A 57,671-nucleotide genomic window follows, 5' to 3' on the forward strand; every position below is an offset into this window, starting at 1 on the left:
TTTTACAATCCCTATTAGACCAATGATAAACATCAAAATAGCCACAATGTAGTATTTTTCCAACATCATTGCTCATCCTTTTTTATATTTTTTTGAGTAAGCACTATGGCACAAATTAAAGCTATTAAAAGTAAAATTGCCATAAATTCAAAAGCAAGCATATATTTTGTAAATAAAGCAAAACCTATTTGTTGGGTAGAATCAAGACCATAAACCTCATTAGTTTCATTTAAACCAAATTCATATCCCATAATAATACTAACTAACAAAACGGCACTAAAAATCACAGCAAAAATGAAGATTCTTTTACCTTTTAAACTTTCTTTTACTTTTATAGAGGCATCAAAAAACATCATAGCAAAACTATAAAGACCTAAAATAGCCCCACTATAAACGATAATTTGAATTGCTCCAATAAATTCAGCATTAAGTAAAAAATAAAATCCGCTTAAAAAAACCATAGCCGCAGCCAAAGAGCTAATAGCATAAAGCACGCTTGTACTTAAAACGCTAATTAAAAAAAATCCCAACACCAAAACACTTAATAAACAAAAAACTATATTTTCAAACATTTTCTTCCTTTAGAGTATCTTGCTGTCTTTGTAAATCTATCTCGTAATAATTTGGAGTTTTCTTCACCAAAGTATCAGCATCTTTTCTAAGGCTACCACTTCCCTCAAAAATAACTTGATTTTTTAACTCATCAATAGGGGTTAAAAAGTCTTGCTTTTGGCCAAAATAAGATCTTTGTTCTGCCGCGTTTTCATACTCTTTACCATGCACAATGGCAAGTTCAGGACAAACATCGGCACAAAATCCACAATAAATACATCGCCCTAAATTGATACTATAATTTTCAACCTTTTTACGCCCATCTTCGCTTAAGCTTGTTTCCATTCTAATACAATTACTAATACAAATTTTTTCACACAAACCACAACCAATGCAACATTCATTTTCACTTTCAATAAAACGCATTAGGCGATGTACTGCACGGTAGCGATTATCTAATGAAACCTTTTCTAGCGGATATTTAATCGTTGCACTATTATTTTTTTTAAACATTTCTCTTAATACTACAAACAAACCTACAAAAAGTTCTGTATTTAAAGAACGCTTGATTACTTGTATAAATTTTTCATAAGTATTTTGAGGATTTTTACGCTCAAAATCTACTTTAAAATAACCTTTTTTCATTGTTTTTTCCTATATTACAAGCACTAAAGCACTAATTAATAAATTTAAAACCGCTAAAGGTATTAAAATCAAATAACACATTCTCATTACTTGATCAGGACGCAGTTGTGGAAAAGCACCTCTAGCCCAAAAATACCAAAAGAATACAAAAGAAACTTTCAAAAGCATCATAATAGCCCCTGGTATAATCCAAAAATCATTAAATCCACCCAAAAATAAAAGCGATATCATAATCGCTCCAGTGATCATAGCTGTGTATTCGCCGATAAAAAACATACCCCATCTAAGCCCACTATATTCAGTACCATAACCTGAAACAAGTTCAGTTTCGTTTTCACTTAAACAAAGCGGGGTTCTGTTAGTTTCTATAAAAATAGCTATTACAAATAAAATAAAAGCTAAAGGTTGTTTAAAAATAAGCCAAGAAAGTATACCATCGCTTTGATAATTATTAATATCTACCAAAGATAAAGAACCAACAAGCATTACAACACATACCAAAGAAAGTCCCGCAACACTCTCATAGGAGATGATAGAAACAAGTCCTCTTGCACCACCTAGCAATGACCATTTATTATTACTAGCCAAACCACCTAAAAAAATTGCATAAAAACTAACTCCACCCATACCTATTACAAAAAGTAAGGCCACATTAATATCAGCGATAATAGGGCGAATCACTCTACCAAATAAAGTAAATTCAGGAAAAATAGGTATAGCTGCAATTGCTACAAAAGCACAAATTGCCGCGATTAATGGAGCAATTAGAAATACCACTTTTTGAGCATAAGTTGGCACTATATCTTCTTTAGTAAAAAGCTTAATCATATCAGCAACCACTTGAAGCAAGCCAAAAGGACCTACCATATCAGGCCCCAAACGACGATGAAATAAAGCTAAAGCCTTTCTTTCAAGATAAGTTGCTAAACCTGCTAAAGTAGCAAAAATAGCTATAACAAGCACACATTTAATAATCGTTTCTATAATAAAAAAAGTAATATCACTCATTTTTAGCTCCTGCTTTTTCAAGCCAAACTTTTGCATATCGAGTATTATTAAATAAAGATTTATAATCAATCTTACTATCATAATCCCCCAAATATGCACCATTTTCTAAAGATTCATCACATTTTACACTTATAGCAATTTGAGTTATTTCATTTTTTAAAATAACACTATCATCTTGATTTAAGTCAAATTTTTGCATTATATCAACTGATAAAAATAAAGCTCCAATCTCATTAAAAGATCTATTACTAAGCTTTGAAAATTGATGAATGCTATTTGCATGATATAGAGTTAAATTTCCTTCATTTTGCACTTTGACTTCTTGATCACTTAATGTTTTTTCAAACTCAAAATGAGAAAAATCAAGCTCATAACCTCTATGATTTACCCCACCATTATCATAATGATTTTCTAACTCATCAAAATCAATTGTTCTAAAACCTTTATTTTGTGGTAAAAATTTAGTATAGTTGATCGTAAATTCTTCATTAAAACCCAAGGCATTTGCTAAATCATTTAAAAAATAACCTTTAAAATCTAAAGCAGCATTTGTAGGAACTAATCTTTTATCATAATTTACAAAGCTACCTTCTTGTTGATTTAAACTAGAACTTGCAAGATCATAGTGCTCATCATAAGAAAAGCTAAAATCACCTTTTTCATTGTAACCTAGTGTTTTTCCCACTTGAAAATCTTGACTTAAATCACAAATTAAACTTACGCCTAAGGTATTCGTACAAGTTGGATTTAAAAAAACTTTAAATTCGGTATATTTTTGCACCAAAGCACAAAGTTTTGCTAACTTAGCACTTTGCTCATCATAGTAAAAATCACTTCCTATAATAAGTGTAAATTTTTGCTTTTTAGCTAATAAAGTTTCTAAAATATCCTCATTTATACCAAGATTTTTCGCATAATTTGATCTTTGCACTTCTATACTTTTTTTAATTTTTTTAGGCACAAGTTTTTTAATTTCTTCTATAATAGTTTCGTCATTTTCATTTCGTTTTTCTATCTTTTCAATAACTTCTTCATTGATAGTTTCTTCGATTTCTCTAGTGCCTTGGTAATACGCATTTTCTAATGTATTTTTTAAATCTTGTGGAAGCTCTTTAGCAAATTTTTGCAAGATAAATAATAAAATATTTTCATTATCTTTAATACCATGATTAATCTGCAAGAAATTTTTAGAATATTTATCCACACCTTTATCTTTTATAGGGTGAAAATAAAGCCCTGCACCTTTATTCATCACTAAAGCATTATTAACTTTATATCCTAGTGTTGGTGCATCATAGCGTAAAAACGAACCTGCGATGATTAAAAAATCACTTTGGGTAATATCATCTGTATTTGCATTATACATTGCATTTGCATTTTGATAAAAACAAGCTAGGAAATCTTGGAATTTTTTAGCTTCATAGTTTATAAGATTAAGATTAAATTTTTTACTTAAATTTTGCAAAATTAAAGCTTCTTCATTAGTAATAAAACTACTAAATAAAATATTTTTTATTTCGTTATTTTTTATCATATTTACTAGTTTTTCAAAGGCTTTTTCATCTTTACCTTGAACTTCATTTTGGGTGTTAAAACCATATCTTGCAGCTTTATTTAGCGTAGTAAAAGTAAAGTCATTACTTACTCTATAAATTTTTTCTTTTTGATTATTAATACTAGTTTGTTTAATATCATAATACATCAACTCACAATCACTTGAATGTGGATTACTAGCTGGAATTTTCTTTAGCTCCCAAGCATTAGATGTGTATTGAAAAGCTGAACCCACCAAAGCTCCCGTTGGGCATACACTTGTACATTCTCCACAAAAAGAACAATCAAGCGTGTCGCCACCACTTGGCGCAATCAAACTCTTTTGAAATTTAGTCCAAATCGCTAGTGCGTCTTTACTCATACTCTCTTTAAAGCTTGCATCGGGTACATCTGCTCCTCTTGGAGTAGTTTTTAAAGCACTTTCTCCTATTTTATCTTTACAAACTGTGATACATCTTTCACACACTATACATAAAGCCGGATCATAATTAATTTCGCCCCATTTTTTATGCTCTTTATGAGTATCTTTAATCCAGTAATTTTGCACTTTTACTCTTGCTTTATGTGTAAAGTTTTGAAGCTCACATTCGCCAGATTTATCACAAACTCCACATTGTAAAGGATGGTTAATGCAATATGCTTGCATGATAGCATTACGCTCATCCCATAAATTTGGCAAATCACTTTCTACCACCATGCCTTCTTTTACTTTAGTATTACAAGAATAAACTTTTTTACCATCAGCTTCCACCATACACATACGACATGCAAGCGTTGGAGAACAACCATTTAAATAACAAATTGCAGGAATGAAAATATCATTTTTTCTTGCGACATTTAAGATATACTCACCCTCATTTGCCTCACATTCTATGCCATTAATGATAATTTTCATTTTATAACCTTAACTTGAGCTTTTGAAAAGGCAAAATCAGTGCCTTCATAATCAAACAAAGCCACCGTTCCTTTTAGTTCATGATCAATTTTTATCATAGTTGTAAATTCTTGATTATTTATTTTTAAAGTGATTTTATCCCCTTCTTTAACCTTAGCAATCAAAGCAAAAGATGAAGAACAATGCAAATTTTTATCCCCTAAAGGTGCTTGCATGATGATAGTTCCATCAAAATTATCAAGCTCTAAAAGCTCACCAAAAGAATTTTGTATTTGTAAATTTTCTTCATTTTCATTAGAACAAATCAGCAAAAGATCAAATTTATGGCAAAGCCTTTCTAAAAAATACTTAATATTTTCAAAATCTTTATGTTGGTATAAATTTTCATCAAAAATAATACATTTTGCTTCTTTTAAAAACTCCAAAATCTCTAAAGCTTCTTCTTCTCCAAAGCAAGATTCAGCGCTTAAATAACCCTCATCAAGCTCATTAAATTCACTCTCTAAACTCATCTTACAAAGCAAAGCAAGCACAAAAGATACACTTGCAATCTCACATTTATAAAAGCTTGCTTTTAAATTTTTATCTTCTAAACAAGAAATATTATAATTTTTACTTTTATTAAGCTTAGCACAAAGTGAAAGATTTTTTAAAGAAAGCAAATCCACAAAACACAAAGCATTTAAACCTTCTTGATATTTTGCTAATTTCATTGTCCTACCTTTTTAAAAACTATGGTCCAATCTACTTGATTAAATTTTAAAGAATTTAAAAGTTCACAATTTTGCTCTTTTATGAAAGCAAAACTTTTTTCTACATTAGAAAAATCTCCTATTTCAAACAAAACCACTAAAACTTCATCCATATAGGCATTTTGAATGATTTGCTCTAAGTCTTTAAATAAATCTTTACTTTTTCTTAAATCCACACGTCTCATCGGTCTATCTCACCTAAAACTATATTAATACTTCCTAAAATCGCCACCGCATCGGCTAAATATGACCCAACAAGCATTTCTTCTAAAAACGCACAATGAAAAAAACTTGGGGTTCTAGCTCTTAACCTATATGGTCTACCACTACCATCTGAATGAATGAAAAATCCAAGTTCGCCTTTCGGGCTTTCAGTTGGCACATACACCTCTCCTTTTGGTGGTTTTAAGCCTTGAGTTACCAAGACAAAATGTTGCATAAGCGAATAATTCTGTGTCATGATTTGTTCTTTTGAAGCACTTACATACTCAGGGTGATTGCATAAAATCTCAGGCGGGGTATCTTGATAAAGCTTAGTACATTGAACTAAAATTTTCAAACTTTCTCTAAATTCTTGCATATAAACTTTATATCTTGCATAAGAATCACCCATTTTAGCTACAGGCACTCCAAAATCTACCTCATCATAAAGCAAATACGGCTCTTCTTTTCTAATATCATAAGCAATACCACTTCCTCTTAGCATAACCCCGCTACAACCCCAACTTAGTGCCTGTTCTTTGCTTACAACTCCTACATTTTCAGTTCTTGCACGCCAAATTCTATTATCATCAAGCAAGGCTTCATAATCTTTTATGTCATTTGGAAATTTATTACAAAATGCTAAAAGTTCATCTAAAAAGCCTTCAGGCAAATCAAGCATCACCCCACCTATTCTCATAGATGAATGTGTTAATCTTGCCCCACAATATTTTTCTATTAGATCAAGTACATACTCACGCTCTCTAAAGCAATATAAAAATACCGTCATCGCACCAATATCAAGCGCATGTGTAGCAAGCCATAATAAATGCGAAGCGATGCGGTTTAATTCAAGCAAAATCATCCTTATCACACTTGCTCTGCGTGGAATTTCTAAACCGCAAAGTTTTTCCACAGCAGTTACATAGGCATAGTTATTTGCACTAGCTGCGATATAATCCATTCTATCAGTAGTTGGAATAAACTCTTGATAGATCATATTTTCAGCCATTTTTTCCATACCACGATGCATATAGCCTATACAAGGAGTAGCTTTAGTGATTTCTTCTCCATCAAGCTCTAAAATAAGGCGTAAATTTCCGTGAGCACTTGGATGTTGGGGGCCTAGATTTACTATCATAGTACCATCTTCACGCTCAAAGCTTATGTTTTCATAATAAGGTTTTAATTTAGTAGAAATTTGCATTTTATCTTCTCTTGTCTAAAATTTTTACTTGCGTTCTTTTAACTTTTTTTACAAAAGGCACACCACTTTCTTCTTGATATTCTTGCAAGTACTTATTCTCTCTTGGAGCTTCGCCCTTACCAACCTCATGATAAATTCTACTAAAGTTTAGTGTATCTTTTTCATCCACAAAACCTGGATCTCTATTTTCTTCACCTACTACTTCGCGGTATTCTTTACCAAAAATTTTATCTATCTCATACCATTTGGCAAATTCATCACCGTGCAAAGGATAGCTTTTTAAAAAAGGATGTCCATACCAATCATCAGGCATTAAAAGTCTTTTTAAATTTGGATGATTGATGATAAAAATTCCAAACATATCATATATTTCTCTCTCACACCAATTAGCACCCTTAAAAACACTCATAACACTTTGAAGTCTTTCTTTTAAACCGACAAAAGTCTTTACCCTCACTCTTAAATTTTTCTCCATATTTAAAAGTTGATAATACACTTCAAAACCTTGTTTTTGTGCGACAAAATCAATTGCACTTGCATCATTAAAAGCTTCATAACCTAAACTTTTAAGTTTACTAAGAATAGCGATATTATCATCTTTATTTATTTCAATCACCCAAAAATCAAGCTCTATAAAGGAGTTTTTTAACTCAAATTTTTGGCTCAAAATTTGATGATCGTTTTCAAAAGCACTACCCTCTGTACTTAGTTTTTTAGTTACAGGTGCATGGTAAAATCTATCTTCATAATAATTTTTTAACTGGGCATTTTTTTTATCGCTGTATTTTCTCATTATATAAGCCTTTTTGGAGCTATTTTTCTGCTTGCTTTTTCTTTGCGAATTCTTTTTTGTAAAATCATCAAAGCAAATTGAAAAGTTTCAGGACGTGGGGCACAACCTGGTACATAAATATCCACAGGTATAATTCTATCAACCCCTTGAACTGTAGAATAAGTATTAAACATACCACCGGTATTTGCACAAGAACCCATAGAAATAACCCATTTAGGATCGGGTATTTGATCATAAAGTCTTCTTGTAAATTCAGCGTGTTTTTTGCTTAAAGTACCTGCTATGATCATTACTTCAGATTGTCTTGGACTTGCTCTAAAAATCGTCCCGAATCTATCAAAATCATATCTTGCACCACCCGCTGCCATCATTTCAATAGCACAACAAGCAAGTCCGTAAGATAGCGCCCATAAAGAATTACTTCTACCCCATTGCACTAACTTATCAACCGTGGTTAAAACAACTGGTGCATTACTCATTTTTTGATACTCTGCCATGCGAATGCTCCTTTTTTATAAGCGTATAAAAAGCCTATTGCAAGCAATAAAATAAAAACAAACACTTCTACCAAAGCAAATAAAGACAAGCCGTATTTTGAAAGCTCTGCGGTTAAATCTTTAAAAATCACCGCCCAAGGAAATAAAAACACTACTTCAATATCAAGCAAAATGAAAATCAAAGCAAAAACAAAAAATTGAGAATTGATTTTATTTGCCTGCTTAGAAGCCATAGGTCCACACTCATAAATTCCGAGTCCAAGTTTTTTTCTATTATGAGAGGCGAGTTTGGAACCTATTTTAGAAGAAATATACACCAAAGTAAAAAATATAACACTTGCGATAACAAGCATTGCAAAGATGCCAAAATATTGATGCTCTATAGTTGCGTGCGTCATAATAAACCTTTTATTCAAGCATAATTAGAATTTATTTTACTTTAACTTAGCTATATAAAAACTTATTATCAAAAAAATAAATTTTAAGGCATTTCAAAATGAAACAATTTTTATCTTTATTATAAAAATACTTTTTTGTGACATATATTTTGCAAGATTTTTTCTTGATGAGATATGAAAATATAGGTAATATTATGTGTTTTTTGAAAAGTATACAAATAGTTTAAAATTTTATAAGCAGTTGGCATATCAAGTGCTGCTGTAATCTCATCTAAAATGAGCAATTTTGGTTTTAAAAGTAAAGCCCTAATCAAACCTAGTCTTTGGCTTTGACCACCACTTAGCTTAGAAGGTTTTAAATTTAAAATATCTTTTTCAAGCTCAAAAACATCAAAAAGCTTAAAAAGTTCTTCAAAATCGGGCTTAAGTTTAAAATTTTCATACACATCAAGTAAAAGTCTTTTAGTGTTTTTATAAGGATTCAAAGCTAGTTTTTGATCTTGGAAAATATATTGAATTTTTTGGCGTAAATTTCTTTGGGCATTAAAATCTAAATTTAATATATTTTCATTTTCAAGCAAAACCTCCCCAGTATTTGCACATTCAAGCATACAAAGAATTTTAGCCAAAGTACTTTTACCACTACCACTTTCCCCGCAAAGTAATAAATTTTCATTCTGATTTAAAGAAAAATTCACATCTTTAAAAACAAAGATTTCTTCTTCTTTTAAATACCAGTGTTTTTTAAATTTATAAGATTTGCTTAAATTTTTAACTTCTAAAAACATTTTCATTCTCAAAATAATTTAACAATTCTTTAGCAAAAATACCTTTTGGATTATTTAAAAATTCTTTCATAGGCATTTGATAAATTAAAGTTTTTTCTTCCATGATAGCCACCTCATCACAAAGTTCTTTAGCTAAATTTATATCATGAGTGATGAAAATAAGATTTCTAAATTGCGATTTTAGCTCTTTTAAAATAGTGATGATTTTTTCCTCGTTGACTCTATCAAGCGAGCTTGTAATCTCATCACACAATAAATACTTAGCACCGCTTAACAAAGCTAAAGCTATTTGAACACGTCTTGCCATACCACCACTTAACTGATATATAAAAGAATGCCATAAAAGATCATGATTTTTAAGCCCTAAACATTCAAAATAATAAAAGGCTTTTTCTTTTATTTCTTTTGTGCTTAAATTGGTATGAGTTTTTAAAACTATATTAAAATAGCTCCCTATATCAACAAGAGGATAAAAACTCCCATAAACATCTTGAAAAAGTAAATTTACCCTAGCTCTTAGTGCATTAAGCTCTTTTTCTTTTAAATTTAAAATATCTTTTTGATCAATCTGAAATTTTTGCACATTGAGTTTATAATGCTTATCAAAAAGCTTAATCATACTTTTTAAAAGCAAGCTTTTTCCTGCTCCACTTTTACCCATGATAGCCAAAGCCTTACCATCTTCTAAGTTAAGATTTAAATCCTTTAATAAAATTTTATCTTTAAAACTAAGATTTAAATTTGAAATTTTTATCATGCTTTAATCTCTTCTTGCAAGTCATTACCCAAAGCAAGTAAAGGCAAAATAAGCATAAGTATAAAAACTACCGGAAAAACTATCATCCACCAAAACCCTAAAAACACAGCCTTGCTTGCTTCATTGAGCATATTTCCCAAACTTGGAGTCCAAAGCTCCACACCTAAACCAAAAAAGCTCAAAGTAGCTTCACTTGTAATAGCATGGGCTATATTTAAAACAAAAAGCACAAAAAGCAAATTCCAACAAGCAGGTAAAAGCTCGCTAAATAAAGCTTTCATCTTACTAGAGCCTAGAATGATAGCATTTTGATAAAACTCAAGTTTTTGAAATTTATTAAGCTGAGTATCAAGCACTTTTGCCACAAAAGCAAAATGCCCCAAAGCAATGATAAAAATCATACTCCACAAAGACCCTGCTAAAAAGCTTTGAAAAAACATAATCACAAGCAAAGATGGCAATGCTAAAAGCATATCAAGCACTCTAGCAAAAAAAGCATAAGCAAAAAATCTTGTTAAAAACACATAAATACAAGCAAAAAACACACTAAAAAATGCTGCCATTACCCCAACAAATAAAGAAATACGTAATGCATACAAAATACGCGTAAAAACATCTCTACCAAGCAAATCTGTGCCAAAAATATGACTTAAACTAGGTGCAATTTTAGCTTTACTTAGATCAACTAAATTTGGATCATATGAACTAATCAAAGGTGCAAAAAGCGCTAAAATAAAACTTAGCAAAATCATCACTACACAAAACTTACGCATTGGCAAACCTTGGATTAATCATCTTGCAAATTATTTCTACGATCAAATTTACAAGCACCACCACAAAAATGCTAAAAATCACCACAGCTAGTACCACAGGATAGTCTTTAAATAATATGCTTTTAATCACTAAATTTCCTACACCCTCATAAGAAAATACACTTTCTACTATGTAAGTTCCCATTAAAAAACTCACAAAAGAAGCACCAAAATATGCAAGTATAGAACCAAAAGCATCTTTTAACACAAAATGCAAATAAATTCTTGTTTTGCTAAGCCCTCTTGCAAAAGCACTTTCTATAAAGCTTTGATTTAAGCTATCAATCAAGCTTGTTCTTATAAAACGCACAAAAACCGCTAAATGCGAAAGCACTAAAGCACACACGGGCAAAAACAAATGCCACAAACGATTAAACACATCATCTTCAAAGCCAATATCAGCAATAGCAGAACTTGGAAAAAGTTTAAAAAATACCGCAAAGACTAAAATAAGCATTAATGATAAAGAAAAAGCAGGTAACGCAAAAAAACTCATCGTTAAAAAAGTGATAAATTTATCTAAAAAACTATCTTTATAAAACACGCACAAAAGTGCTAAAAACAAAGATAATACAAAAAGCACTAAAAAAGCTAAACTCCCTAATATAATGGTATAGGGAAGCTTTTCTTTTAAAATCTCACTAACCTTTTCTCCGCTGATTAAAGAGTATGAAAAGTCGCCTTTTAAAGCTTTAAAAGCCCAATTTTCATACTGCTCTAACAAAGGTTTATCTAAATTTAAATTACGCTCGATTTCTTCTTTTATCTTAAGGCTAGTTCCTTGAGGTACACTAGCAAAAACCACGCTTCCTTTAGCATGATAAATCATCACAAAGCATAAAAAACTTGCAAAAATCATTAAAAAAAACGCCCACAAGAGGCGTTTAAAAATGAGTTTTAACACTAATTTTTGCTCCACTCATAAGCATTCCAAGTAAAACCTACTCCATGGTGACCTAAAACATGAGGTTTTATACCTTGGATATTTTTAGCAAAAACTAAAGGATAATCAATGTAAGATATAAATAAAAACGCAGGGTCTTTATATAATGCATCAATAAATTCTTTATAATATTTTTTTCTTTCATTTATATCAAGTGAATTTCTTGCCTTTGTTAAAGCCTCATCTACTTTGGCATTTTGATAATGACCAAAATTCCATCCACTTGAGTTTAAGGCAGTATCTTCAGAGCTTGCAAAAACTCTAAAGGTATGAAAGTCAGGATCATAAGGACTACCCCAACCCACTAAAAAACTATCAATTTTAGTATAATCAAAACTTCCACTTGGTTTAGCAACAGCTTTTGCCTTAATACCTAGTTTTAAAAACTCACTTTGTAAGATATTTACTAAAGCTACTCTTAATGGATCTTCACTCATAGCATACATTTCAAAGCTAAATTCTTTGTCATTTTTTTCTAAAATACCATTTTTATTTTTTATAAAACCTGCTTTTGCTAAAAGCTCATTTGCTTTTTTTACATCATAAGTATAAGTTGCAAATTCTTTAGGGTTTGCCCATGATTTTTCTAAAGGATGATTGGCCACCTTTCCAAAAGAATGCAAAAGTGAATTTATAATAGCTTGTTTATCGATGGCGTAATTTAGTGCTAAACGTACATTTTGATCTTTTAAAAACTCATGGTTAAGATTAAACATCAAAGCACGGTAATCAGCCGAAGGCTCTATAAGCATTTTAAAATTCTTATCATTTTCAAAATTTGAAGCTAAAGCAAAATCAACTAAAGCCACATCAATAGAACCATTTTTAAGTTCAATTGCACTAATACTTGGATCTTTAATGTGTTTTAGTATGAGCTTTGGAGTTTTCACCTTAGCTAAATGGTAATTTTCATTTGCTTCTAAGATCATGTATTGACCTTGCTTCCATTGCTTTAACTTATAAGAGCCTGTTCCTATGGGCATTTGATTAAATTTAGTGGTATTTAGATTTTCTTTTTCAAGCAAGTGTTTTGGTAAAACCCCTACACTCAAAGCATCTAAAAATGCCGGAAAAGGCTTTGAAAGAGTGATAGACAAATGATAATCATCGATGATTTTTACTTCTTTAACCGCGTCAAAATTTACCTTTGAAGGTGAATTTAATTTCTCATCTTTTAAAGCATTTATACTAAATTCCACATCCTTAGCACTAAATTTAGCCCCATCATGCCACAATACATCATCTCTTAAAGTAAATTCATAAACAAGTCCATCTTTGCTAACTTTCCAAGAACTAGCAAGATCAGGTGCTAAGCTCATATTTTCATCAAAGCGTGTAAGTCCTGAAAACACAAGTGCAATTGCCACATCATGATCTTCACTAAAAAGCGGGTTAATACGCTCTGGTTCATTCTCCACTGCTATAATAATCGTATCTTTTGGCGTAGCAGCAAAAAGATTTAAAGCACAAAAAAGCATTAAAAAAAATCGCAACATAATTTTCCTTTCTTTTTGAAATAATTTCAAATTATAACATTAACTTGGTACTATGGAGTTTTTTCTAATTGTCTTTACAAAAGAATACACAACAAAGCCAAAAACAATTGTATAAATTCCACCAAGCACACTAAGTGGATCTAACATAGCTCTTTTGTCTGTGAAAATTCCTATCGCAGGTATGAGAATTTTTGGAGAAATTATCATAATAAAAATAACAACAGAATAAGATAAAACTATAAAAATCTTTCTCATAAATTTAAAACACAACGCCAAAACAACCAAAAACAAATATGCAAAAATTATCAGCAAATTTGTAAAAAGTATAAATAGATAATGATTTTGTATTAAAGATTTTATGTGTTTATCATAAAATTCTAACGAAAAATACAAATGATTTATGCTGATTTTATATTCAAAATAATGATTAACACCAATAATCGTTAAAAAGCTCAATATCCCAAAAACCCCTATCACCAAAATAAGCGAATTTAAGCTTTGTAAAATATTAGTATGATGATCGCAAAGTTCGCGGTAAAAGAAAAGTTGCCATTGTTCGATTTTTTCTTTTAAGCTTTTATTTTCTTTATATTTTAGTTCTAATTCTCTAGTGTAAAGCTCTTGAGCTCTTAGTTCCGAAGCATCGATTAGATTATGATGGGCTATATGATTGCTTTTTAATTTTCTAAATAAATCTCTAGCATCAAGCAATGCTTTATATTTATCAGTGATATTATTTGTTCTATTTTGTAAATCTTGAAAATTATATTCTATATATTTATGCTCTATATTAAATTGATTAGAAAAAGTGCAGTTTTCAAAATTTGGTTTATTGTTAAAATTAACTTTATCAAAAGTTACAATATTTTCAAACACAACATTATAAAAAACCAAATCGTTAATATTTAAATTTTCAAAATTTGCAATACTTTTAAAAGTGGAATTTAAGAAATAATAAGAGTTTAGTCGCTCAGCGGTATTGACAAATTTTACTCTATTAAATTCTACTTGATTAAATTCAAGTATATTGTTCATGGATAATATATTTGCAAATAATGTTTCGCCCTTAAATCTTGAAACAGCAAAACTAACCTTTCCTTTAAATTCAACTTCAGAAAAATAACATTTGTTTTTAAAATGTGTTTCTATAAAGTTATTTTCTACTTCTGTATTATTTACATCAGTTTTTGCTAAAAATTTAGTTTGCATAAATTTTATATCATTTTTAAATTTGGCTATATAAAAACTAACTCTTCCTTTAAATTTAACTTCAGAAAAATAACATTCGCTTTCAAAATGTGCTTCTTTAAAATTATTTTCTACTTCTATACCCTTTATATCAGTTTCTGCTAAAAATTTAGTTTTTATAAATCTTGCTTCACCTCTAAATCTAGCAATAAAAAAACTAACTCTTCCTTTAAATTCAACTTCATAAAAATAGCATTTACTTTCAAAATACACTTCTTGGAAATTGCTTTGTGCTAAAAAATTAACTTGCATAAATCTTGCTTCGTCTTTAAATTGTGAGAGTGCAAAATTAACCCTTGCTTGAAATATGGTTTTATCAAAAGTTGCTTTTCCTGTAAAAATGACCCCTAAAAAATGATTTTCAATTATTTTATCATTGCTTTGATTTGCTTGAAATTTGGTTTTTGTAAAACTTACTTCGTCTTTAAATTGTGAGAGTGCAAAATTAACCCTTGCTTGAAATATGGCATTAGAAAAAGATATTCTCCTTTCAAAGATAACTTCTCCAAAATTATTTTCTATTGCTTCATTATTGCTTTGATTTGCTTGAAATTGAGTTTCTATAAATCTCACTTCATCTTTAAATATAGATGTTAAAAAATCAATCTTGCATTTAAATTTTGTTTTAGAAAAATCTACTACAACATCAAATATACATTGCTGAAATATAACTTCATTTTCAAAATATAATTCTCTAGCGATAATCTGATTTTTAAAATTACAATTTCTAAAGTCTATTTTTATAGTATTTGTGTTAGAAAAGTAAAGATATTTTATTTCACTTCTAAGTATACAAATTTCTTTTATATCTTTTTCTTGCAATTTTTTAAAATTTATCTCTTCTATTTCAGCATCAAATATGATTATTTTATTATCTTTTACATCTTGCTTACCATTTTTTACAAAAATACCAAATTCATTAAAATCTTCCATTATTTGCCTTCAATGATTTTTATTTCTTCTTCGTTTAGGTTATAAAGTTTATAAACAATAGAGTTTATTTTGTCTTCTTGGGTTTTGGTGTTTGCTTTTTTGTCTTGTTCTTTTAAAATTAAAATCTCATCGACTAAGCTTATAAGCTCGCTTGCTAGTTTTTCATTTTTAGAATTTATATCTACTATAGGAATATTTAACAAAGGCTCTTTATCTATTTGATAATTATTGCCTTGCATTTTTCCTTTATGTTTTAACCAAAACATCATAAGTTTTGAATTTAAAATAGCAACTAGATACTTTGTATCAATTCTTTGTGTTTTTATAACATAAAAAGTCGCCGAAACATAACAATCAAAATCAACATAACTGAATTTAGGCTCATTTACACATTTTCTTAAAGCTACTATTCTAGGACTACCTGTAAAAAATTTTTCATCTCTAGCTCTATGTAGTCCATAAGGTTTGTTATCTGAAGTAATAACTTTTTTAAATTTATCTAAATGTTTTTTTAAGTTTGGATAATTATCCATAGAATTTGGATTTTTAAAAGATGAATTTGTATAAATAATCCATCGATGATTATTTTTTTCAAAAAAGAATTTTATAAAATTTTGAGTATCATAATAAGGTTTTACAAGATTATTTTCTAATTTTGTTAATTTTAGTTTCTCTTTTTCTTCTTCACTCAGACCAAAAATACCTTGCCCTATTTTAAAAACAAAATTATGATTACTATTAATTCTATTATTTACAAAATCATAATGCGGATGTATCCCATTTGCTATTTCTTTATCATCAAGGTAAAATTTTCCATATTTTTGGATTTTTTCAAATATCTCTTCATAATCATTTTTTATAAAATTCAAAGTTTTGTATATGAAATTCTTTGGCTTAAAATTTATATTTAAAATTTCATTATTAGGCGACTTTGTATTTTCTAAAATATCCAGAACATCTTCATAACTTGGACTTTGTGTAGTAAGTTTTGCAAAATTAAATTCATAGTTTTTAGGTGGTTTTGTTTTTTGAAATTGCATTATCATAGTTTGTATGCTTGCAGAATCAAAAACCATAAATGAAGAAAAATCGACAAGATTTAAAATTTGACACTCTTCTAATATAACATTACGTAATTTTTTAGCACCCGAATTTGTAGTCCAATTGTTTGTGGCAATAAAAGATAAAATTCCATTTTCTTTTAGTACATCTAAACCACGCCCCACAAAATGATACCAAATATCCATTTTACCTTGATAAGTTCTTAAATTTTTAGTATTTGCAAAAATTTCTTTATTATCATTTTCTTTTATGTAAGGTGGGTTACCGATGATGAGATCAAACCCTTGAAAGCTCCCGCCCTCATCAAGCACTTCGCTAAATTCAAAACGCCATTCAAAAGGATTTGCACTTTCTAAGTCAAATATACTCTCATAAAGCTTTTTAAGCTTTTTAAATTCTTTCTTAGCGGCACTTTCATCAAAGTCAAATTCAAACATATTTTTAGAGAAAAATGCTCTAAAATTCTCATCTTTTTCATCTTGTGCTAAAAAATCGCCGTATTTTTTAGAGTATTCATTAGCACCGTTGGTAAGTTGCTTGATCTCTTTGGCAAATTTGTCTTTTAGGCAGAAATTTTTAAAAGACTCTTTGAGGTTTTTGATCTCTTTTGCGATGAGAGTTTTGTCGGTGTAAAAGCCTTCTTTGTAGTCTTTGACTATGCGTTTGTATTTATCCATGCGTTCTTTGATGTTGGGGTAGTGAGAAAGGCTTTTGTGAATTTCAAAATAACTTATTAAAGAATTCCCGCATTTTATGTTGATGTCGATGTTTGGTAGGGTTTTAAGATCATGATAGTTTGCATCATCAAAGCTTTCATAAAAGCTGTGTTTTAAAAGCTCTATCCAAAGTCTTAGTTTAGTGATCTCACATGAATTTGGGTTGATATCTACTCCAAAAAGGTTGTTTTCTATGATGTCTTTTTTACGCTCAAAAAGTTCTTTTTGGCAAAGGTGGGTTTTGTCTTTGTCAAAATCAGGGCGTTTATACTCTAAAAACTGGCCTTTGTGATTTTGCACTAAAATTTCATCATTTTGCACGCTTAGGTAAAAGTCCTCTTCAAACAAACCAAGCTCATAATGCACCATAAGCATGGCATTTAAAGCTGAAACTAAAAAATGCCCACTTCCCACCGCAGGATCGCAAATGCGTATGGAATTTAGCAAGGCTAGTTTTTGCTCTTGAGAGATTTTTTCTTGACGCAACTGGGTTCTTAGCTCGCTTAGTTTGGTAGCATTTAGCTTAAAAGTATAGTTAAATCTATCAAGCACGACTTTTTCTATACTTACTTTACATATATATGAAGTGATAAAGCTTGGGGTATAGAAACTACCTTCCTTATAACCATTTAGCTTTTCAAAGACATTTCCCAAAACGCTTGAGTTGATGAGTTCTTTTTGCTTGATAAGTTCTTCACTTTGCTCATCAGATCCAAAGTCAAAGCTGTCTAAAAACTCAAACAAATATTCAAGCAAACCTACTTTACCTTTTTTGCTTTTGCCTTTGTCATCTTTTAGTTGTGTGTGCGGGTGGTACTCTAGTAAGGCATCATTTTCTAAAGTGGCGATTTCTAGTATGGTTTTTTCTATGGCTTGCTTTTCAAAAAGCGATGAATTTAAATAAGGCAAATAGCTAAATTTACTCTGTGCTCTTGTGTGTTTTTCTTTAGCTAAGATATCAAAGAAAAGGTGCGAAAGGGTGGTAAAATTTGGAATTTTTTCATAGTTTAGAAATTTAAGGGTTTTATCATCGTTAAATCTAACTAAATTTGACTCAATAAGCTTTAAAAATAAAATACGATTTAGCCAAAGTATGATGAATTTTAACACTTCTTCAAAATCATGCTCTGGAAGTTTGCTCGCTATGAGATGATAAAGCGTGCCTTGGGCTTGTTTGCTTTGCTCGCTTTGTGTGATGATGAATTTAGAAAGCTGTTTGCTCTCGCTTAAACCTAAGATGTATAAAAGCTCTTTATAAAATGCATTGTTTAGTGAGTTTGCGTCATTTGGGCTAAATTCATTTAGCAAAAAGTCTTTGTGGAAAGTTTTAAAAATACTTGCTAGGTTTTTGAAATTTGATTTTCGCTTGTCTTTTAAAAAGGCTAAATCAATGAAAAAGCCTTTTAAGTTTTCTTTGGAATTTTCTATGAGTTTGCTTGCTTCTTTGTAAAATTCATCATTATTGCCTTTAAAAAGTGAATTTGGGCTTTGAAATTCTTCAAAAAGCTTTTTAAAGCTTGTGTTTTTATAAAAAAGCTCTTCAAACTCACTAGCTTTGAAAATGTAGAATTTATAAAAGTCTGTGATGATGATAAATTTCAAGCTAAAGCTATGCTCTCTGTTTCTAAAATAATACAAAATGGCTTCATGTAAAGCTTTGGAATTTGGCTTTATGTGTGTGATGAATTCTTTTGAGTTGGGCTTTTTAGCTTCGATGAGAACTTCTAAGTCTTTACTAAGCTCATCTTTGGCGATGGCTAAGTCGATCTCGCTTTTGCCTTTTTGCTTGGTTTTGATGTGGGTTTTGAAATTTAGCGTGGTTAAAAATGGACTAAGTGCATTTGCTACAAGATAATCTTCATTTTCACTTTGTGAGTTTTCAAGCCTTTTTATATACTGCGTTAAAGCTTTGCAAAAAGTGTCAAATTCATTTTGTGTGATTTGCTTTTTGCGGTAGTAGGGGTTGAAAAAATCTTTTTCATTTAACAAAGTAAAGTGCATTTTTAACCTTTATAAAGAATATTTTGTATTTTACTAAAATTTACTTTTTATAATTTTTTTAAGAATTTAATATATCATTAATACCTTTATATGCTTGCTGTATAGGTTTTTTAATAAAAAAATCATTTAAAATTTGAATAAAGTCCTTTTTAGAATTTTGATTTTCAATCAACCAATAAATAAAAGCGTATTCTCCTTCTAATTTTTCATTGTTTATTAATTTATCACAATAATAGTGATTTTGATATTTTCTAACATTTTCTTCTTTTACATCTTTAAATAATTTTAAACATTCTTTATATTTTTCATTTTCTATATCTTCTTCATCATCATTTGAAATTTCAAATGCCAAACCAATAATATCATAGTATTTTTTTTTAAAATAAATATATATACATGGATATATGCTTTCATTCTTATAATCCATAGGATAAAATATAAACACACCATGATTAACACGATTTTCTTCTATTTTATTGCCGATAAAAGCTATATCACCTATTTTAATTTCCTTGTGTTCAAAACTATCAAAAAATTCTTCTATTATATATTCGCAGATGTTGGTCCATTTATGCTGAATAATATCTTTAGCTTTTTTATATTTTTCTTCATTTAAATTTTTAAGCTCTGATTTGTTTTTGTTATATCTATATAAAATCATCACATTTTTTAAATTTTGCATTTTTATATTGTCTTGAAAAATAAATTCTAATACATCATCTCTTTGAGTATACTCATCTGTCATATACCATTGTAAAATACTTTTGTATTGATTTAGAGTAAAAATAATGTTTTGTATATCAAGAATAAATTTTTGATCTTTGATTGATTTTTCTTCATATATTTTTATACACTCATCAATCCATTCCTTAATCCATATGTAATCCATCTTCAAATAATAGCTAACATTATTTTCATTTTTATCTTTAATCAAATTTGTCTTTATTGTAAAATTTCCCAAGCTATAATCACTAGGACTAGCGCACTCATCTTGATGCAAATATATAGTCAATATGTTTTTATAGCAATCTTGTATATTTTTGATATTTTTTCTTACAAAATTAATATAATCTTTCAATTGATTTTTTTGATCTTTTGCATAAATTTTATTTTCTATTATAATATATCTTTTATCACTTAATGTTATTAAAATATCTATCCTTCTATTATCTTTTATGCAGGCTTCTGTTTCTACGCTTTTTATATCTTCTATGCTTAAATTTTCAAATTTCGTATTTACTAAACTCTTGCCAAGTTTTTCTAAAAATACCTTTGCAAATTTTTTTTGATAATGATCCTTATTTATATTAATTAAATAAGCTATAAATTTAGAATGATAATTTTCTTTTATTTCAACGTTCAAAGCCTCAAGTATATTTATATCACTCAAACCATTATCTACATCTTTTTCAAATTTAGCATCTTCTTCAAGCAATATTTCAACAAATTTTTCCATATATCACTTTCTAAATTTTATAAAATTTTACATGCAAACAGCTTTTCAACCAATTAAAAAATAAAGTAATTTTAAAAATTAACAATAAAAATAAACATAGGATTATATATAAAGTAAGAATAATAAGAATTAACAAGTCCGCAATGAGCTACTTTCCCCCTGCCAGTAAGGCGTAGTATCATCACCCACGATGTGCTTAGCTTCTTGGTTCGGGATGGAGCAAGGCGTCTCCACATCTGTATAATCACGGACATTGTTATTTAAATACTCTTTTAAAATACATAAAATTTAAGAATACTTAAAAAACAATGTTAAGAGCAAGTTCTAATATAAACTCTACCTATAAGTTTCTATCAAACTTAGGTTATTGTTACACATCCAAAGCTTCAAGTAAAAACCTTAACAAGGAAGTGATGCTTAAATAAGATAAGCCAAACGCTCTATTAGTACTGGTCAGCTAAAGGACTTTCATCCATTACACACCCAGCCTATCAAACTAGTAGTCTTCTAGAGAGCTTAGAGAAGATTCATCTTAGAGTTGGCTTCACGCTTAGATGCTTTCAGCGTTTATCCGTTCCAAACTTAGCTACGCTGCGATGCTCTTGGCAGAACAACAGCTACACCAGTGGTTTGTTCAACCCGGTCCTCTCGTACTAGGGTCAAATCTCTTCAATCTTCTTACGCCCACGGCAGATAGGGACCGAACTGTCTCACGACGTTCTGAACCCAGCTCGCGTACCGCTTTAAATGGCGAACAGCCATACCCTTGGGACCTGCTCCAGCCCCAGGATGCGATGAGCCGACATCGAGGTGCCAAACCTCCCCGTCGATGTGAGCTCTTGGGGGAGATCAGCCTGTTATCCCCGGGGTACCTTTTATCCTTTGAGCGATGGCCCTTCCACACAGAACCACCGGATCACTAAGACCGACTTTCGTCTCTGCTTGACTTGTATGTCTTGCAGTTAAGCTGGCTTATACCTTTATACTCTACGAACGATTTCCAACCGTTCTGAGCCAACCTTTGTAAGCCTCCGTTATTATTTGGGAGGCGACCGCCCCAGTCAAACTACCCACCAGACATTGTCCCACTTGAGGATAACTCAAGCTGGTTAGCTACCCAAATAAGAAAGAGTGGTATCTCAACAACGGCTCATATACAACTGGCGTCATATACTCAAAGCCTCCCACCTATCCTGCACATTCTTATCCAAATAGCAGTGTCAAGCTGTAGTAAAGGTCCACGGGGTCTTTCCGTCTTGCCGCGGGTAGGAGGAATTTTCACCTCCACTACAATTTCACTGGATCCCTCTTTGAGACAGCTCCCATCTCGTTACGCCATTCATGCAGGTCGGTATTTAACCGACAAGGAATTTCGCTACCTTAGGACCGTTATAGTTACGGCCGCCGTTTACTCGGGCTTCGATCAAGAGCTTCGCTAATGCTAACCCCATCAATTAACCTTCGAGCACCGGGCAGGCGTCACACCCTATACATCCTCTTACGAGTTAGCAGAGTGCTGTGTTTTTGGTAAACAGTCGGGAGGGACTCTTTGTTGTAAGTTTCTTCGCTTTCGGAGTAAATCCTAATACGAAGCGAACCACACCTTATACCGAAGATACGGTGCTATTTTGCAGAGTTCCTTAAAGAGAGTTCTTCCACGCGCCTTAGAATACTCATCCCACCCACCTGTGTCGGTTTACGGTACGGGCAACATTAGCTAAACTTAGAAACTTTTCTTGGCTCGACGGCATCAGCAATTCTCCTCGCTGTCCGAAGACTTTGAAGAGCCTTTCAGTTCTCGGAGTATTGTTATACGGATTTGCCTATATAACCTCCTACGACCTTAGACTAGCACTTCCATCCGCTAGCTTGCTTAGCCCTAAGCGTCCTTCCATCGCACACTAATGTTGGTATTGGAATATTAACCAATTTGCCATCGTCTACCCCTTTCGGACTCGACTTAGGACCCGACTAACCCTACGATGACGAGCATCGCGTAGGAAACCTTGGGTTTACGGCGTTAATGATTCTCACATTAATTATCGCTACTCATGCCTGCATGCTCACTTCTATTCGCTCCAGCACTCCTTACCGGTATACCTTCGACGCAAATAGAACGCTCTCCTACCACTTGATAAAATCAAGTCTACAGCTTCGGTACTTACTTTAGCCCCGTTATATTTTCCGCGCAAAATCACTAGACCAGTGAGCTATTACGCTTTCTTTAAAGGATGGCTGCTTCTAAGCCAACCTCCTGGTTGTTTAAGTAACTTCACATCGTTTTCCACTTAAGTAAGATTTAGGGACCTTAGCTGGTAGTCTGGGTTGTTTCCCTCTTGACGACGGATTTTATCACTCGCCGCCTGACTGCTGTGATTACATATAAGGTATTCGGAGTTTGATAGGGTTTGGTACATTGGTGTATGCCCTAGCCCATTCAGTGCTCTACCCCCTTATACTACGACACAACGCTATACCTAAATATATTTCGGAGAGAACCAGCTATCACGAAGTTTGATTGGCCTTTCACCCCTATCCACAAGTCATCCGGGGGCTTTTCAACGCCTATCGGTTCAGTCCTCCACTAGTTCTTACACTAGCTTCAACTTGCTCATGGATAGATCACTTCGTTTCGGGTCTGCAGCATCTGACTTAAGCGCCCTATTCAGACTCGCTTTCGCTACGGCTTCGCGTGTGCTTAACCTTGCCAGACACCACAACTCGCAGGCTCATTATGCAAAAGGCAGTCCATCACACTGTATTGCTACATAGTGCTCTGAATGATTGTAAGCAAATGGTTTCAGGTTCTATTTCACTCTGATCACCTCAGTTCTTTTCACCTTTCCCTCACGGTACTTGTGCACTATCGGTCTGGTAGTAGTATTTAGGGTTGGATCGTGGTCGACCCAGCTTCAGACAGGATTCCTCGTGTCCCGCCCTACTCAGGATACTGCTAGCTAAGGTTTGGTTTTCGTATACGGGACTATCACCCTCTATGGCTACACTTTCCAGAGTGTTCTACTAACCTCACCTATTGCACATTGCAGTCCTACAACCCCCAGTGCAAGCACTGGGTTTGCCCTCTTGCGCTTTCGCTCGCCGCTACTGACGCAATCTCTATTGATTTCTTTTCCTGTAGGTACTAAGATGTTTCAATTCCCTACGTTCGCTCCATTATGGTAGTATATATTTCTATATACTGGGTTGCCCCATTCGGAAATCTACGGATCAAAGCTTCTTGACAGCTCCCCGTAGCTTATCGCAGTCTAGTACGTCCTTCATCGCCTTTACCAGCCAAGGCATCCACCATTCGCTCTTAATAGCTTACCTTTTAATTCATTCTAAAACGCATCACTTCCTTGTTAAAGTTTTTATGATAAGACTTTACTATCTTAAGACGGAAAGCATTTAAACACTTAATAAAACTAAAATATTAGTCTAACTAAGCTGTGAGTTTAAAACTTGTCTTTAACTAAAAGCTAAAGAAAAGATAGTTAGGTTTTATCCTTTAACAAGTCCTGTAAAATTGTTTTTATTAAAACTTGCTTGTGACTCTTAACAATGATAATTCAAATAACATTAAATAACTAATCTAATATATAAATATATTCTATTATTTATTTAGCTTAGGCTTTAAAACCTAAAGGAAGTATATATAAAGAGTTTAAATAATTTAAAAATAAATCAATAAAGAAAATACTTTAATTATTTTTATTATTTATATACTTACTTTAAGTTTTAAAACTTTAATTTGGAATTGATAAACAAACCTTTTTTATGGTGGGCCTAACAAGACTTGAACTTGTGACCTCACCCTTATCAGGGGTGCACTCTAACCAGCTGAGCTATAGGCCCTTAATAAATGGTGGAGAATAGCGGGATCGAACCGCTGACCTCCTGCGTGCAAAGCAGGCGCTCTCCCAGCTGAGCTAATTCCCCAAAATTAGCTTTTCATCAATCTTTGAAATCTAAACAAGGATGATTGAGTCTATATATGAACTGATAGTTGTGAGACTTATCAGTTTGTACTCTAGAAAGGAGGTGATCCAACCGCAGGTTCTCCTACGGTTACCTTGTTACGACTTCACCCCAGTCGCTGATTCCACTGTGGACGGTAACTAGTTTAGTATTCCGGCTTCGAGTGAAATCAACTCCCATGGTGTGACGGGCGGTGAGTACAAGACCCGGGAACGTATTCACCGTAGCATGGCTGATCTACGATTACTAGCGATTCCGGCTTCATGCTCTCGAGTTGCAGAGAACAATCCGAACTGGGACATATTTTATAGATTTGCTCCACCTCGCGGTATTGCGTCTCATTGTATATGCCATTGTAGCACGTGTGTCGCCCTGGGCATAAGGGCCATGATGACTTGACGTCGTCCACACCTTCCTCCTCCTTACGAAGGCAGTCTATTTAGAGTGCTCGGCCGAACCGTTAGCAACTAAATACGTGGGTTGCGCTCGTTGCGGGACTTAACCCAACATCTCACGACACGAGCTGACGACAGCCGTGCAGCACCTGTCTCTAAGTTCTAGCAAGCTAGCACCCTCATATCTCTATAAGGTTCTTAGGATATCAAGCCCAGGTAAGGTTCTTCGCGTATCTTCGAATTAAACCACATGCTCCACCGCTTGTGCGGGTCCCCGTCTATTCCTTTGAGTTTTAATCTTGCGACCGTACTCCCCAGGCGGTACACTTAATGCGTTAGCTGCATTACTGAGATGACTAGCACCCCAACAACTAGTGTACATCGTTTAGGGCGTGGACTACCAGGGTATCTAATCCTGTTTGCTCCCCACGCTTTCGCGCCTTAGCGTCAGTTAAGTTCCAGCAGATCGCCTTCGCAATGGGTATTCTTGGTGATATCTACGGATTTTACCCCTACACCACCAATTCCATCTGCCTCTCCCCCACTCTAGACTACCAGTTTCCCAAGCAGTTCAACGGTTAAGCCGTTGGATTTCACAAGAGACTTGATAATCCGCCTACGCGCCCTTTACGCCCAGTGATTCCGAGTAACGCTTGCACCCTCCGTATTACCGCGGCTGCTGGCACGGAGTTAGCCGGTGCTTATTCCTTAGGTACCGTCAGAATTCTTCCCTAAGAAAAGGAGTTTACGCTCCGAAAAGTGTCATCCTCCACGCGGCGTTGCTGCGTCAGGGTTTCCCCCATTGCGCAATATTCCCTACTGCTGCCTCCCGTAGGAGTCTGGACCGTGTCTCAGTTCCAGTGTGACTGATCATCCTCTCAGACCAGTTAAGCGTCATAGCCTTGGTGAGCCATTACCTCACCAACTAGCTGATACTATATAGTCTCATCCTACACCGAAAAACTTTCCCTACTTAACTTGTGTTAAGCAGGAGTATAGAGTATTAGCAGTCGTTTCCAACTGTTGTCCTCTTGTGTAGGGCAGATTAACTATACCTTACTCACCCGTGCGCCACTAATCCACAACTAGCAAGCTAGTTGCTTCATCGTTCGACTTGCATGTATTAGGCACGCCGCCAGCGTTCACTCTGAGCCAGGATCAAACTCTCCATAAAAAATAATTTGGATAAGTTTAATCTTTTTCTTCAAAGAAAAAGTTGATTGTTAAGATTTAAAAATAAATCTTTCTGGCTCAATCGATCACTTATTTAGATTTCAAAGATTGACTATAAGATTTGATTAACAATATTAATAATTTAAAGAACAAATACTAAAAAATTAAGACAAAAAATCTTAGCTTTTTATTTCCCTTTTATTTGAAAAGGAAATGAAATTATAGCAATAAAAGCTTAAAGTTTTATTAAGTATGAAAAGAAATAATTGTAATTAATATAAATAGCATATTTAATCTTAATATTATAAAAATGATTTAAAAAAGCGGGGGGGGGGATGAATACACCTTAAGATATTAAATATAGTTTTGTAGATATTTAGCTAACAAAGCATTTTAAACTTTAAAACAATACACCTATTTTTTAGCAAGTAAAACATAAAATAATATTTGTTTTATCCAAATAACTCCATAGCATCTTTATATGCACTAACTAGTGAAGCTAAAGTAACAAAACCACCAATAATTAAAAAAACCATCTCGATTTTTTTTCTTTTATCTTCTTTTATTTTTCCCTTTTTATTTTCTTCTTGATTTTGTTCAATGTGTAAAATATCAACAAGATTTTCTATCTGGACTTTAAGTTCTTGGTGTTGCTCTAAAATATCATAATACTTAAATATAATTTTCCATATCGAATGTTTTTGTTGATAATTATAATGGACTGGGTTACTAAAAAAATATTTCAGATTAAAGGTATAAAAATCCTTTTTAATGTCAATAACATCATGATAATTTTCTTTTTCTATAATACTTGAAGTTAAATTCAAATAATACTCCATTTTCTCACGATAGGCCAAAGAAAGTACAAACATAGTCATTGTATCGTTAAATTTACTTTCACAGTTACTAAATTTAGCCTGAAACAAAAAGCCTTTTTCTGAAAACACAACTTTAATATCTGGATTATCATAACAATTTGATTTATCTATTTTTAGTGTAGAGCTACCTCTTAATAGTTGTGATATTTTACTATCATTTATATTTTCATCGGTATATACAACCACATGGTCTATCACACCTTTTTTAAATTGACAATACTCTTGGCTTACTGAAACTCCATTTTTTATACATATAATACATATATCAAAAATTTTGTATATTAGTATTGTGCCTTTGACATACTTTTGATCTTCAATATTGGTATAAATTTCTAAATTTTGAGCCAAAAAGATATGAAAAAAATCTTTTGTTCCTATATCTTTTTTAAATTTATCTTTGCAAAAATTTTCGATAATTTTAACTTGATAATACATATTAATCACTATATCATCCCAATCTTAATATTTTAATATATTATCTTAATTATATTAAATCAAAGATGATTTGGTTTGCTTTTCAAGTATTTAGATGGCAAAATCTAAATTGGTGGTGCGGATGAAAGGACTTGAACCTTCACGCATTGCTGCACCAGATCCTAAGTCTGGCGTGTCTGCCAATTTCACCACATCCGCAAAAGTGGTACGCTCAAGAGGATTCGAACCTCTGACCTACGGCTTAGAAGGCCGTTGCTCTATCCAGCTGAGCTATGAGCGCATAAATAAAGTTACAATGGGCTATGGTGCGCCCGATAGGAATCGAACCCATAACCTACAGATCCGAAGTCTGTTGCTCTATCCAGTTGAGCTACGAGCGCTGATGGGGTGAGTGATGGGAATCGAACCCACGACCCTCAGGACCACAATCTGATGCTCTAACCGACTGAGCTACACTCACCATTTGTAAAAATGGTCGGGGTGAAAGGATTCGAACCTTCGGCCCCTTGGTCCCAAACCAAGTGCGCTAACCAGACTGCGCTACACCCCGATGTACAAAAACAAAGCACTATTTTACATAAAAAAATATTAAAAGTCAAGATAAAAAATATTTAGCATAAAAAATGCTAAATATTTTAAGAATTATCTGTTTGCTTTTTTTGTGAAACGATGTTTAAAATTTCAACTACTAAAGAAAAAGCCATAGCCGTGTAAATATATGCTTTATCTATATGAATATCAAAACTTTCACACACTAAAACAAAGCCTATCATCACTAAAAATGCCAGAGCTAAAATTTTAATACTTGGATATTTTTCTACAAAATCTGCAATTGGTTTAGAGGCAAAAAGCATTACTAATACCGCTACTATAACAGCAATAATCATAATCTCTATATCTTGAGCAATACCTACAGCAGTAATAACACTATCAAGAGAAAATACTATATCTATCACTGCTATTTCAGCTACTACAACCCAAAGTTTATTGCTAATTTTTATATTGCTTTGACTTTCTTCTTGATGCATTATACTTTCTTTGATTTCCTTAATAGACTTAACTATCAAAAATAACCCTCCAAGCAAAAGCACCAAATCTCTACCTGAAATTTCATTACCAAGTATACTAAATAAAGGCGCGACAAGCTTCATCACCCAAAATAAAGATAATAATAATAAAATTCTAGTAATCATTGCAAAAGCAAGACCTAAAATTCTACCTTTATCTCTATGTTCTGGTGGTAACTTAGAAACTAAAATCGCTAAGAAAATGATATTATCAATCCCTAGCACAATCTCTAAAGCTGTAAGGGTAAGCAATACCACCCAAGCATCTACACTAAAAATCCATTCAAACATTTAAATTCCTTCAATGAAAAGCGTAATTATAGTGATGAAAAATTAATCGTTTTCAAAAATTTCAACAATAGCTGCAGGTAAAAGCTCATGTTCAAATTTATGAATCTTATTCTCAAACTCTTCAAAACTTAAATTAGCTTTTTCAAAGGCCTTTTGAGCAATGATTTTACCACCATCAAGCTCTTCATTAACCCAATGCACACTAATGCCTGCTACTTTCATATCACTTTCATAGCTTTCTTTGATAGCATGAGCCCCTTTAAATAAAGGAAGTAAAGAAGGATGAAGATTAATAGCTTTTACATTTTGAGTAAAAATAGGACTTAAAATTCGCATAAATCCTGCTAAAATAGTTAAATCTGCCTGACTTTCTTTGATGACTTTTACCAATTTAGCATCAAATTCTTCCCTTGAGACAAATTTTTCATGCTCTATAATTTTTGTATTAAGGCCATATTTTAAGGCTCTTTGTATACCATAAGCTTCTTTTTTGTTGCACACACACAAAACCACTTCAAAAGTATTTTTACCAAAAGTTTTTTTATGTAGTTTTTCTAAAATATTTTCCAAATTGCTTCCATTGCCACTAAACAAAACTGCTAATTTTACAAGCATTTCAACCCCTTTATTAACTTTAAAGCATCAAAGCTAATTTTATTTTTCTTATAATTTTTAGCCACTAAAGCATGGGCTAATACCGCATTTTTTGCAGCTTCTAAAGCATTAAATTTAGCTCCAAGCAAAGCTGCTATCATACCACTTAATACATCTCCACTTCCACCTTTTGCCAAAGCTTCATTGCCACAATTTACTACAAAAAGTTTTTCTTTTTGAGTGATGATGGGATTGGCCCCTTTTAACACTAAAACACATTTAAACTTAGAACTAAATCTTCTTACATAAAAAAAGCGTTTACTTTGAATTTCTTCTACGCTTATATCCTCATCAAAGCAAAGTTTTAAAAGCATAGAAAATTCTTTAGGATGAGGAGTTAAAACAACATCTTCTCTATCAAGATAAGAAAATAAATTAGTACTTCGAAAGCAATTTGCATCCAAGATTAAAGGAATATTTTTTAATCTTTCATCTTTTAAAATACTTAAATCATCAAGCCCCATACCTATAGCGGCTGCACTTACTTTACCTTCGATATCATCTTTTAACATAATTAAAGGCGAAAAGCTTTCTTTGGCTACTAAAGACACAAGCCCTGCTCCAAATTCTAAAGCACCAAGTCCTGCTAAAGTTCCTGCGCTTTTGTTTGCAAAAACATAAACATGACCAAAATCACCTTTATTTGAGTTAGCTTTTTTTGTAATGAGTTTTAAATCTTTTTTTTCTAGTAAAAAACTCGAAGTATTTTGTATATAGGGTTTTAACCCCAAATTTGCAATTTTAATTTTACCTATAAATTCTTTTGCAAAATCTTCTAATAAAATCTCTTTAATAACCCCCATACAAAGTGTATAATCAGCTTTAAAACTTACTTCTTGCCCAAGTCCACTAGGAACATCGCAAGCTATTTTTAACGCCTTACTCTTAGAAACTTTTTTAAAAATTCTTTGTAGGTTTTCATCTAAAGCTTTATTTAAACCACTTCCAAAAACACAATCAACTATGATGTCAAAGTCTTTAAATTTAGGTTCTTTTTTTAAAAATTTAAAACCTATATTTTTTAAAATTTGCTCTTGCTTGATGAACATTGCACTTTTTTTATATGATATAACATAAGCAAAAGCTTTTTTTAAATGTCTAATAGCTACAAGTCCATCAGCTCCATTCCCTCCGGTACCAAGTAAAAATAAAATTTTGGCATTTTTTATTTTTTTACTTTTTTTCTTGATAAAATTTGCAAGCTCTATGCCTGCATTTTCCATCATCAAAAATTCATCTAGACCTTTTTCAATTAGTTGTTTTTCATAAGAAATATTATCTTTAAATATTACTTTCATCATTCATCTCGTGTTTTATAATTTTTTGAGTCTTTGCACCTAGTTCTTTAAGTTTGATCACTCTTGAAGTGATATTTCCGCTTCCATGAGTAAGCTTTGTTTGCATATTATCTACATTTAAGTTTAATCTTTTGATGTTTTCTTTGATTTTTTCAAAATCATCTAAAACTCCTGCAAATTTATCATGAAATTTACCAAGCTCATCAAAGGCTTTTAAAATATTCTCATTACTTTGGATATTGTTCCATGAAATATTTATAGTGTTTAATGCCATAAAAAGAGTATTTGGAGTAGTTAAATAAACCTTTTTTTTATAAGCATATTGATAAATTTCAAGATTTACATTTAAAATCAAATCTAAAATATTTTGATAAGGTATAAAAAGTAAAACAAACTCATACGTATGTTTATCATACTGTATATAAGGTTTTTTAGCTAACTCATCAATTCTTGATTTTAAATTATAAGCTAAATCAAGACAAGTATTTTTATCAACATCTTCGAAATTAAAATCATTTGGTAGTGAAAATTTTGCATCTATAACTATACTTTTGTGTTTATCTAGAAATACTACAGCATCAGGAATATAGGTTTTACCCTCATCTTGAAATCTCTCTTGCAATTTATACTGCACCCCTTCTATCAAACCACTATTTTCTAAAACTGACTTTAGCTGCAATTCTGCAAAATTACCACGAATTTTTTTATCTCCTTTTAAAATTTTGGCTAGCTTATCTGCATTATCTCCCATATTTTGACTAAATTTAAACATATGATCAATTTGTGTTTTTATACTTATTTCATTTTGACTAAGCTTTTCACTATATTCTTTAACACTTTTTTTTACAGGTATAAAAATTTCTTCTAGGATTTTTTTTGTATCTTCATTGAGCATAAGTTTGTTTTGATTTAAAATACTAGCATTTTGTTTTTGTAAATTTTGCTCTAGCTCTTGTTTTAACTCTAACAAGCTTTGCTTATATTTTTCTTCCAATTTCATCAAAGTCTGAGCGTATTCTTCTTTTAAACTTGCACGCTCTTTTAAATGTATATTTAAAAGCTCTTGTTGAGTTTGCTCTTTTTGCATTAATTTTGCCTCTAAAGCTTCATTTTTAGATAAATATAATATTTTTTCATCTAAGAGTTTGGAATTTTTTTCTATGAGTGTAGTTTTTTCAAGCTCTAAATTAGAAAGTTGATTTTGCAAAGTCACGTTACTTTGGCTTAAAAATTCTAATCTTGCTTTTTCTTTTTGGATTTTAAATACCATCCATACAAAAGCTAAAATTATAACAGCCAAAAAAGCTATTAAAATATTTTCCATTTTTATTAGGCCTTTGTTTTTTCAATAAGAAAATAAATATTTTTTTCATTGCCTTCTTTAAATTGTTTCATTTGTGGTAAAAACTTTTTTACCAAAGCTCTAAAATTTTTAAAACCAAAATTTTGCGGGATAAAATTTGCGTGTTTTCTATTCATATTAGTACGAATTTGAGCATATTCAGCACGACCTTTTTCTTCTATCAAAGCTTCTGTGATATTAATCAAATCTTTGATATATTCTTTAGTGCTCAACACCTCTTCTTTAGACTCATCTTGATCTAAGTAAAAAAATTCACTAAATGAATTTACATAAGATTTTACAGCTTGTTTTAAACCCATACCTATAACTTGTTTTTTACCTTCTTTAAGTCTTTGAATTAAACTAGTATAATCACTATCGCTTGAAACAATGACAAAAATATCAATATCTTTTTCATAAAAAAAAGTCATAATCTCAGTGATTAAGTACATATCACTTGAGTTTTTATTAGCTATGAAGTTAAATTGTTGCATAGCAATGATAGAATATTGAGCAATTTGTTCTTTCCAATTTTGGATGTTTTTTTGCGTCCAATCTCCATAAATACGCTTTACAACGATTTCTCCGTAATCAGAAGCAATATCAAAAATAGATTTTGCATATTTTGAAGGAATATTTTCTGCATCAATAAATATTGCTACGCTTTTATTTTCCATTTTCTCTCCTATGTAGTTCTCATTCTAAAACTTAGTGCTTTTAAAATATGAGTTTTTAAAATCAGCTCACTTTGCTCTAAATCTGCAATGGTTCTTGCTACTTTTATGGTTTTATTGATACCTCTTTGGGAAAGATTATATGAGCTTATAGCCTTTTGTAGAATTTCATTAGCAGTAGAATCTAAAATACAATATTGCTTCATCTGCTCATCGTTTAATTTAGCATTAAATTCTTCTTGTTTTCTTTGTTTTTGAAATAAAAATCCTTTAAAAACCATTTCACTCATTTGCTTAGAAGTCAAGCTTGTTTTATCTTCATGTGAAATCTCATCCATAGCCACATAAAGATCAATTCTATCTAAAATAGGAGATGAAATTTTATTTTTGTATTTTTTAATTTCCATTTCTTGACACCGACAAGCAAGACTTTTAGAAAACAAATTACCACAAGGACAAGGATTTTGCGCACAGGCAAATAAAAATTTGGTTTCATAAATTACTTTGGTATTAACCCTTGAAATAAGAATTTTAAAATCCTCTAATGGCTCTCTCAAACTTTCTATAATTTGCTTTGAAAAATGAGGAAATTCATCAAAAAATAAAACACCACCATTTGCCAAGGCAAGCTCACCTATTTTAGCACTTTTAGCACCTCCGCCAAAAATACTTGCTCTTGTACTTGTATGGTGAGGACTTCTAAAAACCCTGCTAGCACTAAAATCATCATCTAAAGAATTTAATGACTTATAAGCATTTTGGGCTAAAATTTCTTTTAAACTTTGTGGTGGCATGATAAAAGGAAGTCTTTTAGCACACATACTTTTACCGCTACCTGGACTACCTTCAAACAAAATATTATGCATACCTAAAGCTGCTATTATACAAGCAAATTTAGCATTTTCTTGACCCTTAACCTCTTTAAAATCATAAGGGTAAATAATATTTTTAATATATTTTTGACTATTAAGTTCTATAGCATTTTCAAATAAAGGGTGTGCGTTATTTATATGATAATTCTCATAATTTTTTTCTTTAAAAAAATCCATAGCTTCAGTCAAATTTTCTAAAGAATAAATTGTTAAATTAGGTATCATTGAAGCTTTTTGTGCTATAGCTTTTGGTACCACTACTTTGGCATTTTGTATTTTTGCACTTAAAAAAAGCAAAATGGAAAACAAGCTAGCAGTACTTTTAATACTTCCATCTAATCCAAGTTCTCCAAAAACAAAAAAATCATCTAAATTTTCTTTTTGAAATAAAATCAAAATCGCAATAGCTAAATCAAAATGAGAGCCATTTTTAGGAATATCTGAAGGGCTTAAATTGATAGTGATTTTTTGTGCTGGAAAGCTAAAATTTTGACTTAGTAAAGTTGCCTTAACTCTTTCAGTGCTTTCTTTAATAGTAGAATTTGCAAGACCTACTATACTAAAACCCGGCAAACCTCTTGTGAAAGTTGATTCTACATCGATAATATCAAGTTCTGTAGAAAAACTTGCACATTTTAGTTTTTTCATTTGTTTTTTTTAGATTTTTTCTTAAAGTCTTTATCAAACTTTTGGCGCTTTAAAAAAGAAAGTTTTTCTATAAATAAATGTCCATTAAGATGATCAACTTCATGTTGAATAGCCACTGCTAAAAAATCATGTGCTTGCAAACTTTGCGGGTTACCAAATCTATCTTGATAATCAAGTTGTATATTTTTATAACGCATTACATCTTCATAAAAACCTGGTATACTTAAACAACCCTCATTACAAGAAATTTTATCATCATCCAAAGGCATTATGATGGGATTGATAATTTCTAAAAGAGTCTGCTTGTCTTCTTTTTGTTCACCTTCTTCATCACCAATATCTACAAGCAAAGCTCTAATTGGCACATCAACTTGAATAGCAGCTAAACCTACGCCCTTATTAGCCATCATTGTTTCATACATATCATCTAAAAGCATGTGTAAGTTTTTATCAAAATTTTCTACTTTTTTTGATTCTAAAAATAATCTTGGGTTAGGATAGGTAATTATTTTTCTTATCATTTTTCTTTTTCCACTATTACAAAAGGTTCTAAATTTTTACCTGAATTTTTTAGAGCTTCAATACACTTTTCTATTAATTCTTCACTTTTACTATTTTGATTAACAGCGCTTATAGCAACTTCAACATCTACTTCTATTTCTTTATCTGCTAAGAAAAAATTTGAATTTTCTAAAGATTCTAAAATTTTATTACATATTTCTTGTACTTTTTCTAAATTTGTATGAGAAATCATCATAGCAAAAATATTATTTCCACAATGTGCTACTATATCACTTGAAGAAACATTTTTACTAAAAATTCTACACACACCTTTCAAGAAAGCATTTTTTTCTTTTTGAGTATAAGTTTGCTCTAGAATTTCTTCTTTTACTCTAAAAAATATTAAGGAAGTATGATAATTATATTTTGCATTACTCTCGATGCTTTTTTCTAAATTTTCTAAAAAGTATTTTTTATTATAAACTCCAAATTTGGAATCAAAATCACTTTGTTCTTCTATATGCTTATAAGTCTGCCTAACTTCATCAAAATTCTCTTTAATCTCATCTGAATATTTATCTAAAATACTTGAAAATCTTGAAAGATCTGCTTCAAGAGCATGGATTACATTAGAAACTGCCAAATTACCTGTGCTAATTGCAAGCTCTGAGTTGCGTCTTCTTAGCATATCCTTAACCGTTTCAAGGTGTCTATAAATCATAGCAATGTATTGTAATAATGCTGAAGTAGAGTTAAAGCTTTTCTTGATTTCTTGCTCTATATTTGCACGCTTAACGCCATCATCATTGTGCTCAAATTCCATAATCTCACTAACTTTTTTCTTAAAAACTGCCGGACGCTCTTCAAGCATTTTTTGAAAATAAACCCCATAATTAGTTGGTGTTGGAGGAATATTATCTTTTACTAGCTCAGTCAAAATAGACTTTGCAAATTTTTCAAATTCACCTCCACTAATTTTTTGAATTTTTGGGGCTTCTTTGGCTGGAGTTGGATCACTACTTAAATTTAAATCAGCAAATAAATCATCATCTAACATTGCTATGTTTTTCCTTATTTAAAACTTTTTTCCAAAACCTTATCGATTAAGCCATATTCTTTAGCTTCTGTAGCACTCATAAAAAAATCTCTATCTGTATCTTTTTCTATTTTAGAAAGTTTTTGCTTAGTATTTTTAGCTAAAATATCATTTAAAATTACTTTTAATCTTAGAATTTCTTTTGCTTGAATTTCTATATCGGTTGCTTGACCTCTTGCACCACCTAGTGGTTGGTGGATCATAATTCTTGAATTTGGCAAAGCAAATCTTTTTCCTGGAGTGCCACAACTAAGCAAAAATGCGCCCATAGAAGCAGCTTGACCAATACAAATAGTACTTACATCAGCTTTAATATAATTCATTGTATCATAAATACTAAATCCGCTTGTTACAACTCCACCTGGTGAATTAATATAAAGATAAATATCTTTTTGAGGATCTTCAGCTTCTAAAAACAAAAGTTGAGCTACAATAGAAGCAGCAAGATCATCATTAATCTCGCCACTTAGCATGATAATTCTATCTTTTAAAAGTCTTGAATAAATATCATAACTTCTTTCGCCTCTGCTTGTTTTTTCAACCACATAAGGTATGTATGAACTCATTATTTTTCACTTTCTTTTTCAGTTTTCTTTTTGTCATTTTTTTTGAAAATATCAGCAAAAAGTTTTTCTTCGATTAAAGACATTTTAATGGCAGGCAATGCGCCTTGCTTTTTATAATTATCTAAATGTTCTTGCGGGTTAAAGCCATATCTATAAGCTTCAAAATAAATCGCTTGGATTAATTCCTGATCGCTTACTGTAACATTTCTAAGTTTTGCTAGCTCGTCTATAATGAAAGTTAATTTTACGCTTTTTTGCGCATCTTCTTTAAAGCTTTCTCTTTTTTCTTTGTATTTAGCCTCATCTTTAAATTCTTTTAATTCTTCTTCATTTAAATTTCTCAAAGAGCTTCTAAATTGCATATCTGTTTCTTGCTCTACTATATTTTTTGGTAAAACAAAGTCAAACTTAGCTACCAAAGCTTCTGCAAATTGATTTTTAAGTTCATCATTGATAAGTTTAAAGATTTTTTCATTTTTTAGTTGCTCTTTTAATTTTGCATCTAATTTTTCAACACTTGGTTCTTTTTCTTCAGGAAGTAAGCTTTTTAAAAGTTCTTCATTTAATTCAGGCATTTTAAGTTCTTGAATTTCATGAATTTTTACTTTAAAAACTGCATCTTTTCCTGCTAAATGCACTGCACCATACTCTTTTGGAAAAGTCACATTAATATCTTTTTCTTCACCTGCTTTTAAGCCAACCATACCTTCTTCAAATCCAGGTATAAACTGCTTTGAACCAATTTCTAAAACATAATTTTGAGCTTTTCCACCATCAAAAGCTTTACCATCAACAAAGCCTTCAAAATCAAATTTAGCAAAATCACCTTCTTTTAAAGCTCTTGCCTCTTTAATTGCTTCAGGAGTTGCAAATCTTTTTAACAATTCTTCTTTTTTTGTATCAATTTCTTTTTGAGTTACTTTTGGTGTATTATAAGTTGGAATTAGTTCTTCATATCCATCTAATTTTACTTCTGGTTTAAAAGATAACACCATTTGAGCTTCAATATTACCATCTTTTCTATCAAATTTTTCAAAATACGGCTCACCCACTAAATCTTTAGCTTCTTTTTTAACTTCTTTTAAAGCACCATCTACAGCATTTCTTAAAAGATCTTGCTCCGCATCTCTTGTAAGCTCTTTTTCGTATCTTTTAAGTATAGCAGCAACAGGAACTTTTCCTGTTCTAAAACCATCCATTTTCATAGTTTTAGACGCTTTTTTAGCTAATTTTTCAACTTCTGCTTTAATAGCTCCTTGAGCAATTTTCACAGTAGCATTTGCATTTGCAAAATCAATTAATTTTGCTGTAACTTCCATAATATTTTCCCTTTTTAAATAAATTTTTTAATAATATACCAAAATTTTCCTTATCACTTTATATAAAAATAAAAATATGTTAAAATTTTAATTTTTAATGGAGAAAAAATGCAAAAAAAATTTGAACAATCTATAAAAAATATGTTAGAAATTATTGGAGAAGATCCACAAAGAGAAGGCCTTTTAAAAACTCCCGCTAGAGTATTTAAAGCATTTGAATTTTTAAATAGCGGTTATAAACAAGATCCAAAACAAATACTTAATGATGCATTATTTGAAAGCTCAAATAATGAGATGGTTTTAGTAAGAGATATAGAATTTTATAGTCTTTGCGAGCATCATCTTTTGCCATTTTTTGGACGTGTGCATGTTGCATATATACCAGATAAAAAAGTCGTAGGGCTTAGTAAAATTCCTCGTCTTGTAGAAGTTTTTGCAAGACGCTTGCAAATTCAAGAGCAACTCACAGAGCAAATCGCAGAAGCTTTAATGGAATATGTAGGTGCAAAAGGTGTTGGGGTGGTTATTGAAGCAAGACATATGTGTGTTGAAATGCGTGGGGTGCAAAAAGCAAACTCTACTACTAGCACTTCGGCCTTAAGAGGTAGTTTTTTAAAAAGTGAAAAAACAAGAAAAGAATTTTTTACCTTAATTAACTCAGCAAAACAGGTTAGATTTTAATGGGCTTAGAAAAACTTCGTAGTAAAATTACCTCACAAAATCTTGCCAGTGTTTTTGGACAAATCACAAAAATTTCAAGCACTAGTATAGAAATAAATGGTTTAAAAACTAGCATAGGCGATATCATTAAAATAGTTTCTAGTGAAGATGAGAGCAAAGAAGCTATGGCTATGGTGGTAGAAGTGGATGAGAATTTAAGCTATTTAAGTCCCTTTGGTTTTGTTGAGGGTTTTAAAATAGGAGATCGTGCGTTCATTAATGATGCGGGGATGCAAATAGGCGTAAGCGATGAACTTTTAGGAAGAGTAGTTGATCCTTTCATGCGTCCAAAAGATGGCAAAGGGCCTATTGAAGCTAGCAAATTTATGCCCATTATGCGAGCACCTATTGATGCGATGAAACGAGGTTTAATAGAAGAAGTTTTTCCAGTAGGTGTTAAAACAATAGACGCACTTTTAACTTGTGGAGTGGGACAAAAGCTTGGAATTTTTGCAGGAAGTGGGGTTGGTAAATCAACTCTTATGGGTATGATAGTAAAAAATTCCAAAGCTCCCATTAAAGTCATAGCTTTAATCGGCGAGCGTGGTAGAGAAATTCCTGAGTTTATACAAAAAAATCTTGGTGGTAAACTTGACGATACTGTCATCATCGTTGCAACAAGCGATGATAGCGCACTGATGAGAAAGTATGGTGCATTTTGTGCTATGAGCGTGGCTGAGTACTTTAAAGAACAAGGCAAAGATGTATTGTTTATTATGGATAGTGTTACTCGTTTTGCTATGGCACAAAGAGAAATAGGCCTAGCCTTAGGTGAACCGCCTACAACTAAAGGCTATCCGCCAAGTGTTTTAAGTCTTTTACCTCAACTTATGGAGCGCACAGGAAAAGAAGAAGGTAAAGGCACTATAACAGCTTTTTTTACCGTGCTAGTTGATGGAGATGATATGAGTGATCCAATAGCTGATCAAAGCAGATCTATCCTAGATGGGCATATAGTGCTTAGTCGTGAACTCACTGACTTTGGAATTTATCCACCTATAAATATACAAAATTCAGCCTCAAGGGTTATGGGAGATATTATTAGCGATGAGCATAAGCTAGCTGCTAGAAAGTTTAAACGTTTAAATTCTTTACTTAAGGAAAATGAGGTTTTGCTTAGAATTGGTGCTTATCAAAAAGGTACCGACAAAGAACTTGACCAAGCTATTGCCAAAAAAGAATTCATGCAACAATTTTTAAGTCAAAACCCTGAAGAAAATTTTGAATTTGAAGATACTATTAATATGCTTAAGATGATTGATATGCAATAATTGGAATGATTTTTGCTTTTTTTATGACAAAAAGTCATGAAAAAAGGATGGATCATGTCAAATGTAGCATTTTTAGATCACCAACAAAGCTTAGGTTTAAAATATACTGATATTTGTCAGAATATTTTTGAAAGAGAAATCTTTACACATATGTTTTTAGAGTGCATCAGTTTTATTTTGCTAGAGGATAAAGCCAAATTAAAATACTTAAAGATTATTAATTCAAAAGAAGAGTTTATTGTTGAGTTTAAAATTAACAATCAAAAAAAATCTTTTACCATTAATGATAAAAAAAGCTTAAATACAGAATTTAGTGCTAAAAGAATGACTCAAGATGAGTATGAAAGAGAGATTGCTAGAATTTATCAAATAGAAAGATATTTAAAAACACAAAGTAACCTCCAAAATTTTTCTAGCGAAATTAGCACTACAATGAAAAACCTTTTTAAAGATATGGATGAGTTTAAAAATCATATCGATATGCTTGAAGCAAAAGAAAACACCCACAATCATTACTTATCAAAAATTTATAATATAGCTTAATATTAACCAAACTTTGCCGATAATATTACTAATCCAAACAAAAGGAGTATGTTATGGGCGAAGTTACAAACAATCAAGCAAGTTTAATGCTTAACATTGCAACTACTATGATGAAAAAAACCATAGAAGCCAATGAAAATGCAGTAATGCAGGTACTTGAAGGCGTAAATGCAAACCCTGCTCCAACTACTACTCCTGCCAATAGTTCAGGATTGCTTGACATTTACGCTTAATCTTTTCTCTTCGATTCAGAAATTTTGGCATAGCTTTTGCTTTTTGCAAAGTTAAGCAATATTTTTGAAGAGAAGAGTTATGTTTGTAAATTCTAATGTTAATCCATATCAAAATTTTGCAAATTATCCATTTGCAAAAACTGAACATACAGAAGAAAAAAAAGAAAACACTAGTATTAAAAGTGATTTACTTGATATCAAAGGTTCTAATCTAGACCATAAAGTAACCTATGCAAGCGAATTTGGTTTTAGGACAAATGAGAAAGGATTTTTTGAAAAAGATCTTAATAAAACAGCCGCAATACCGCTTGATTATGATATCAATATAAAAAGCATAAGAGAAATTTCAAAGCAGCTTATAAAGCTTGATGAGAATTTAAACTACAACAAAATAGACTTACCAAGACTTTTAAATACTTATCATAATACATTAAAAACTATCAACCATGAGTTTCAAAATAACGATAATAATTTTTTAAGCAAAGCCCAAATTTTAGAATTAAAACAAGGATATAGTTATACTTATGAAGGAAAAATTTTAAAAGTCTATGAAAATACCAAAAGTTTACAAAACGCAAAAGAAGCAAATAAAAATTTAAACACCTTAATGCTTGATAACAAAATAGGTGATTTTGCATTTAACACAAGCATTGAAAACACGGCTAGCAATCCTATCATTAGACCTTATTTAAATAAACAAGGAGAAGTTTCCAAAAGTGGTTTATTGCTAAATTACATTTATCATGATTTAAAAGAGCAAAACCTTAACAAAGCTAATTTCTTTTTATCGCCTATTGAATTAGATGTTTCTTCTAATGTAAATTTTCAAAAAATTATGAGAGGTGAAATAAGCGCACAAGATTACATTAATGAAAATAACAAAGAAAAAATGAGTTTTGATTTATATTTGTATATTAATGGAGTAGATAAAAATAATACCTCAGAAGATAAACTTTCAGTTTTTTTTCAACAATACATCAACTATCAGCATAGTATCAATATGCAAGAATTTGCAAATTCTAGTTCTATTTACACTCTCTATGGTGAGCAAATTAGTAAAGAAATTGAAATTTTAAAAGAAGATTTTAACCAAAACAACTCTAATATTGATCTTGAGAAAATCAATACTCAAAAAGAAATTTTAGATACTCAGTTTTTAGAAAATCGCAAAAAACAAGCAAGTATTAATAAAATTTTACACTCTTATTTAAATGCTATGGCTTAAACTTGTGCTAAAATAATAATAAAATTTTTATAAAAGTTAAAAACTTACTTGATTTAATATTAAATTTAATATTTTAGTGTATATTAATAAAAAAGATAAAAAATATCCTAATTAAAGGAGTATAATTTGAAAGTATATTTAGACAACAATGCAACAACACAACTTGCACCAGAAGCTTATGAGCTTATGAAACCTTTTTTTAAAGAGCATTATGGTAATCCAAATAGCCTTCATCAGTGGGGTAGTGCAACTCATCCTGCACTCAAAGAAGCAATGGATAAACTCTATATGGGACTTGGAGCAAGTGATTTAGATGATATTATCATCACATCCTGTGCTACAGAGAGTATTAATTGGGTACTAAAAGGTGTATATTTTGATAGAATTTTAAATAGCAATAAAAATGAAGTGATTATTTCTAGTGTAGAACACCCTGCAGTAATTGCAAGTGCTATGTTTTTAAAATCCTTAGGAGTTAAAGTTATAGAACTTGGTGTTGATCATGAGGGTGTTTCTAGTGTAAAAGATTTAAAAGAAGCTATTTCAGATAAAACTGCATTAGTTAGCATTATGTGGGCAAATAACGAGACTGGTATGATTTTCCCTATAGAAGAAATGGCTCAAGTTACACATGAATATGGAGCATTATTTCACACTGATGCAACTCAAGCTGTTGGGAAAATTAAAGTTAATTTCGCAAAAGCTGGGGTTGATTTTGCTTCATTTTCTGCACATAAATTTCATGGTCCAAAAGGTGTAGGTGGACTTTATATTAAAAAAGACATAGAATTAACTCCACTTTTACATGGTGGTGAACACATGGGTGGTAGAAGAAGTGGAACTTTAAATGTGCCATATATTATAGCAATGGCAGAAGCTTTAAGAATTGCAAACGCTATGCTTGATTTTGAAAACTCACACATTAGAAGATTGAGAGATAAATTAGAAGATTTAATTTTAGCTATGCCTGATACAAGTGTAGTAGGAGATAGATCAAGGAGAGTTCCTAATACAATTTTAGCTAGCATTAAAGGAGTGGAAGGCGAGGCTATGCTTTGGGATTTAAATAAAAATGGCATAGCAGCAAGTACAGGTTCTGCTTGTGCTAGTGAAGCACTTGAGAGCAATCCTATCATGGAAGCAATTGGTGCTGAAAATGATTTAGCTCACACCGCTTTAAGGCTTTCTTTATCAAGATTTAATACAGAAGATGAAATTGATTATGCAGCAGAACAAATAAAAAAAGCAACGCAAAGACTTAGAGCAATCTCAAGTACTTATGCATATAAGCCTGAAAATATTTAAAGGATAGAAAATGGCAAAAAATAATTTAATTGGTGGATCAATTTGGGATGAATATTCTCAAAAAGTACAAGATAGAATGAACAACCCGCGACATATGGGTGAATTTACACAAGAAGATGCGCAAAAAGCAAATGCAAAACTTATAGTAGCAGACTTTGGAGCTGAAAGTTGTGGCGATGCAGTAAGACTTTACTGGTTAGTAGATGAAAAAACCGATAAGATTATTGACGCGAAATTTAAAAGTTTTGGCTGTGGGACAGCAATAGCAAGTAGCGATACTATGGTTGATCTTTGTATAGGTAAGACCGTAGATGAGGCTGTAAAAATTACAAATTTAGATGTTGAGCTTGCTATGAGAGACAACCCTGAAACTCCAGCTGTGCCACCTCAAAAAATGCACTGTTCAGTCATGGCTTATGATGTTATTAAACAGGCTGCAGCGCATTATAAAGGGGTTAATCCTGAAGACTTTGAAGATCAAATCATAGTTTGTGAATGTGCTAGAGTAAGTCTTGGAACCATCAAAGAAGTGATTAAGCTAAATAATTTACATACAGTAGAAGAAATCACACAATTTACCAAAGCAGGTGCATTTTGTAAATCCTGTGTCAAACCAGGTGGACATGAGAAAAAAGATTACTATCTTGTAGATATTTTGGCTGAAACTAGGGCTGAAATGGAAAGAGAAAGATTAAAAAATCAAAACAAAACCGACATTGCTTTTGATGATATGACTATGGTTAAGCAATTAAAAGCAGTAGAAGCGGTTTTAGATAGTGATGTACGTCCAATGCTACATGGAGATGGTGGAGATTTAGAAGTAATTGATATACAAAAAAGTGAAAATAAAAATATAGATGTTTATATACGTTATCTTGGAGCTTGTAGTGGTTGCTCAAGCGGAAGTGGTGCAACCTTATATGCTATAGAAAATATTCTACAAGAAGAACTTAGTCCAAATATACGCGTTATACCTGTTTAAGCAGTTTTTTCTGCTTAAACTTTTAAATTTCAAGCCTTTTTATGTTAAAATAATACATTAATAAAAATTTTAAAAGGCTGTTTATGCAAAGACTCCAAACCTTTGTTAAAAGTGAAACTTTTCCTGGTGTTTTACTCATATTTTTTACCGTACTTGCACTAATTCTACAAAATAGTTCTTTAACGGATCAATATACCAATTTTTTAAATATTCCTTTTGGGTTTCAAGCAGGAAGTTTAGAAATTTTTAAACCTTTGCTTTTGTGGATTAACGATGGGCTTATTGCGATTTTTTTCTTTGCTATAGGACTTGAATTAAAATACGAGGTAACAAGAGGACAGCTCAACAGCATAAAAGCTATGTCTTTACCTGTATTTGCTGCACTTGGTGGCATGATAGTACCTGCTTTAATTTTTGCATTTTTTAATTACAAAGACCCTTTTGCTTTACAAGGTTGGGCCATACCAACTGCTACTGATGTTGCTTTTGCAGTAGGAATTTTAATGCTTTTAGGCAAAAAAGTACCCACTTCATTAAAATTATTCCTGCTTTCTCTAGCTATTTTTGATGATTTAGGCGCAATTATTGTGATTGCTTTGTTTTACACAAGCGAGCTTTCAGTTTTTGCTATGATTGCAGCTTTAGTATGTATTTTAGCACTTTATTTGTTAAACCATTTCCATATAACTAAAAAATCTTTTTATATCATCATAGCCATAGTATTTTGGATTAGTATGTTAAAAAGCGGGGTACATGCAACTTTAGCAGGTGTGATTACTGCTTTATTTATACCGCTTCAAACAAAGAGTGGAAAATCATTTTTAAAAGAGATTGAACATGACTTGGCTCCCTGGGTAAGTTATTTTATCTTACCTATTTTTGCTTTTGCAAACGCAGGAGTTGATTTAAAAGATATGGATCCAAGTTTTATGTTTTCATCTGTTAGTTTAGGCATAATTTTAGGTTTATTTTTAGGTAAACAAATAGGTGTATTTTTATTTTCCTATATTAGCATTAAATTAGGTTTAGCAAAACTTCCACAAAATGTTAATTTTAAGCAACTTTATGGAGTTTGCATACTCACAGGTATAGGCTTTACTATGAGCTTTTTTATTGATGGCTTAGCTTATCAAAATAGTGATATTTTCGCATATTCAGATAAACTTGCCATATTGGTTGCTTCTTTGTTAAGTGCCATAATTGGATATTTATATCTAAAAATTATTTATGGTTCAAAAAAATATGAAAATTAAAAATTTTCAAAACTATATATCACTTGAAATTTTAGGAGGATTATTGCTTTTAGGAGCAACAATCCTTGCACTTATACTAAAAAATAGTCCATATGGAGATCACTATATGGAATTTCTTAGTGTGGAAATGGGTTTAAAAGTTGGGACATGGGAACTTTTTAAGCCATCTTTATTGTGGATTAACGATGGGCTTATTGCGATTTTTTTCTTTGCTATAGGACTTGAATTAAAAAAAGAATTTATTCAAGGAGAATTCAAAACTCTTAGTAATATTACTTTACCTTTAATGGCCGCTATAGGTGGTATAGTTGTCCCTGCATTAATTTTTTGTGCCATAAATTTTAACGATACTTATGTTTTAAAAGGTTGGGCCATACCAACTGCTACTGATACTGCATTTGCCTTAGTTATACTTGCTATGCTAAAACAACGCATACCAAGCTCTTTAAAAGTTTTTTTAGTTTCTTTAGCTATTTTTGACGATGTAGGGGCTATTTTAATTATTGCAATATTCTATACTAGCGAACTCTCTACCTTAGCTTTTTTTGTTGCATTTTGTTGCATAGTAGGTTTATTTATACTTAATCGCTTAGGAAATGAAAGAAAATCCTTTTATTATATACTTGGTGCATTGCTTTGGCTTAGTGTTTTAAAAAGTGGAGTACACGCTACTTTAGCAGGTATCATTACCGCTTTATTTATCCCTGTCCATACAAAAAATAATCATACCTTGTTAGAAGAAATTGAGCATGGATTAAAATTTTGGATTGCTTTTATTATACTCCCTCTTTTTGCTTTTGCAAATGCTGGAGTAGATCTTTCTAAAATTCAAACCCATATGCTTTTTAGTGGTGTTAGTATAGGTATATTTTTAGGACTTTTCATTGGAAAACAACTAGGGGTTTTTGGATTTGCATATATGGCGATTAAATTTAAAATTGCAAAATTACCAAAAGATGCAAATTTTAAACAACTTTATGGAGTTTGTATTTTAACTGGTATTGGCTTTACAATGAGTTTTTTTATAGATGCACTTGCTTATGAAGTAAGTGATATATTTAATTTTGTTGATAATCTTGCAATATTATTAGCTTCGTTAGCTTCTGGTGTTTTCGGGTATTTTTATTTACGATTTATCAAGTGATTAAGTTAATTTTAAAGTAAATAAGGTATAATTTCATTTCTTAAAATTGAAATTGGCCCATTCGTCTAGCGGTTAGGACATCGCCCTTTCACGGCGGTAACACGAGTTCGAGTCTCGTATGGGTCACCACTTTCTAGAAATCTCAAATATAAATTATAACATGCTACAAGGAAATTTTAATCCATATATTACAAATATATCAGATAAAAAAGATCTATCAACAAAAGCTTCTAAATGGTTTTCTGAAAAATGGGGTATAGATGAAAAAGTTTATTTTGAAAGCATAGAAAGTAGTTTTAACAGCAAAACTACTCCTCAGTGGTATTTGGCTTTAGATAAAAACATTATTATAGTTGGAGCTGGGATCATACAAAATGATTTTCACAACAGAAAAGATTTAGAGCCAAATTTATGTGCTTTATATGTTGAAGAAAATTATAGAGGAAACAAAATATCTAGCCAATTATTAAAATTTATAAAAAATGATTTGAAAACAAAGAATATAAATAAATTTTACCTACTGATAGAGCTTGTAGGATTTTATGAAAAATATGGTGGAATTTTTATTGAAAATATTATAGACAATGAAGCTTACTCTTTAAGAGTTTATAAAATAGAATTTTAACTTTCTTTATTTTCTCCATCTTTAAAAGAAAATATAGGCAAACTTAAACCATAATATATTGCCAAAAGCCTTGCTATGGTTCCTACAATCAATGAAGCAAGAATTACCCATAGTTCATCAATACCTAAAATATACAATATATAATACAAAGCTCCTGTTAGTATAGCCACACCTGCATAAATTTCTTTTTGAAATACAAGTGGTATTCTAGCACACAATATATCTCTTAATATCCCACCAAATACACCCGTAATCACAGCCGAACTTACAGCTACTATAAAACCATACCCCATTTCTATTGCAATTTGTGCACCTAAGACACTAAAAACAACCAAACCTATAGCATCTAAAATCAAAAAAAGTTTTTCAAGCTTTATAACATATTTAGCAATTTTTGTTGTAATCATAGCTGCAACACAAATTAAAATCACATATTCAGGAGTTTTGATCCAAGTTAGTGGATGGTGATCAAGCAATATATCTCTAATCGAACCCCCGCCAATTGCAGTTACCAAAGCTATGAAAATCACACCAAAAAGATCCATCCTATGACGCCCTGCAGCAATGGCTCCTGTCATAGCATCAACAGTAATTCCAATAATATAAAGTATAGTTAAAAGCATAATGAGTTAAAAAACCCTTGTTTAAAACAAGGGTTAGTTTTTACTTACGATATCGATGATATTTTGAGCTACTTTTTTAGCAATAGGCTCAACAAATTCAGCAGGAGAAGTAAATCCAACACAAGAGCAGTTAATCTCACCTAAAACATATTTATCTTTACCATTTTCATCAGTATCTAAGATAAAATCTGCTGTCCAAATTAAAGGGATATCATAATTTCCAAGTTTTGAACGAATTTCAGGTAATGTTGCTAAAAACCAATCTACCAATTCTTGCCAATCTTTTGGCTCATCATATCTGTATTTTGCACCTGAAAAAAGTGTTGCAGAAAAAGCATCAGCACCTTCTGCAGGCTTTTTATGCACTACATAAATTGGGGTGTGATAAAGCATTAAAATCCTAATTTCACCTTCTTTGATACGTGGTAAAAAAGTCATATCTACAAGCATACCATTATCACCTACTATATATTGCTCGCAAAAATCCATAAATTCACCAAGTTCTCTTTCTTCTGTGTGATTATCTTTAGCTTCTGTACATTTTATTTTCGTATTTAATGGCACGCTTGTTGCACCACTTTCAAGCTCATCAATCAACCTTACACGCCAAATTCCTTCACCTGTTGAACCACGATTTTGCTTTAAAACCCTCTCGCCTTTTGCTAAAGTTTTTGGAAAACTTTCTTTAAAGGTTTTAATATCATAGTACGCATAAGTATCTTCAGGCACCAAAGCTGTTTTATTAAGCTTAGTTAATGCGTCTTTAGCACCATAGCCTATCATCGCATCAGGATGAGGCATACCTATAACGCCATTTGCACAAAGCTTTCTTAGCATATCAAAGTATTCATTTTCTTCTTTTAAATTTCCTGGGTTAATTCTAGAAACATAAGCATCGGCGTTGTTTTTTACATATTCATAAATTTCATCTTTTTTTTCTACTTCAAAAAAAATCACCTCAGCATTCCAACCTTGCTCTTTTAGGGCATTTACCATAGGCATAGTATCTTTTCTATGACCATCCTCACCTTTATCGCTACCACCTCTGACTTCAAAAAATACAATATTTTTTTTCATATTACTCCCTTTTTAAAGATATTTTATCATCATACCAAATAAGTATTAAATTTTTATTTATTTTTTCTATATATATGTTGTAAATTTTGCAAATTTGAGCTTGCATTCAAAAGTAAAACATCAACCATACATATAGCCACCATAGCATTTACCACAACACTACCTCTTATACCCACACAAGGATCATGCCTACCTTTTAGTTCATGTATGATATTTTCTCCATATATATTTTGCGTTTGTTGGGGTAAAAATATAGAAGGAGTTGGTTTGAAATAAGTTTTTATATCAATAAAGTCTCCATTAGAAATTCCACCTAATATCCCTCCACTATGATTACTTAAAAACACACCATCTTTTAACTCATCATTATTTTGACTTCCATACATATAACTACTTTGAATGCCACTTCCTATTTCTATGGCCTTAACTGCATTTACCCCCATAATCGCATGAGCAAGTTTAGAATCAAGCTTATCATACAAAGGCTCACCTAAGCCTATGATATGGTTTTTTACCCTAGTAAAAACTCTAGCACCTATGCTATTTTTAGCCTTTTTAGCTTTTAAAATTTCATCTTTAAAATCTTGCTCTAAATTTTTATCTAAAGCATAAACTTCACTATTTTTAGCATAATCAAAATCAAACTCATCATTGCTAAGTTTGCTATCAATACTTCCTACCCCAAAAACCCCACTCATTATCTCTATATCAAACTCTTTTAAAAGCATACAAGCTATAGCCCCTGCTATCACTCTTGCTACACTTTCTCTAGCACTAGCTCTTCCGCCACCTCTATAATCTCTAATACCATATTTATGATAATAAGTAAAATCAGCATGAGCTGGACGAAACACATCTTTCTCATAATCTTTTGAGCGTGTATTTTCATTATACACTAAAACACTTATAGGGGTTCCTGTTGTATAACCTTCAAAAATTCCACTTAAAACCTGAGCTTTATCCTCTTCTTTTCTAGGAGTACTAAATTGATTTTGGCCTGGTTTTCTTCTATCTAACATATCTTGCAAAAAATCAAAGTCAAACTTAACTCCTGCAGGCATACCATCTACTACACAACCTATGGCTAAACCATGAGATTCACCAAAACTTGTAAATTTAAATCTTACTCCAAAACTATTCATAATTTTCCTAATTTTTCTAATGCAATTTTTGCACATTGTTGCTGTGCTTCTTTTTTGCTACCTGCTGTAGACCTTGCTACCTCTATGCCTTGAATTTTCACTGCAATTTCGAATTGCTTTTTATGATCAGGCCCAAAAGCTTTTACTACTATATACTCAGGAGTTCCTGCCATATTTGCTTGTGTGATTTCTTGCAATCTTGTTTTATAATCTTTAAACAAACTTTGCGTATCAATATGTGGATAAACCTCGTTGAGCAAATTTAACGCTATATCTTTAGTTTTTTCAAAACCTATTTCTAAATACAAAGCCCCCATTAATGCCTCAAAAGCATCTGAAAGTATAGAAGGCTTATTACGCCCATCGTTATTTTCTTCCGCAATAGACATAAAAATACATTCCCCAAGATCTAATTTTTGTGCTAAGGTTGCAAAAGATTTTTCATTTACCAAAGCTGCTCTAAGTTTAGAAAGGTTTCCTTCTGAATCTTTTTGAAATTTAAAAAACAAAAATTCCCCTACTACTAAGTCCATCACAGCATCACCTAAAAACTCTAATCTTTCGTTATTATAAGGCTTTTTATAACTTTTATGTGTCAAAGCTTCGATGAGTAATTGCTCATTTTTAAAACAATATTTTAGTCTTTCTTGAAGTTTTTTAAGCATTTATTGACCTTTCTTTTTGGAGCTTTAAGGCTGCATTTCTTGCTAGTTCATCACAACGCTCATTCAACTCATGACCATTGTGCGCTTTAACCCAAAAAGCAGTTATTTTATGATCTTTAGCTACATTTAAATACTCTTTCCAAAGATCAATATTTTTTTTACCTTTAAAATCTTTTTTTATCCAATCTTGAAGCCACTCATTAATACTTTGAACCATTAAATTTGAATCTGTATATAATTTTATCTCACACGGTTCTTTTAAAGCTTTTAAAGCTTCTATAATAGCCATTAACTCCATACGATTGTTTGTTGTATTCTCACATGCTCCACTTTGTTCTTTTTGATAATTTTTGTAAGTTAAAATATAAGCCCATCCTCCAAAACCAGGGTTATTTAAACAAGAGCCATCGGTATAAATTTCAATATTTTTCAAGCTTTTACCTCATAATAAATCTCACATTTTCCAAATTCATAACAAAATGGGCAATGATAAAAAAACAAAGGATTTTGATTTTTACAATTATTACACACATAGGTAAAGCTAAGATTTGCACTTAGTTCATTATCGTTTAAAATTTTTAAAATTTTTAATTTATGATTTTTAATAGGAATGGATTTTGTGCTTAAATTTTTTGCATAAAAAAACTCATGATATTTTTCATCTTCAAGATTAAGCGGATTTTTACACTCATTAAGCAAATCAATAACATTTTCAAATTTAGGCATTTGAGTGAGTTTATCCTTATAATACAAAAAGCAAAGTCTTAAAATATACTCATTATCCTTACTTAAAGCTAAAATTTCTTTTACTTTTTGCTCTTGCTCTTTAGAGCTAGCTTGAGTCTTTAAAGCTTTTATTAAAGCTTTTTCTGCATATATATTTTCTCCAAGCTCAAACAAACATTCTAAAACATCTAAAACTTTATCATAGTCTTTAAGTTTTAAATATACAATTTTTAAAAGTTTTAAGCTTTCTTTATTGCGTGCTTTGATTTTCAAAGCATTTAGTAAAGCTTCCACGCTACGCTCTAAAAACCCTGCCTTAAGATAAACTTGTGCTAAAGAAAAAAAGATAAATTCTTTTTGATTAGCTTCATTTGATTTTTGCAAAGCTATAAGATAGATCCCTACAGCTTTTTCAAATTCTCCACTTTTGGTAAAAATTTGGGCTAAAAAATTTAAATTTTCTATACTTAAATTAGCATTTTTTAAAATTTGTTGATGTGTGGAGTTGATTTCAAATTTCTTTACAAAACGATCAAGTTTACTTTTTTGATCTTTACTTGCAAAAATACGCCATATATAATGCGAACTAGCGATGATAAAAACCAAAGCTGTTAAAACAATAAGACCAAACAAAGGATCGCGGTATTCCACAAAGAAAAAATCCATAATCTTGCAACTTAATTTTCAAATTTATGACAATTATAGCTAAATGCTTATATAATTTTCTTTAAGGTTTAAAGATGATAGAACAAGCAAGTATAGAACAACTTTTACAAAAAACAGATATTGTTGATATCATAGCTCATTATGTTGAAGTAAAAAAACAAGGCTCGGGTTATGTATGCGTTTGCCCTTTTCATGATGATAAAAATCCTAGTATGCATATTAATTCCATTAAGGGGTTTTATCATTGTTTTGCATGCAAGGCTGGGGGAAATGTTTTTAAATTTGTTATGGATTATGAGAAATTAAACTTTGTTGAAGCGGTGGAAAAAGTTGCCTCGTGGAGTAATTTCTCACTTACTTATACTTCAAAAAAACAAGGCAATAAAAAATCTATCATTCACATTTTACCCACTCTTAATGCCTTTTATAAACAAAATTTAGCTAAAAACAAAGAAGCTCTAGCTTATCTTTATAAAAGAGGCTTGAATGATGAAGATATTAGAACTTTCGAACTAGGTTTTGCACCAAGCTCCAATGAAACATTAAGACTTTTACAAAATGAGCAAATAGAGCAAGAAGAAGCTCTAGAGGTAGGTGCTATAAAACAAAATGAAAATGGTATTTATGCAAGCTTTATCAACCGCATTACTTTTAGCATTTATGATCATAAAAATTTGCTCATAGGCTTTGGTGGCAGAACTTTAGATGAAACAAACATGGCAAAATATGTTAATTCTCCTCAAAGCAAACTTTTTGATAAATCACGCGTTTTTTATGCACTCAACTTAGCAAAAGATGCCATTTATAAACAAAAAGAAATGATAATTTGCGAGGGCTATATGGACGCTATAGCCTTTCATAAGGCAGGATTTAAAAATGCTGTAGCAGTTTTAGGAACTGCTTTAGGAGAACACCATATACCTTTAATCAAACGATTTGAAACAAGAGTGATTTTGTGTTTTGACAATGACAATGCAGGATTTAATGCGGCAGTGCGTTCAGCACATTTGCTAAGCCTAGCAAAAATCGATGGGAAAGTAGTTTTAATAGAAGGTGGAAAAGATCCAGCTGAGCTTGTAGCAACTCATCAAGAAAAACTACTTTTTAATATTTTAGAAAAAGGTATAGAACTTGGAGAATTTTATATAAGAAGTTTGATTGCAGGTTGTGATTTAAACTCAGCACTTAGTAAGCAAAAAGCCTTAGAAGAAGTGCAAAAATATACCTTTGGCCTTGAACCTTTAATAGCTAATTCTTATACTACTTTAGTAGCAAATCTTTTGGGAGTAAATATTAGCGATATTAAACTTTCTAAAAATACTAAAAAAAATATAAGTTTTACCAGCCCTATCAAACAAAACAAAACCAACAATATAAGCGAATTAGAACTTTTAAAATTTTTATATGAAAATGATGAGGCTATAGGGCTTTTTAAACTTTTAAGTACAAAAGAATATTTTTTACACCAAGATATTGCTAAAGCTATTTTAGAACAAAAAGATTTTGAAGATCCTAACATAAGAGAGCTTTATGAATTTGAAAACATAAAAAATTTAAGCAATTTAGAAGAATTTTTATATGCTATTTGTAAAATCAACCTTGCTTATTTTAATAAATTAAAAAGTTTAAATTTAAAACAAGCCTTTAAAAAGCAAATTTATAATTTACTCAATCAAAATTTAGAAAAAATCAAAAAAAGCTATCAAAATGATGAAGTTTTTTTAAACCATTTGATAGAAGTTTTAAAAAGCGTGCATTTTTTAGATGATGAGGAAAATTTGGAATTATTTTTAAATAGACTACAAAAAAACATCAAAGATAAAAAAGCAATTCATTATAACTTTGAAGATGAAATTTTTTAAATAAAAACCTACATAAAGATTAAAAAACATTCACTACAATATACTAAAAATTCGAAAGGATAAAATGAAAGCATTAGCACTTTTTAGCGGTGGGCTTGATTCTATGCTTGCTATAAAACTCATAACTTCTCAAGGTATAGAAGTAAAAGCTTTAAACATTAACATAGGCTTTGGTGGCACAAGTGATAAAAGTGAACTCATGACAAAACGTGCTGCTATGGCAGGGGCTAGTTTTGAAATGATAGATGTAAGAAATGCGTATTTACAAGAAGTTTTATTTAACCCTCAATATGGCTATGGAAAACATTTTAACCCTTGTATAGATTGTCATGCCTTTATGTTTAAAACAGCTCTTTCTATGTTAAAAGATGAAAATGCAAGTTTTATCATCACAGGAGAAGTGGTTGGCCAACGCCCTATGAGTCAAAGAAATGATGCAATGGCAAAGGTTAAAAAACTAGCTCTTGATGAAGAAGATTTAATCTTGCGACCAATGTGTGCTAAAAATCTACCCTTAACTAAGCCTGAACGTGAAGGTTGGGTTGATAGAGAAAAGTTAGAAAACATAAGCGGAAGAAGTAGAAAAAGACAACTTGAACTTGCCACGCAATTTGGTTTTGAAGACTTTGAAAGCCCGGGTGGTGGGTGCTTACTTACACTTGAAAGCTTTTCAAATAAAATTAAAGATTTCATTAAATTTGATAAAAATATGCAAGTTAATGATGCACAACTTTTAAAATATGGACGTCACTTAAGACTTCCAAATGGTTCCAAAATGATAGTAGGTAGAAATGAGCTAGAAAATCAATTTTTAAAAGAATTAAAAACTCAAAAATATGAAGAATTAAAACTTTTTGATTTAATAGGTGCTTATTCTTTAGTAGATGAAAATATTAATCCACAAGATCTTGAACTTGCTCTAAGTATAGCGCTAACTTATGCTAAAACTCAAAATAACACAAAATACAAAATAGGCTTTAAAGATAAAATTTTCCAAAGTATGGCTTTTGAAGATAAAAATAAAATTCAAGAGTATTTTATAAATTAAACTACCCTTTAAAGGGTAGTTTTTTTAGAATTTCTTTCTTCTAACCTCTGCCACAATATCAGCTGACATAGAATCAACTTCATTTGCTACAGAATTAGTTGCATGTGCAATTTGTGAGTTTTCTTTGGTTAAACCATCTATTACTGAGACAGATTGATTGATTTGTGAAATTCCTAAGGCTTGTTCTTTGATACTTTCACCCATTTCATTAATAGATTGAACTAAGATATTAGTATTAGCTTCAATCTCACCTAAAGACTTTTGAGTTCTTTCTGCTAGATTTCTAACTTCATCAGCAACAACAGCAAAGCCACGTCCATGTTCACCTGCACGTGCTGCTTCAATAGCAGCATTTAATGCTAATAGATTGATTTGATCAGCAATATCTCTAATCACATCGGTTACATCTTTAATATCACTGCTTTGCTTAATAACTTCTTCGGTTCTTGCTGCAACTGCATTCATAGAAGCACTCATCTCTTCAACTGCAGCTGCACTTTCTTGTAAAGAATCAGCTTGTTTTTGTGCACCTTCATTAAGTTTTAACACACTTTCTTTTAAAGCATCAGCCTTAGTTTGAAGCATTTCTCCTTGGCTTAATGAAGATTGAAGCATTTTTTTAATTTCTTCACCAACTGCATTAAGTGCTTTTTCTATTTCACCCTCTGCATTTGAAAGTTTATCTGAAAAATCAAGGTTTTGAAAGCTTGCAAAAACTCTTTCTATATCATTTAAATCTTTACCAATTTTCTCTTGCATATCATCAAGCATTTTGTTTAACACTTCTTTTAATTCTACAAGTTTTGGATTAACAGGATTTGCTTCAATTCTTTGAGTAAAATGTCCTTTTTCTATATCACATGAAACTTCTAGGATATTTTGCACGGTAATTTCGTCTTTTTCTAAACATGTATGAATATACTGAACATTTTCATTAATTGCTAAAGCCATTTTTCCAAGCTCATCATTATACCTTGGAGTTAAAACTTCCACAGTTGATATTTCATGATTTAAATACTTAAAGAATTTCATTAAATGGTCTTGTAGTCTTTGCACTCTAGTAGTAATCATACTTTTCATAACCCATCCAAGAACTAACACTATCACTACAATACCAACAAATCCCAAAACCAATATTAAATTTCTAATTTCTGCAATAGGATTTAGGATAGTTTTTTCCGGAGCTATTGCCATTATTGACCATAAAATTCCAGTATTTGGCCATACCTCAAATACTTTTATAGCACCATGATATTTTCTATTTTCATCAGAAATATAATCTACATTTACAACTTTAGGCTCTTTTATAAGTTCCATTATATTGCTTGCATTTTTATTAATATCAGTAATTTTTTTAGCTACAAAATCTAAATTAGGATGTGTAGCTATAACACCACCATTTGATAATAATATTCTTCTATCTCCATCATACACAGATCTAGAAGGATCATTAAAATCATCTGCTAGTATTTGCATATCAAAAATCATACCTAATACACCTAATACTCTACCTCTTTTATCAACCAAAGGAGTTGCAATATTTGATCCATAGATTCTAGTTCCATTGATGTTAAACCATCTAGGCTCACCAAAATAAAGCTTATCACCTTTTAAAATATGATTCATACCTCTTGATGATGTGATTTCACTACTAGCTTCTATAGTTACCATACCACCTGGAGCTTTCATATTTGAATCTCTCATTAAGACCATAAATTCATTTTTATTGGTAAAATATTTATTATCAAGTCCCAAACTTCTATACTCCGCTCCATCTTTTAGATAATAATATCCATACGCAATATTTGGACTTGCATCTATAGTTTCACCAAGAATATTTTCTATTCTTTTTTCTGATATAGGGCCTTCCTCAAGCAAAGTATTGAAGATTTTTTGAGTTCCAATGGCAGAAATAAAGAAAGATTTCAAAGCTGCTTCTGCTGAGTTGGTGTATCTAAAAACAGAAGTGATTAAAGTTTTGTTGATTTGTTCGTTTAAGGTGTCAGTTGATCTTTGTATTATAAACAAAGATATACTGCTTAAAACAATCACAACGGTAAAAACAACAATAGCAATAACTTTTGTACTAAGCTTTAGTTTTTTCCACATTGTATTTCTCCTTGATTAAAATTATTTTTTCGTAATTATAAAAACTTATTATTAAAAAAATATAAAAAATATTTATTTTTTGTTTTATTTTTTAATAAAAATAAAATAGTTTATATTTTTTACACAAATGCTATAATATGGGGGGGGGGGAGTGGATTTTTTAAGTAATAATTTTTATTATTTATGTTTAAAATATATTAAAATTTATAAAATCATTCATTCCACTTTCGCTAATAATATTAAGATTATATTTACCTTTTTTTAAATCTAGGGCTAAATTTTCTTCCTTGCCTTCAAAGATTAGTTCTTGATTTAAATACCAAAAAAGCTTTTCATTTTCAGGATTTATAAGTTTTATTAGCAATTTTTGCTTACTTTTTAAGTCTTTTGGTAAAACGATATTAAGGTTATTTAATGGATATATAATCTTTAAACTTTGATTAGAACTTTGCAAATGTTGCTTTTCTTTGGCAAAAAATGCTTGTGCATTTGGAGGTAAATTTAAAATAATTTTTTTCTTAGCATAAATAAAATTTTCATCTAAAGAATTT

At 31.1% G+C, this 57,671-nt stretch carries 49 protein-coding genes, 8 tRNA genes, 3 rRNA genes and 2 pseudogenes (2 of these 62 only partly in view); 13 read left to right on the forward strand and 49 right to left on the reverse strand.

All coding sequences use genetic code 11. From position 1 onward, the window contains the following. From nuoK to tig, 40 genes are all read right to left on the reverse strand, one after another. Positions 1 to 66, reverse strand: the 5' portion of a protein-coding gene (gene nuoK / locus CORN_RS07660) for an NADH-quinone oxidoreductase subunit NuoK (protein WP_066008328.1). Its footprint begins 246 nt before the window's first position; the window shows 66 of its 312 coding nt (coding positions 1–66); it begins with the start codon at positions 64 to 66; the stop codon falls past the left edge of the window. Then, complete coding sequence (locus CORN_RS07665; protein WP_066008311.1) at positions 66 to 572, reverse strand: NADH-quinone oxidoreductase subunit J; 507 nt, start codon at positions 570 to 572, stop codon at positions 66 to 68. The genes nuoK and CORN_RS07665 overlap by 1 nt, the downstream gene beginning before the upstream one ends. Next, entirely contained in the window at positions 565 to 1,197 is a 633-nt protein-coding gene (nuoI, locus tag CORN_RS07670) for an NADH-quinone oxidoreductase subunit NuoI (RefSeq protein WP_066008312.1), read from the reverse strand. The genes CORN_RS07665 and nuoI overlap by 8 nt, the downstream gene beginning before the upstream one ends. A gap of 9 nt (positions 1,198 to 1,206) precedes the next feature. Beyond that, positions 1,207 to 2,205 carry an NADH-quinone oxidoreductase subunit NuoH gene (gene nuoH, locus CORN_RS07675; RefSeq protein WP_066008329.1) on the reverse strand — a complete coding sequence of 333 codons (999 nt, stop codon included), beginning with the start codon at positions 2,203 to 2,205 and terminating at the stop codon, positions 1,207 to 1,209. Continuing rightward, positions 2,198 to 4,654, reverse strand: coding sequence for an NADH-quinone oxidoreductase subunit G (locus tag CORN_RS07680; protein ID WP_066008313.1), 2,457 nt, complete (start codon positions 4,652 to 4,654; stop codon positions 2,198 to 2,200). Before CORN_RS07680 ends, nuoH begins: the two co-directional genes overlap by 8 nt. After that, positions 4,651 to 5,367 carry a hypothetical protein gene (locus tag CORN_RS07685; protein ID WP_066008314.1) on the reverse strand — a complete coding sequence of 239 codons (717 nt, stop codon included), beginning with the start codon at positions 5,365 to 5,367 and terminating at the stop codon, positions 4,651 to 4,653. The genes CORN_RS07680 and CORN_RS07685 overlap by 4 nt, the downstream gene beginning before the upstream one ends. Continuing rightward, positions 5,364 to 5,591 (reverse strand): NADH-ubiquinone oxidoreductase subunit E family protein, encoded by a 228-nt coding sequence (locus tag CORN_RS07690; RefSeq protein WP_066008315.1) that lies wholly within the window; start codon positions 5,589 to 5,591, stop codon positions 5,364 to 5,366. The genes CORN_RS07685 and CORN_RS07690 overlap by 4 nt, the downstream gene beginning before the upstream one ends. Continuing rightward, the gene (nuoD, locus tag CORN_RS07695; protein ID WP_066008316.1) at positions 5,588 to 6,814 is read right to left on the reverse strand and encodes an NADH dehydrogenase (quinone) subunit D; all 1,227 of its coding nucleotides are present in this window, start codon (positions 6,812 to 6,814) and stop codon (positions 5,588 to 5,590) included. Before nuoD ends, CORN_RS07690 begins: the two co-directional genes overlap by 4 nt. Position 6,815: 1 nt before the next feature. Continuing rightward, complete coding sequence (locus tag CORN_RS07700) at positions 6,816 to 7,607, reverse strand: NADH-quinone oxidoreductase subunit C (protein WP_066008317.1); 792 nt, start codon at positions 7,605 to 7,607, stop codon at positions 6,816 to 6,818. Then, a complete protein-coding gene (locus tag CORN_RS07705; protein WP_066008318.1) occupies positions 7,607 to 8,104 on the reverse strand; it encodes a NuoB/complex I 20 kDa subunit family protein in 498 nt (165 codons plus the stop codon). The genes CORN_RS07700 and CORN_RS07705 overlap by 1 nt, the downstream gene beginning before the upstream one ends. Then, positions 8,083 to 8,502 carry an NAD(P)H-quinone oxidoreductase subunit 3 gene (locus CORN_RS07710; protein WP_039629108.1) on the reverse strand — a complete coding sequence of 140 codons (420 nt, stop codon included), beginning with the start codon at positions 8,500 to 8,502 and terminating at the stop codon, positions 8,083 to 8,085. The genes CORN_RS07705 and CORN_RS07710 overlap by 22 nt, the downstream gene beginning before the upstream one ends. A 119-nt stretch (positions 8,503 to 8,621) precedes the next feature. Next, positions 8,622 to 9,290 carry an ATP-binding cassette domain-containing protein gene (locus CORN_RS07715; protein WP_066008330.1) on the reverse strand — a complete coding sequence of 223 codons (669 nt, stop codon included), beginning with the start codon at positions 9,288 to 9,290 and terminating at the stop codon, positions 8,622 to 8,624. Continuing rightward, positions 9,274 to 10,047: an ATP-binding cassette domain-containing protein gene (locus CORN_RS07720; RefSeq protein ID WP_066008319.1), complete on the reverse strand. Its 774-nt coding sequence runs from the start codon at positions 10,045 to 10,047 to the stop codon at positions 9,274 to 9,276. The genes CORN_RS07715 and CORN_RS07720 overlap by 17 nt, the downstream gene beginning before the upstream one ends. Beyond that, a complete protein-coding gene (locus CORN_RS07725; protein ID WP_066008320.1) occupies positions 10,044 to 10,820 on the reverse strand; it encodes an ABC transporter permease in 777 nt (258 codons plus the stop codon). Before CORN_RS07725 ends, CORN_RS07720 begins: the two co-directional genes overlap by 4 nt. After that, the gene (locus CORN_RS07730) at positions 10,813 to 11,751 is read right to left on the reverse strand and encodes an ABC transporter permease (protein ID WP_066008331.1); all 939 of its coding nucleotides are present in this window, start codon (positions 11,749 to 11,751) and stop codon (positions 10,813 to 10,815) included. Before CORN_RS07730 ends, CORN_RS07725 begins: the two co-directional genes overlap by 8 nt. 11 nt (positions 11,752 to 11,762) lie before the next feature. Continuing rightward, on the reverse strand, positions 11,763 to 13,298 hold the full coding sequence (locus CORN_RS07735; protein ID WP_066008321.1) for an ABC transporter substrate-binding protein: 1,536 nt from the start codon (positions 13,296 to 13,298) through the stop codon (positions 11,763 to 11,765). Between the two features lie 39 nt (positions 13,299 to 13,337). After that, positions 13,338 to 15,479 (reverse strand): hypothetical protein, encoded by a 2,142-nt coding sequence (locus CORN_RS07740; RefSeq protein ID WP_094750313.1) that lies wholly within the window; start codon positions 15,477 to 15,479, stop codon positions 13,338 to 13,340. Further along, positions 15,479 to 19,258: a type IIG restriction enzyme/methyltransferase gene (locus CORN_RS07745; protein ID WP_066008322.1), complete on the reverse strand. Its 3,780-nt coding sequence runs from the start codon at positions 19,256 to 19,258 to the stop codon at positions 15,479 to 15,481. Before CORN_RS07745 ends, CORN_RS07740 begins: the two co-directional genes overlap by 1 nt. A 58-nt stretch (positions 19,259 to 19,316) precedes the next feature. Beyond that, entirely contained in the window at positions 19,317 to 20,714 is a 1,398-nt protein-coding gene (locus CORN_RS07750; protein WP_066008323.1) for a PDDEXK-like family protein, read from the reverse strand. Positions 20,715 to 20,849: 135 nt separating this feature from the next. Next, positions 20,850 to 20,966, reverse strand: a 5S ribosomal RNA gene (gene rrf, locus CORN_RS07755). Between the two features lie 170 nt (positions 20,967 to 21,136). After that, positions 21,137 to 24,044, reverse strand: a 23S ribosomal RNA gene (locus tag CORN_RS07760). A gap of 448 nt (positions 24,045 to 24,492) precedes the next feature. Next, a tRNA-Ile gene (locus CORN_RS07765) sits at positions 24,493 to 24,569 on the reverse strand. A gap of 8 nt (positions 24,570 to 24,577) precedes the next feature. Next, positions 24,578 to 24,653 (reverse strand) — tRNA-Ala (locus CORN_RS07770). A gap of 95 nt (positions 24,654 to 24,748) precedes the next feature. Further along, positions 24,749 to 26,261 (reverse strand): 16S ribosomal RNA (locus CORN_RS07775). Together the 16S, 23S and 5S rRNA genes with 2 tRNA genes alongside form the textbook arrangement of a ribosomal RNA operon. A gap of 451 nt (positions 26,262 to 26,712) precedes the next feature. After that, the gene (locus tag CORN_RS07780; protein ID WP_172664001.1) at positions 26,713 to 27,573 is read right to left on the reverse strand and encodes a hypothetical protein; all 861 of its coding nucleotides are present in this window, start codon (positions 27,571 to 27,573) and stop codon (positions 26,713 to 26,715) included. Positions 27,574 to 27,686: 113 nt separating this feature from the next. Continuing rightward, positions 27,687 to 27,771 (reverse strand) — tRNA-Leu (locus tag CORN_RS07785). A 5-nt stretch (positions 27,772 to 27,776) separates the two neighbouring features. After that, a tRNA-Arg gene (locus CORN_RS07790) sits at positions 27,777 to 27,853 on the reverse strand. Positions 27,854 to 27,876: 23 nt separating this feature from the next. Next, positions 27,877 to 27,953: transfer RNA gene (locus tag CORN_RS07795), tRNA-Arg, on the reverse strand. 3 nt (positions 27,954 to 27,956) lie between these two features. Beyond that, a tRNA-His gene (locus CORN_RS07800) sits at positions 27,957 to 28,033 on the reverse strand. Between the two features lie 12 nt (positions 28,034 to 28,045). Further along, positions 28,046 to 28,123 (reverse strand) — tRNA-Pro (locus tag CORN_RS07805). A gap of 85 nt (positions 28,124 to 28,208) precedes the next feature. Further along, positions 28,209 to 28,931, reverse strand: coding sequence for a TerC family protein (locus CORN_RS07810; RefSeq protein ID WP_066006446.1), 723 nt, complete (start codon positions 28,929 to 28,931; stop codon positions 28,209 to 28,211). Between the two features lie 42 nt (positions 28,932 to 28,973). After that, positions 28,974 to 29,546 carry a phosphoribosylglycinamide formyltransferase gene (purN, locus tag CORN_RS07815; RefSeq protein WP_066006444.1) on the reverse strand — a complete coding sequence of 191 codons (573 nt, stop codon included), beginning with the start codon at positions 29,544 to 29,546 and terminating at the stop codon, positions 28,974 to 28,976. Further along, entirely contained in the window at positions 29,537 to 30,883 is a 1,347-nt protein-coding gene (locus CORN_RS07820) for an NAD(P)H-hydrate dehydratase (RefSeq protein ID WP_066006455.1), read from the reverse strand. The genes purN and CORN_RS07820 overlap by 10 nt, the downstream gene beginning before the upstream one ends. Further along, a complete protein-coding gene (locus tag CORN_RS07825) occupies positions 30,867 to 32,207 on the reverse strand; it encodes a DNA recombination protein RmuC (protein ID WP_066006443.1) in 1,341 nt (446 codons plus the stop codon). The genes CORN_RS07820 and CORN_RS07825 overlap by 17 nt, the downstream gene beginning before the upstream one ends. A gap of 5 nt (positions 32,208 to 32,212) precedes the next feature. Next, positions 32,213 to 32,902: an NYN domain-containing protein gene (locus CORN_RS07830; RefSeq protein WP_066006441.1), complete on the reverse strand. Its 690-nt coding sequence runs from the start codon at positions 32,900 to 32,902 to the stop codon at positions 32,213 to 32,215. 8 nt (positions 32,903 to 32,910) lie between these two features. Further along, positions 32,911 to 34,419, reverse strand: a complete 1,509-nt coding sequence (locus CORN_RS07835; protein WP_066006439.1) for a YifB family Mg chelatase-like AAA ATPase — start codon at positions 34,417 to 34,419, stop codon at positions 32,911 to 32,913. Beyond that, on the reverse strand, positions 34,416 to 34,940 hold the full coding sequence (gene def / locus CORN_RS07840; protein ID WP_066006437.1) for a peptide deformylase: 525 nt from the start codon (positions 34,938 to 34,940) through the stop codon (positions 34,416 to 34,418). Before def ends, CORN_RS07835 begins: the two co-directional genes overlap by 4 nt. Beyond that, positions 34,937 to 35,977 carry a GGDEF domain-containing protein gene (locus tag CORN_RS07845; RefSeq protein ID WP_066006435.1) on the reverse strand — a complete coding sequence of 347 codons (1,041 nt, stop codon included), beginning with the start codon at positions 35,975 to 35,977 and terminating at the stop codon, positions 34,937 to 34,939. Before CORN_RS07845 ends, def begins: the two co-directional genes overlap by 4 nt. Before the next feature lie 14 nt (positions 35,978 to 35,991). Beyond that, the gene (gene clpP, locus CORN_RS07850; RefSeq protein ID WP_066006434.1) at positions 35,992 to 36,582 is read right to left on the reverse strand and encodes an ATP-dependent Clp endopeptidase proteolytic subunit ClpP; all 591 of its coding nucleotides are present in this window, start codon (positions 36,580 to 36,582) and stop codon (positions 35,992 to 35,994) included. Next, positions 36,582 to 37,901, reverse strand: coding sequence for a trigger factor (gene tig, locus CORN_RS07855; RefSeq protein ID WP_066006433.1), 1,320 nt, complete (start codon positions 37,899 to 37,901; stop codon positions 36,582 to 36,584). Before tig ends, clpP begins: the two co-directional genes overlap by 1 nt. 108 nt (positions 37,902 to 38,009) lie before the next feature. On the opposite strand from tig, the gene folE reads away from it, so the two are divergent. The 11 genes from folE to CORN_RS07910 all read left to right on the forward strand — a co-directional run bounded on the left by folE (position 38,010) and on the right by CORN_RS07910 (position 47,202). After that, a complete protein-coding gene (folE, locus tag CORN_RS07860) occupies positions 38,010 to 38,582 on the forward strand; it encodes a GTP cyclohydrolase I FolE (RefSeq protein ID WP_066006431.1) in 573 nt (190 codons plus the stop codon). Beyond that, complete coding sequence (gene fliI, locus CORN_RS07865) at positions 38,582 to 39,892, forward strand: flagellar protein export ATPase FliI (RefSeq protein ID WP_066006430.1); 1,311 nt, start codon at positions 38,582 to 38,584, stop codon at positions 39,890 to 39,892. Before folE ends, fliI begins: the two co-directional genes overlap by 1 nt. A 54-nt stretch (positions 39,893 to 39,946) precedes the next feature. Continuing rightward, the gene (locus tag CORN_RS07870; RefSeq protein WP_066006427.1) at positions 39,947 to 40,435 is read left to right on the forward strand and encodes a hypothetical protein; all 489 of its coding nucleotides are present in this window, start codon (positions 39,947 to 39,949) and stop codon (positions 40,433 to 40,435) included. A 53-nt stretch (positions 40,436 to 40,488) separates the two neighbouring features. After that, positions 40,489 to 40,668, forward strand: a complete 180-nt coding sequence (locus CORN_RS07875; RefSeq protein WP_066006425.1) for a putative motility protein — start codon at positions 40,489 to 40,491, stop codon at positions 40,666 to 40,668. Between the two features lie 79 nt (positions 40,669 to 40,747). Beyond that, the gene (locus tag CORN_RS07880) at positions 40,748 to 41,893 is read left to right on the forward strand and encodes a hypothetical protein (RefSeq protein ID WP_066006423.1); all 1,146 of its coding nucleotides are present in this window, start codon (positions 40,748 to 40,750) and stop codon (positions 41,891 to 41,893) included. Positions 41,894 to 42,019: 126 nt separating this feature from the next. Beyond that, positions 42,020 to 43,198, forward strand: a complete 1,179-nt coding sequence (locus CORN_RS07885; RefSeq protein ID WP_066006421.1) for a NifS family cysteine desulfurase — start codon at positions 42,020 to 42,022, stop codon at positions 43,196 to 43,198. 10 nt (positions 43,199 to 43,208) lie between these two features. Beyond that, on the forward strand, positions 43,209 to 44,180 hold the full coding sequence (locus CORN_RS07890; protein ID WP_066006419.1) for an iron-sulfur cluster assembly scaffold protein: 972 nt from the start codon (positions 43,209 to 43,211) through the stop codon (positions 44,178 to 44,180). An 83-nt stretch (positions 44,181 to 44,263) separates the two neighbouring features. Next, positions 44,264 to 45,433: a Na+/H+ antiporter NhaA gene (gene nhaA, locus CORN_RS07895; RefSeq protein WP_066006417.1), complete on the forward strand. Its 1,170-nt coding sequence runs from the start codon at positions 44,264 to 44,266 to the stop codon at positions 45,431 to 45,433. Then, positions 45,423 to 46,577 (forward strand): Na+/H+ antiporter NhaA, encoded by a 1,155-nt coding sequence (nhaA, locus tag CORN_RS07900; RefSeq protein ID WP_066006452.1) that lies wholly within the window; start codon positions 45,423 to 45,425, stop codon positions 46,575 to 46,577. Before nhaA (CORN_RS07895) ends, nhaA (CORN_RS07900) begins: the two co-directional genes overlap by 11 nt. A gap of 54 nt (positions 46,578 to 46,631) precedes the next feature. Next, positions 46,632 to 46,706: transfer RNA gene (locus CORN_RS07905), tRNA-Glu, on the forward strand. 31 nt (positions 46,707 to 46,737) lie between these two features. Beyond that, complete coding sequence (locus CORN_RS07910) at positions 46,738 to 47,202, forward strand: GNAT family N-acetyltransferase (protein WP_094750253.1); 465 nt, start codon at positions 46,738 to 46,740, stop codon at positions 47,200 to 47,202. Here CORN_RS07910 and CORN_RS07915 read toward each other — a convergent pair. The 6 genes from CORN_RS07915 to CORN_RS07940 are packed head-to-tail and all read right to left on the reverse strand — an operon-like array spanning position 47,199 to position 52,101. Next, positions 47,199 to 47,825, reverse strand: coding sequence for a trimeric intracellular cation channel family protein (locus tag CORN_RS07915; RefSeq protein WP_066006415.1), 627 nt, complete (start codon positions 47,823 to 47,825; stop codon positions 47,199 to 47,201). The two genes, CORN_RS07910 and CORN_RS07915, sit on opposite strands and share 4 nt — an antisense overlap. 33 nt (positions 47,826 to 47,858) lie before the next feature. Further along, positions 47,859 to 48,902 carry a Cj0069 family protein gene (locus CORN_RS07920; protein WP_066006413.1) on the reverse strand — a complete coding sequence of 348 codons (1,044 nt, stop codon included), beginning with the start codon at positions 48,900 to 48,902 and terminating at the stop codon, positions 47,859 to 47,861. A gap of 53 nt (positions 48,903 to 48,955) precedes the next feature. After that, positions 48,956 to 50,044, reverse strand: coding sequence for a chorismate synthase (aroC, locus tag CORN_RS07925; protein WP_066006411.1), 1,089 nt, complete (start codon positions 50,042 to 50,044; stop codon positions 48,956 to 48,958). Then, a complete protein-coding gene (gene rnc, locus CORN_RS07930; RefSeq protein ID WP_066006409.1) occupies positions 50,041 to 50,709 on the reverse strand; it encodes a ribonuclease III in 669 nt (222 codons plus the stop codon). Before rnc ends, aroC begins: the two co-directional genes overlap by 4 nt. Then, complete coding sequence (gene rnhA, locus CORN_RS07935; RefSeq protein ID WP_066006407.1) at positions 50,702 to 51,142, reverse strand: ribonuclease HI; 441 nt, start codon at positions 51,140 to 51,142, stop codon at positions 50,702 to 50,704. The genes rnc and rnhA overlap by 8 nt, the downstream gene beginning before the upstream one ends. Then, positions 51,139 to 52,101 (reverse strand): tetratricopeptide repeat protein, encoded by a 963-nt coding sequence (locus tag CORN_RS07940; RefSeq protein ID WP_066006405.1) that lies wholly within the window; start codon positions 52,099 to 52,101, stop codon positions 51,139 to 51,141. The genes rnhA and CORN_RS07940 overlap by 4 nt, the downstream gene beginning before the upstream one ends. Before the next feature lie 74 nt (positions 52,102 to 52,175). Between CORN_RS07940 and dnaG the strand changes: the two genes are divergently transcribed. Then, positions 52,176 to 53,963, forward strand: a complete 1,788-nt coding sequence (gene dnaG, locus CORN_RS07945) for a DNA primase (RefSeq protein ID WP_066006403.1) — start codon at positions 52,176 to 52,178, stop codon at positions 53,961 to 53,963. Between the two features lie 64 nt (positions 53,964 to 54,027). Beyond that, a complete protein-coding gene (locus CORN_RS07950; RefSeq protein ID WP_066006401.1) occupies positions 54,028 to 55,011 on the forward strand; it encodes an MnmA/TRMU family protein in 984 nt (327 codons plus the stop codon). A 24-nt stretch (positions 55,012 to 55,035) separates the two neighbouring features. Here the strand turns inward: CORN_RS07950 and CORN_RS08715 are convergent. The 3 genes and pseudogenes from CORN_RS08715 to pbpC all read right to left on the reverse strand — a co-directional run. Next, positions 55,036 to 55,416 (reverse strand): annotated as a pseudogene (locus CORN_RS08715) (methyl-accepting chemotaxis protein); the annotation flags it as partial. Positions 55,417 to 56,484: 1,068 nt separating this feature from the next. Continuing rightward, positions 56,485 to 57,120, reverse strand: a pseudogene (locus CORN_RS08720) (PDC sensor domain-containing protein); the annotation flags it as partial. A gap of 187 nt (positions 57,121 to 57,307) precedes the next feature. Then, on the reverse strand, positions 57,308 to 57,671 hold the 3' portion of the coding sequence (gene pbpC / locus CORN_RS07960) for a penicillin-binding protein 1C (protein ID WP_066006397.1). Its footprint extends 1,841 nt past the window's final position; the window shows 364 of its 2,205 coding nt (coding positions 1,842–2,205); the start codon falls outside the window, past its right edge; it ends in the stop codon at positions 57,308 to 57,310.

It is taken from the genome of Campylobacter ornithocola (assembly GCF_013201605.1).
Taxonomy (GTDB): domain Bacteria; phylum Campylobacterota; class Campylobacteria; order Campylobacterales; family Campylobacteraceae; genus Campylobacter_D; species Campylobacter_D ornithocola.

What these genes read in the sequence shown, in the direction of transcription:
- CORN_RS07665 (WP_066008311.1), bottom strand. Translation starts at nt 572, where the DNA reads ATGTTTGAAAATATAGTTTTTTGTTTATTAAGTGTTTTGGTGTTGGGA.
- nuoI (WP_066008312.1), bottom strand. Translation starts at nt 1,197, where the DNA reads ATGAAAAAAGGTTATTTTAAAGTAGATTTTGAGCGTAAAAATCCTCAA.
- nuoH (WP_066008329.1), bottom strand. Translation starts at nt 2,205, where the DNA reads ATGAGTGATATTACTTTTTTTATTATAGAAACGATTATTAAATGTGTG.
- CORN_RS07680 (WP_066008313.1), bottom strand. Translation starts at nt 4,654, where the DNA reads ATGAAAATTATCATTAATGGCATAGAATGTGAGGCAAATGAGGGTGAG.
- CORN_RS07685 (WP_066008314.1), bottom strand. Translation starts at nt 5,367, where the DNA reads ATGAAATTAGCAAAATATCAAGAAGGTTTAAATGCTTTGTGTTTTGTG.
- CORN_RS07690 (WP_066008315.1), bottom strand. Translation starts at nt 5,591, where the DNA reads ATGAGACGTGTGGATTTAAGAAAAAGTAAAGATTTATTTAAAGACTTA.
- nuoD (WP_066008316.1), bottom strand. Translation starts at nt 6,814, where the DNA reads ATGCAAATTTCTACTAAATTAAAACCTTATTATGAAAACATAAGCTTT.
- CORN_RS07700 (WP_066008317.1), bottom strand. Translation starts at nt 7,607, where the DNA reads ATGAGAAAATACAGCGATAAAAAAAATGCCCAGTTAAAAAATTATTAT.
- CORN_RS07705 (WP_066008318.1), bottom strand. Translation starts at nt 8,104, where the DNA reads ATGGCAGAGTATCAAAAAATGAGTAATGCACCAGTTGTTTTAACCACG.
- CORN_RS07710 (WP_039629108.1), bottom strand. Translation starts at nt 8,502, where the DNA reads ATGACGCACGCAACTATAGAGCATCAATATTTTGGCATCTTTGCAATG.
- CORN_RS07715 (WP_066008330.1), bottom strand. Translation starts at nt 9,290, where the DNA reads ATGTTTTTAGAAGTTAAAAATTTAAGCAAATCTTATAAATTTAAAAAA.
- CORN_RS07720 (WP_066008319.1), bottom strand. Translation starts at nt 10,047, where the DNA reads ATGATAAAAATTTCAAATTTAAATCTTAGTTTTAAAGATAAAATTTTA.
- CORN_RS07725 (WP_066008320.1), bottom strand. Translation starts at nt 10,820, where the DNA reads ATGCGTAAGTTTTGTGTAGTGATGATTTTGCTAAGTTTTATTTTAGCG.
- CORN_RS07735 (WP_066008321.1), bottom strand. Translation starts at nt 13,298, where the DNA reads ATGTTGCGATTTTTTTTAATGCTTTTTTGTGCTTTAAATCTTTTTGCT.
- CORN_RS07740 (WP_094750313.1), bottom strand. Translation starts at nt 15,479, where the DNA reads ATGGAAGATTTTAATGAATTTGGTATTTTTGTAAAAAATGGTAAGCAA.
- CORN_RS07745 (WP_066008322.1), bottom strand. Translation starts at nt 19,258, where the DNA reads ATGCACTTTACTTTGTTAAATGAAAAAGATTTTTTCAACCCCTACTAC.
- CORN_RS07750 (WP_066008323.1), bottom strand. Translation starts at nt 20,714, where the DNA reads ATGGAAAAATTTGTTGAAATATTGCTTGAAGAAGATGCTAAATTTGAA.
- CORN_RS07780 (WP_172664001.1), bottom strand. Translation starts at nt 27,573, where the DNA reads ATGTATTATCAAGTTAAAATTATCGAAAATTTTTGCAAAGATAAATTT.
- CORN_RS07810 (WP_066006446.1), bottom strand. Translation starts at nt 28,931, where the DNA reads ATGTTTGAATGGATTTTTAGTGTAGATGCTTGGGTGGTATTGCTTACC.
- purN (WP_066006444.1), bottom strand. Translation starts at nt 29,546, where the DNA reads ATGCTTGTAAAATTAGCAGTTTTGTTTAGTGGCAATGGAAGCAATTTG.
- CORN_RS07820 (WP_066006455.1), bottom strand. Translation starts at nt 30,883, where the DNA reads ATGAAAGTAATATTTAAAGATAATATTTCTTATGAAAAACAACTAATT.
- CORN_RS07825 (WP_066006443.1), bottom strand. Translation starts at nt 32,207, where the DNA reads ATGGAAAATATTTTAATAGCTTTTTTGGCTGTTATAATTTTAGCTTTT.
- CORN_RS07830 (WP_066006441.1), bottom strand. Translation starts at nt 32,902, where the DNA reads ATGGAAAATAAAAGCGTAGCAATATTTATTGATGCAGAAAATATTCCT.
- CORN_RS07835 (WP_066006439.1), bottom strand. Translation starts at nt 34,419, where the DNA reads ATGAAAAAACTAAAATGTGCAAGTTTTTCTACAGAACTTGATATTATC.
- def (WP_066006437.1), bottom strand. Translation starts at nt 34,940, where the DNA reads ATGATAAGAAAAATAATTACCTATCCTAACCCAAGATTATTTTTAGAA.
- CORN_RS07845 (WP_066006435.1), bottom strand. Translation starts at nt 35,977, where the DNA reads ATGTTAGATGATGATTTATTTGCTGATTTAAATTTAAGTAGTGATCCA.
- clpP (WP_066006434.1), bottom strand. Translation starts at nt 36,582, where the DNA reads ATGAGTTCATACATACCTTATGTGGTTGAAAAAACAAGCAGAGGCGAA.
- tig (WP_066006433.1), bottom strand. Translation starts at nt 37,901, where the DNA reads ATGGAAGTTACAGCAAAATTAATTGATTTTGCAAATGCAAATGCTACT.
- folE (WP_066006431.1), top strand. Translation starts at nt 38,010, where the DNA reads ATGCAAAAAAAATTTGAACAATCTATAAAAAATATGTTAGAAATTATT.
- fliI (WP_066006430.1), top strand. Translation starts at nt 38,582, where the DNA reads ATGGGCTTAGAAAAACTTCGTAGTAAAATTACCTCACAAAATCTTGCC.
- CORN_RS07870 (WP_066006427.1), top strand. Translation starts at nt 39,947, where the DNA reads ATGTCAAATGTAGCATTTTTAGATCACCAACAAAGCTTAGGTTTAAAA.
- CORN_RS07875 (WP_066006425.1), top strand. Translation starts at nt 40,489, where the DNA reads ATGGGCGAAGTTACAAACAATCAAGCAAGTTTAATGCTTAACATTGCA.
- CORN_RS07880 (WP_066006423.1), top strand. Translation starts at nt 40,748, where the DNA reads ATGTTTGTAAATTCTAATGTTAATCCATATCAAAATTTTGCAAATTAT.
- CORN_RS07890 (WP_066006419.1), top strand. Translation starts at nt 43,209, where the DNA reads ATGGCAAAAAATAATTTAATTGGTGGATCAATTTGGGATGAATATTCT.
- nhaA (WP_066006417.1), top strand. Translation starts at nt 44,264, where the DNA reads ATGCAAAGACTCCAAACCTTTGTTAAAAGTGAAACTTTTCCTGGTGTT.
- nhaA (WP_066006452.1), top strand. Translation starts at nt 45,423, where the DNA reads ATGAAAATTAAAAATTTTCAAAACTATATATCACTTGAAATTTTAGGA.
- CORN_RS07910 (WP_094750253.1), top strand. Translation starts at nt 46,738, where the DNA reads ATGCTACAAGGAAATTTTAATCCATATATTACAAATATATCAGATAAA.
- CORN_RS07915 (WP_066006415.1), bottom strand. Translation starts at nt 47,825, where the DNA reads ATGCTTTTAACTATACTTTATATTATTGGAATTACTGTTGATGCTATG.
- CORN_RS07920 (WP_066006413.1), bottom strand. Translation starts at nt 48,902, where the DNA reads ATGAAAAAAAATATTGTATTTTTTGAAGTCAGAGGTGGTAGCGATAAA.
- aroC (WP_066006411.1), bottom strand. Translation starts at nt 50,044, where the DNA reads ATGAATAGTTTTGGAGTAAGATTTAAATTTACAAGTTTTGGTGAATCT.
- rnc (WP_066006409.1), bottom strand. Translation starts at nt 50,709, where the DNA reads ATGCTTAAAAAACTTCAAGAAAGACTAAAATATTGTTTTAAAAATGAG.
- CORN_RS07940 (WP_066006405.1), bottom strand. Translation starts at nt 52,101, where the DNA reads ATGGATTTTTTCTTTGTGGAATACCGCGATCCTTTGTTTGGTCTTATT.
- dnaG (WP_066006403.1), top strand. Translation starts at nt 52,176, where the DNA reads ATGATAGAACAAGCAAGTATAGAACAACTTTTACAAAAAACAGATATT.
- CORN_RS07950 (WP_066006401.1), top strand. Translation starts at nt 54,028, where the DNA reads ATGAAAGCATTAGCACTTTTTAGCGGTGGGCTTGATTCTATGCTTGCT.